General features: G+C 71.4%; 43 protein-coding genes and 1 riboswitch (1 of these 44 running past the window's edge). Of the genes, 23 read left to right on the forward strand and 20 right to left on the reverse strand.

All coding sequences use genetic code 11. The features are described from left to right. Positions 1–254: 254 nt before the first annotated feature. The 4 genes from BL253_RS26895 to BL253_RS26910 all read right to left on the reverse strand — a co-directional run bounded on the left by BL253_RS26895 (position 255) and on the right by BL253_RS26910 (position 6,982). Positions 255–2,018, reverse strand: a complete 1,764-nt coding sequence (locus BL253_RS26895) for an NERD domain-containing protein kinase family protein (RefSeq protein WP_076820102.1) — start codon at positions 2,016–2,018, stop codon at positions 255–257. A 583-nt stretch (positions 2,019–2,601) separates the two neighbouring features. Next, entirely contained in the window at positions 2,602–3,288 is a 687-nt protein-coding gene (locus tag BL253_RS26900) for an endonuclease domain-containing protein (protein WP_241835185.1), read from the reverse strand. Between the two features lie 626 nt (positions 3,289–3,914). Further along, positions 3,915–4,565 (reverse strand): nucleoside/nucleotide kinase family protein, encoded by a 651-nt coding sequence (locus BL253_RS26905; RefSeq protein WP_076820103.1) that lies wholly within the window; start codon positions 4,563–4,565, stop codon positions 3,915–3,917. Between the two features lie 359 nt (positions 4,566–4,924). Continuing rightward, positions 4,925–6,982, reverse strand: coding sequence for an InlB B-repeat-containing protein (locus BL253_RS26910; protein ID WP_131831580.1), 2,058 nt, complete (start codon positions 6,980–6,982; stop codon positions 4,925–4,927). A gap of 430 nt (positions 6,983–7,412) precedes the next feature. Here BL253_RS26910 and BL253_RS26915 point away from each other — a divergent pair, with 430 nt between their 5' ends. Continuing rightward, the gene (locus tag BL253_RS26915) at positions 7,413–7,742 is read left to right on the forward strand and encodes a transposase (protein ID WP_274535252.1); all 330 of its coding nucleotides are present in this window, start codon (positions 7,413–7,415) and stop codon (positions 7,740–7,742) included. A gap of 712 nt (positions 7,743–8,454) precedes the next feature. Continuing rightward, entirely contained in the window at positions 8,455–8,970 is a 516-nt protein-coding gene (locus BL253_RS26925; RefSeq protein WP_076820106.1) for a hypothetical protein, read from the forward strand. Positions 8,971–9,180: 210 nt separating this feature from the next. Here the strand turns inward: BL253_RS26925 and BL253_RS26930 are convergent, their stop codons facing one another. Then, positions 9,181–10,011 carry a YdcF family protein gene (locus BL253_RS26930; RefSeq protein WP_158230425.1) on the reverse strand — a complete coding sequence of 277 codons (831 nt, stop codon included), beginning with the start codon at positions 10,009–10,011 and terminating at the stop codon, positions 9,181–9,183. Between the two features lie 304 nt (positions 10,012–10,315). Here BL253_RS26930 and BL253_RS26935 point away from each other — a divergent pair, with 304 nt between their 5' ends. From BL253_RS26935 to BL253_RS41895, 6 genes are all read left to right on the forward strand, one after another. Next, positions 10,316–12,889, forward strand: a complete 2,574-nt coding sequence (locus BL253_RS26935; RefSeq protein WP_096336094.1) for a DEAD/DEAH box helicase — start codon at positions 10,316–10,318, stop codon at positions 12,887–12,889. 257 nt (positions 12,890–13,146) lie between these two features. Beyond that, the gene (locus BL253_RS26940) at positions 13,147–14,679 is read left to right on the forward strand and encodes a sensor histidine kinase (RefSeq protein WP_076820108.1); all 1,533 of its coding nucleotides are present in this window, start codon (positions 13,147–13,149) and stop codon (positions 14,677–14,679) included. Next, positions 14,676–15,452: a response regulator transcription factor gene (locus BL253_RS26945; protein ID WP_076820109.1), complete on the forward strand. Its 777-nt coding sequence runs from the start codon at positions 14,676–14,678 to the stop codon at positions 15,450–15,452. Before BL253_RS26940 ends, BL253_RS26945 begins: the two co-directional genes overlap by 4 nt. Positions 15,453–15,552: 100 nt before the next feature. Then, the gene (locus tag BL253_RS41890) at positions 15,553–16,602 is read left to right on the forward strand and encodes an ATP-binding cassette domain-containing protein (RefSeq protein ID WP_158230426.1); all 1,050 of its coding nucleotides are present in this window, start codon (positions 15,553–15,555) and stop codon (positions 16,600–16,602) included. After that, positions 16,599–17,489 carry a hypothetical protein gene (locus tag BL253_RS26955; protein ID WP_076820111.1) on the forward strand — a complete coding sequence of 297 codons (891 nt, stop codon included), beginning with the start codon at positions 16,599–16,601 and terminating at the stop codon, positions 17,487–17,489. The genes BL253_RS41890 and BL253_RS26955 overlap by 4 nt, the downstream gene beginning before the upstream one ends. 264 nt (positions 17,490–17,753) lie before the next feature. Then, positions 17,754–18,461, forward strand: a complete 708-nt coding sequence (locus BL253_RS41895) for a hypothetical protein (RefSeq protein WP_131831582.1) — start codon at positions 17,754–17,756, stop codon at positions 18,459–18,461. Positions 18,462–18,738: 277 nt separating this feature from the next. Here the strand turns inward: BL253_RS41895 and BL253_RS26965 are convergent, their stop codons facing one another. From BL253_RS26965 to kdpF, 8 genes are all read right to left on the reverse strand, one after another. Beyond that, complete coding sequence (locus tag BL253_RS26965; protein WP_076820113.1) at positions 18,739–19,500, reverse strand: peptidoglycan-binding protein; 762 nt, start codon at positions 19,498–19,500, stop codon at positions 18,739–18,741. 6 nt (positions 19,501–19,506) lie between these two features. Continuing rightward, a riboswitch (cyclic di-AMP (ydaO/yuaA leader) is annotated at positions 19,507–19,687 on the reverse strand. 496 nt (positions 19,688–20,183) lie between these two features. Continuing rightward, entirely contained in the window at positions 20,184–20,975 is a 792-nt protein-coding gene (locus BL253_RS26970; protein ID WP_076820114.1) for a response regulator, read from the reverse strand. Further along, complete coding sequence (locus BL253_RS26975) at positions 20,972–23,875, reverse strand: sensor histidine kinase (RefSeq protein ID WP_081438733.1); 2,904 nt, start codon at positions 23,873–23,875, stop codon at positions 20,972–20,974. Before BL253_RS26975 ends, BL253_RS26970 begins: the two co-directional genes overlap by 4 nt. A gap of 4 nt (positions 23,876–23,879) precedes the next feature. After that, a complete protein-coding gene (locus BL253_RS26980) occupies positions 23,880–25,832 on the reverse strand; it encodes an APC family permease (RefSeq protein WP_076820151.1) in 1,953 nt (650 codons plus the stop codon). A 541-nt stretch (positions 25,833–26,373) separates the two neighbouring features. After that, a complete protein-coding gene (locus BL253_RS26985) occupies positions 26,374–27,285 on the reverse strand; it encodes a potassium-transporting ATPase subunit C (protein WP_076820115.1) in 912 nt (303 codons plus the stop codon). A 1-nt stretch (position 27,286) separates the two neighbouring features. Next, positions 27,287–29,710, reverse strand: coding sequence for a potassium-transporting ATPase subunit KdpB (kdpB, locus tag BL253_RS26990; protein WP_241835186.1), 2,424 nt, complete (start codon positions 29,708–29,710; stop codon positions 27,287–27,289). 71 nt (positions 29,711–29,781) lie between these two features. Beyond that, entirely contained in the window at positions 29,782–31,509 is a 1,728-nt protein-coding gene (kdpA, locus tag BL253_RS26995; protein WP_076820116.1) for a potassium-transporting ATPase subunit KdpA, read from the reverse strand. Continuing rightward, positions 31,510–31,599, reverse strand: a complete 90-nt coding sequence (gene kdpF / locus BL253_RS39615) for a K(+)-transporting ATPase subunit F (RefSeq protein ID WP_081438734.1) — start codon at positions 31,597–31,599, stop codon at positions 31,510–31,512. A gap of 935 nt (positions 31,600–32,534) precedes the next feature. Here kdpF and BL253_RS27010 point away from each other — a divergent pair. Continuing rightward, positions 32,535–33,752, forward strand: a complete 1,218-nt coding sequence (locus BL253_RS27010) for an RCC1 domain-containing protein (protein WP_076820119.1) — start codon at positions 32,535–32,537, stop codon at positions 33,750–33,752. Positions 33,753–33,924: 172 nt separating this feature from the next. On the opposite strand, the gene BL253_RS27015 is transcribed toward BL253_RS27010, so the two are convergent. Next, the gene (locus tag BL253_RS27015; protein ID WP_241835187.1) at positions 33,925–35,676 is read right to left on the reverse strand and encodes a sensor histidine kinase; all 1,752 of its coding nucleotides are present in this window, start codon (positions 35,674–35,676) and stop codon (positions 33,925–33,927) included. 202 nt (positions 35,677–35,878) lie between these two features. Here BL253_RS27015 and BL253_RS27020 point away from each other — a divergent pair, with 202 nt between their 5' ends. The 4 genes from BL253_RS27020 (at position 35,879) to BL253_RS41400 (ending at position 41,656) form a co-directional block, all read left to right on the forward strand. Further along, the gene (locus BL253_RS27020) at positions 35,879–36,334 is read left to right on the forward strand and encodes a DUF3052 family protein (RefSeq protein WP_076820120.1); all 456 of its coding nucleotides are present in this window, start codon (positions 35,879–35,881) and stop codon (positions 36,332–36,334) included. A 177-nt stretch (positions 36,335–36,511) separates the two neighbouring features. After that, positions 36,512–37,003 carry an SRPBCC family protein gene (locus tag BL253_RS27025; protein WP_076820153.1) on the forward strand — a complete coding sequence of 164 codons (492 nt, stop codon included), beginning with the start codon at positions 36,512–36,514 and terminating at the stop codon, positions 37,001–37,003. Positions 37,004–37,327: 324 nt separating this feature from the next. After that, on the forward strand, positions 37,328–38,803 hold the full coding sequence (locus BL253_RS27030; RefSeq protein ID WP_076820121.1) for an amidohydrolase family protein: 1,476 nt from the start codon (positions 37,328–37,330) through the stop codon (positions 38,801–38,803). A 303-nt stretch (positions 38,804–39,106) separates the two neighbouring features. Beyond that, positions 39,107–41,656 (forward strand): hypothetical protein, encoded by a 2,550-nt coding sequence (locus BL253_RS41400; protein WP_131831583.1) that lies wholly within the window; start codon positions 39,107–39,109, stop codon positions 41,654–41,656. 25 nt (positions 41,657–41,681) lie between these two features. On the opposite strand, the gene BL253_RS27040 is transcribed toward BL253_RS41400, so the two are convergent. After that, the gene (locus BL253_RS27040) at positions 41,682–42,368 is read right to left on the reverse strand and encodes an NUDIX hydrolase (protein WP_274535251.1); all 687 of its coding nucleotides are present in this window, start codon (positions 42,366–42,368) and stop codon (positions 41,682–41,684) included. 31 nt (positions 42,369–42,399) lie between these two features. Beyond that, entirely contained in the window at positions 42,400–42,783 is a 384-nt protein-coding gene (gene trxA, locus BL253_RS27045; protein ID WP_076820123.1) for a thioredoxin, read from the reverse strand. 457 nt (positions 42,784–43,240) lie between these two features. Here trxA and BL253_RS27050 point away from each other — a divergent pair, with 457 nt between their 5' ends. From BL253_RS27050 to BL253_RS27065, 4 genes are all read left to right on the forward strand, one after another. Next, positions 43,241–44,800: an MFS transporter gene (locus tag BL253_RS27050; RefSeq protein ID WP_241835189.1), complete on the forward strand. Its 1,560-nt coding sequence runs from the start codon at positions 43,241–43,243 to the stop codon at positions 44,798–44,800. Between the two features lie 72 nt (positions 44,801–44,872). After that, positions 44,873–45,769 (forward strand): helix-turn-helix domain-containing protein, encoded by an 897-nt coding sequence (locus BL253_RS27055; RefSeq protein ID WP_076820154.1) that lies wholly within the window; start codon positions 44,873–44,875, stop codon positions 45,767–45,769. An 86-nt stretch (positions 45,770–45,855) separates the two neighbouring features. Next, complete coding sequence (locus tag BL253_RS27060; protein ID WP_076820125.1) at positions 45,856–46,494, forward strand: pyridoxamine 5'-phosphate oxidase family protein; 639 nt, start codon at positions 45,856–45,858, stop codon at positions 46,492–46,494. A gap of 213 nt (positions 46,495–46,707) precedes the next feature. Then, entirely contained in the window at positions 46,708–47,508 is an 801-nt protein-coding gene (locus tag BL253_RS27065; protein ID WP_076820126.1) for a VOC family protein, read from the forward strand. 270 nt (positions 47,509–47,778) lie between these two features. On the opposite strand, the gene BL253_RS27070 is transcribed toward BL253_RS27065, so the two are convergent. The 3 genes from BL253_RS27070 to BL253_RS27080 form a co-directional block, all read right to left on the reverse strand. Next, positions 47,779–48,567, reverse strand: a complete 789-nt coding sequence (locus tag BL253_RS27070) for a class I SAM-dependent methyltransferase (RefSeq protein ID WP_076820127.1) — start codon at positions 48,565–48,567, stop codon at positions 47,779–47,781. Positions 48,568–48,571: 4 nt separating this feature from the next. Then, positions 48,572–49,210, reverse strand: coding sequence for a GNAT family N-acetyltransferase (locus BL253_RS27075; RefSeq protein ID WP_076820128.1), 639 nt, complete (start codon positions 49,208–49,210; stop codon positions 48,572–48,574). A 96-nt stretch (positions 49,211–49,306) separates the two neighbouring features. After that, complete coding sequence (locus BL253_RS27080; RefSeq protein WP_076820129.1) at positions 49,307–50,164, reverse strand: class I SAM-dependent methyltransferase; 858 nt, start codon at positions 50,162–50,164, stop codon at positions 49,307–49,309. Between the two features lie 231 nt (positions 50,165–50,395). Between BL253_RS27080 and BL253_RS27085 the strand changes: the two genes are divergently transcribed. Both BL253_RS27085 and BL253_RS27090 read left to right on the forward strand, forming a co-directional pair. Further along, positions 50,396–51,181, forward strand: a complete 786-nt coding sequence (locus tag BL253_RS27085; RefSeq protein ID WP_076820130.1) for a winged helix-turn-helix transcriptional regulator — start codon at positions 50,396–50,398, stop codon at positions 51,179–51,181. Positions 51,182–51,341: 160 nt separating this feature from the next. Continuing rightward, a complete protein-coding gene (locus BL253_RS27090) occupies positions 51,342–52,466 on the forward strand; it encodes an SRPBCC family protein (protein WP_076820131.1) in 1,125 nt (374 codons plus the stop codon). 136 nt (positions 52,467–52,602) lie between these two features. Here the strand turns inward: BL253_RS27090 and BL253_RS27095 are convergent, their stop codons facing one another. Then, on the reverse strand, positions 52,603–53,163 hold the full coding sequence (locus BL253_RS27095) for a VOC family protein (RefSeq protein WP_198946411.1): 561 nt from the start codon (positions 53,161–53,163) through the stop codon (positions 52,603–52,605). A 177-nt stretch (positions 53,164–53,340) separates the two neighbouring features. Between BL253_RS27095 and BL253_RS27100 the strand changes: the two genes are divergently transcribed. The 4 genes from BL253_RS27100 to BL253_RS27115 all read left to right on the forward strand — a co-directional run. Next, entirely contained in the window at positions 53,341–54,330 is a 990-nt protein-coding gene (locus tag BL253_RS27100) for an AraC family transcriptional regulator (RefSeq protein WP_241835190.1), read from the forward strand. A gap of 271 nt (positions 54,331–54,601) precedes the next feature. Continuing rightward, positions 54,602–56,749, forward strand: a complete 2,148-nt coding sequence (locus BL253_RS45195) for a ferredoxin reductase family protein (protein WP_338013753.1) — start codon at positions 54,602–54,604, stop codon at positions 56,747–56,749. Further along, a complete protein-coding gene (locus BL253_RS27110; protein WP_081438737.1) occupies positions 56,746–57,378 on the forward strand; it encodes an FMN-binding protein in 633 nt (210 codons plus the stop codon). The genes BL253_RS45195 and BL253_RS27110 overlap by 4 nt, the downstream gene beginning before the upstream one ends. Before the next feature lie 54 nt (positions 57,379–57,432). Next, a protein-coding gene (locus BL253_RS27115) for an FAD:protein FMN transferase (protein ID WP_076820133.1) crosses the window boundary here: on the forward strand, positions 57,433–57,671 show its start. Its footprint extends 694 nt past the window's final position; only the first 239 of its 933 coding nucleotides appear in the window; its start codon is at positions 57,433–57,435; its stop codon lies off the right edge, out of view.

Consider the following 57,671-nt stretch of genomic DNA (forward strand, 5'->3'; position numbering starts at 1 on the left):
CCACGGAGAACCACGCGGTGGCCGCCTCACACCACCCGCCACACCGCCTCCCTGGCGAGAGACCACTCGGCGATCACTGTTCCTGTAGTACTAGGTGCGCTCGGGCCACCGCCGACGAGATGCTCGGGCTCACGCTCGGCCTCGGCTCTTGATCACCTCGTTGCAGGGAGATGATCTGACCTCGTATCTACCAGATATACCGCAGCACTGTCGATCCGTCAGCCGACGCTGCGGCTTGGAGTTCGCGATCGCGATCAGTGCTGGCGTCGTGGCTTGTCTCGGAGGTAGGTGCGTAGGCGGTCGACGGGGTCGCTGGCGGTGCCGAGGTGGGCGGGGGTGCGGCGGAGTCTTGTGAGGAGGGCGGGCGCCTTGGTGGTCTTGAGGGTTTGGTACGTGGCGAGGGCTCGGTCGATGGCCTGACGGGTGGTGGTGGCGGCGCTGTCGCCGAGTCGGCGTACGGCCTCGGCCTTCTCGGCCTTCTCGGCTTTCTCCGCGCTGTCGAGTTGTGGACCGTGCATGTCTGTCGGTGCGTCCGCGACCAGTCTTGGCTCGGGCATGGTCGTGAGCCGCGACTGGGGTTCGAGCAGAGACGCCGGCTCGGGGGCGACCTCGGACACCTGGGCCACCGGCTGCGTTCTCGACGCGAGGTGGGCGGTGAGGAGATCGGCGATCCTCGTGGCCTCGGCGCGGTCGTTGGGGTTTCCGGCGAGAGCGGCGTTCAGGGCGTCGCGGACCTCGGCTGGCAGCGAGTCGGACGCACGTGGGGCCGCTGGCGGGTCGGACTGGCATAACTCCCACCAGGAGAGCAGGCACAGCGCTAGTGAATAGACGTCCGATGGGTTGCCGGCCGCGTGCGCGGTCTGGCGGCATTCGGGGGCGCGGAAGGCCTGGCCCTCGTGATCGGCGTCGTCGGCGTCGTGCACCGTGCCGACGTCAGAATCGGCGATCTTCGCGATGAGGAAGTCGGAGAACGTCACCCGGTTCGTTTCCGGATCCATCCACACCCGGCTCGGGTGCAACGCGCGGTGGGTGATGCCCTCGGCGTGGATGTCGGCGAGCCCGGCGTAGGAATCGGCGGCCACAGCCACGAAGGTCTCGATCGCCGGCTTCACGCCGGCCCGGATCAGGTTCCCCAGCGTGAGCAGGGTCGGCTCGGGTGGGTGCACCGGTATGACCCACATCCGCTCGTAGTCGACGCCGAAGTACGGGTCGACGGCGAAGACCCTGCGCAGCGGTGCCAACCGCCGCATCGCGTTGTACTCGCGTAGCAGCGGGTTGTCRTTCTTCCGGAGCTCGTCCTCGGTGAGACCCTGGCGCTCAAGGGCGAGCAGCACCCTTATCGAGCCGTCGTAATGCCGGCCGACGTAGCGGCGCCCGCGCGGGGTCGGGTCCAGCCCGGTCACGATCTCGTAGGGTCCGAGCTTCTTCGGGGTCGCCGGGCGTCTGGACAGCCCGGTGACCAGGTCCTCGACACGCTTKCGGAACGGCGCGAAGTTGAAGTGGCGAGCGACGAAGTCGTCGATCTCGTAGAGGGCCTGCTCGCAGCCGGCGAGGTGGACGACATGGCGCTCGACGCGCGGGTCGTCGACGTGGAGCCGGACATCGGGCGAGGAGAGCACGACTAGGGCGTAGACCAGGTGAAGCGGGGCCTCGCCCAGCGGAACCGTCTGCTTGAGCGCGCTGCGCAAGGCCCGATTGTGCTGCGTCAGGCTGCCGGCCAGGATGCGGGCGGCRCCCACAGCCTGGTTGATCGGGTTACCGCGCTCCTCGCGGGTCACGCGGTCGTACCAAAAGACATCGTTGCCGATGAGGTCGCCGTGCCAGGACTTTTCCTCTATCACGGTGACGCTGTGCGGCCCGATGGCGATGAAGTCGGTGTCACGCGTTCCCGAGCTGTGTACCAACTGCCGGCCGCAGACGACCGTCCACTGCTCATCCAGGTGGTCGCGCAGGTAACAGGCGGTGGCCTCCTCACCCGGCCCGCCCCACAGGCCGTGGCGGATGATCGTCGCCCCCATGCGCCACCCCTCGCTGTCATCCTCGCCGCCCGGCGCGAACCCGCGGAAGACGTCCGCGTTGGTGCGGCCGCGGCCTTCCGGAGGGGTATGGCCACAGGAACGAACGATCCCGTTCGTGGAGTTGTGGTGTCCACCGCCTGGCCAAGTTCCGACAGACTGTCGCATACCCCGATACGGGCACGGCACCACAGGTGCGCCCAAGTAATCGGATTCAACTCGGACAGTGACCACCCACCACCGCCGACCGTCCGCCCAGCCACGTCAGCCCATCCGGGAGGGGCGGGCGCCCCAGCCTGGCGGCAGTTCCTCAGGTGAGCCAGCGGGTCCCGAGTGGTGCCGCGGGTCCGGCGATCCCGCACCCCCGGGTGGACCGGCCGGTTTCGGTGGACCGGCAGGCCTCCAGACGCCGGCCAGCGGCCAGCGGCCAGCCAGAAGAGACTCGACCGCGGGACCTGGTATCTGGTCGACGGCGAGAGGGCGACGGACGCGCTCAGCTCCCTCCACCCTGGCCTGATCGTCAGTTCTGTAGAGGAATCCGAGCTGGGAGCGGTGCGTCGTTCGGATCTCGGTACAGATCTGACGATCATGCTCGGCCGAGGGTGTTGGCGACTGCCTTGACGATGTAGGCGGGGCGGGTGAGCACGTCCTTCCACGTGACGCGGACCGTACGCCAGCGCAGCGCTTGCAGCTGGTTCTGCCGTTCGCGGTCGTAGTACAGGGGTTTGGGGTCGAGAATCGGAGCGCCGTGAAAGGCGGCGCCGTCGGCCTCCAGACAGACCTGCCGCGATACCCAGGCCATATCGACGCGCGCGACGAGTGTCCCGAACCCGTCCCGGATCGGATACTGCAGCTCCTCCGGAGGTAACCCGGCATCGCTGAGAACGAGCCGCACCCGCGACTCCAGCGCCGACTCGGCACGCCCGTCGACCTCGCGAAGCCAGCGATAGCGGCTGGCCGCGCCGCGTCGGCCGAAGAATTCAGTCCGTATGCCGTCCAGAGCGAGCAGCCGGCGGGTATGCAGCGCGGCGTCCAGCAGCGCGACCGCTTCCGGCCGTTCCCAGGCAAGAACCAGGTCGGCGAGAGTCCGGGAGAGGTTCGTTGTCGGTAGACCGCGAACGGGCCGAACCTCGTCGTCAGGAACCGTTCCGGCGTGCAGGACCAGCCCAGCCGACCGAGAGCGGGAACTGGTGGGCGAGACCAGCAGATGAACAGGCTCGGCTGGCGTGTACCGAGGGAGCGCGCCGAGTCCGTACAGCCGTGCGGCGCTCAAGCCACACACGATGGCGTCAGGACGACGATGCAGCGCGGCGCAGGCGCCCGAGCAGCGGATCCGCGCCAGATACACCAGATATGCCGGGTACGTCGGATATGAGGTAGGTGCCGGTGAAGGGCCGCGTCCAGGCGTTGGTTCGTATCAGCTGCTCGATCTGTCCGCGAGTCAGCCCGGCGTCGTGAGCTTGAGCTGCGCTGATCATCCCTTGCTGGCGACGGGCGACGTACAGAGCCGCCGCCAGCCCCGGGTATTCGGCTCGCATCCGCCGACTGACCGTCGCCACGAGCGGCAGGATCCGTCTAGCCACCTCGTCACGCCAGGCCGGGGCGCCAACTGTGGACAAGGCAAGACCTGTGGATATCCAGCGGCTCTGCCGTGCTCCACATCAGGGGTCACGCGCAGACCGGCCGGAACCGCAGGTTCGCACCCACCGGATCGGAGGCCCGGCTGAGGCCGGCGCCCGCATCTCGTGCGACCCGGATCGGAGGCCCAGCTGAGGCCGGCGTCCGGATCTCGCGCGACGCTGCCGATCAACGGGCGATGCGTGGGTGTGATCGTCGGTTGTGTACTGGGATCCGAGTTGGGCGGGGTGCGCGGTTCGGATTTCCGTACAGATCTGGCGATCACCGGAGGGCTGAGAGGTGATCTCGGAGGGCGGCGGCGACCGGGTCCATGGCGGGGGAGGCGTCGATCTCGATGAAGGTGGGGAACTCGGGGAGGGAGCGGTAGGCGGCGTCGAAGGCGGCCAGGTAGGCAGGGTCCTCGAGGTCGCGACCGCGGGTCCTGACGCGACGGGCGGCCTCGTCCGCCTGGATCGCCATATAGAAGGTGGCGTCCGCACGTGGGAAGGCGGAGTAGAGCGCGCGCACCAGCCGTTCCGCGCGGCCGCCGGCCTCATGGCCTTCGCCGGCCTCATGGCCTTCGCCGGACGTGCTGTCGCCGCGGGCGCGCATGATGGCGAACTGGCAGGAGGAGTAGCGGTCCATGACGGCGACGCGGCGAGTCAGGGTCGAGATCGTGATTGCTCGGGCGATCGCGACCCAGCGGATGGACGCCTCAAYCGCCAGGTATCCATGCCGGCCGAGTAGGTGCCGCCCGTCCCGGCGCCCGAGACGGCGGGCCAGAGGATCGATCAACGGCCGTCCGCCGCCGTTCTCGAAGTACCGTGCGGGCGTTCCCGACGCTGTGAGCTCCCCAGCGAGCCGTTTCGCCGCGGTCGACTTCCCCGACCCGTCAACTCCCACCAACACGATCATCATCGGTCGCAGGCGCATACCCGACGTTATCCGTGGGTCGGCACCGCATGGACGGCGTCGACCCGCGCCACCTGCGTCACCTGCCCGAATTCCAGGTCCCGACCCAACGTCGTTCAGGGCTCATCGGGAACTTTCGTGATCAGCCGTGCCCGGCATGCGCCGATCGCGCGGCGGGTGCCGGGCACGGCTGATCACGAGATCACCGATCCGGGCGATGGGGCCCGCTCGCCTAACATTAGGACGAGTTCGCGTATGCCGGCGTCGGTCTTGGGCTGGGTGAGCTGTACATCCCAGCCGACGACGACGAGCTGCCACTGGATGAGGATCTTTTGCCGTCGAGGTCGACATCGGGCCAGTGCAGCCCGCAGGCTTCGCGCTCACTCCAGGATGATGGCCGCGTCGACGACCGTCGGTCCGAGGGACGACGGATCCCGAACAATCTTGATCGTATGCTCGCCGGGAGAGAGGTCAACAACGGCCACGATCCCGCGCTGCAACCGGACCAAGGCAGATGGCCTCGTCGTGGCCGCCAGKGCGCCGTCGACGTAGATCCGGGCGCGGCCTTCCTGCCAYCCGAGCGGTCCCACGAGCGCGAATCTGTGGCCGACGGCGGTCACTGTGGCGACTGCCGTCGCGCTTTTCGTGGACCGGACCGTGCCGCCCCAGGACCCCGGGACCCGTTGTTGCTTCCAGTCGCCCGTGAACGTGAACGCCGTCTCGTCAATGCCGCGGACTGTGAAGGTGTCGCCCTCGGCCCAGGCACTGGTGTTCCCGCTGGTGTCCGTGGCGCGGACCCGGAGCCGGTAGCGGGCGCCGGGCACCACCGGGATCCACGCCATCCCGTGGGCCTTGGTCCGCACCGACACGGGCGCGTAGCCGCCGCCGTTCACCGAAACCTGGAGCTCCTCGACGATGGCCGTGCCATCGGGGTCGTGTGCCTTCCAGGTGATCCGCAGCGGAATCGTCGGCGGATCGCCGGCCGACAGCCGGTCGCCGGGTCTCATCGAGACGACCGGTGCGCTGACGATCGGAGTGGTGGTGTCCGCCTGCTCGAAGACGACGCCGACCGTCGTCGATGCGTCGAGACGCAGGGAACAGGTCTGCGCAGCGCCCACGCACGCACCGGACCAGCCGACGAAGCGCCATCCCGGCAGATCGGCGGTCGCCGTGAGGGACAGTAGCGTGCCGGCTTGGTAGGTCGTGGTGCAGGCGGACCGGCACGCGGTTCCATACGGGTCGACGTTGATGGTCCCGTTGCCCGTCACGGTGAGGGCCAGAGACACCGGCTGCCCCTGCCGGAGCTCATACACGGTGTCCCCGATGGCGATCGTCCAGGTGCCGTCGACGAAGAGCGCGAAGTCCTGGTAATTGCGGAACTGCCCGTCCCGCCAGGTCCAAAGATCCGGCGTGGACGCTATCAGGACGCTGGGACTGCCCGGTACAGCCAGGTACAGGTCGTGGTTGCGGTAGTACATCACCTCTCCGGTCGGAGAGATGTTCGCGATCCCGAATTCAAACCCCTGGAGGGACGAGTCGGTGGTCACCTGGTCGGTGGTGCCGTCAGGCGCGCGCCGCCAGAGCTGGAACTTGYCCGCGGCATCCTTTTTCTGGAAGACTGCCCAGCCACCGGCCGTTTCGTARTCACGGCCGCTCTCTGGGGTAACGCCGGGYAGACCGCCGAGAGCCGAGAGCTGCGTCTCCTGCGCTCCGTGGTTCAGCACAATGGACCAGGGCCCTCCAGCCGTACAGCAAGGCGGACCCTTCCGGTAGACGACGTCGACCCCGTCAGCGACCGGATAGGTGTTCCACAGCGTACTGTCCTGCGAGACGCGCTCCAGTTGCCCGTCGTGATAGCGCTGGATCTGATAGTCGTAGTCCCAGAACACGACGTCGCCGRCCGAGGTGACATCGTTATCGGTGTTTCCGGCCTGTTCCGAGACAGTCACAGTCTGTCCGGTGGCGACATCGTAGCGCCGCAGCACGGTGGCGTTGCTCCAGGCGACGTACTGTCCTGCGACGTAGAATCTGGCGTTGAGCTGACCGAGGTCGATGACGTCCGTGCCGCCGGTCCAGATATAGAGGTGGGCCGAGGTCACGTCCCCGGCCGACGCGTAGAACGCGACGCCGTTGAGAGTCAGCAGCCCGTATTGTGGAGTCGTGCCCGGGACGCCCGGCACCTGCACGACCTGGCCGCTGGCCCGTTCCCTGATCCGGAGGGTAGGCGGCGCGGTCGTCGAGTCCAGGTACAGCACCCGTGTCGCCGATACATCGAGGACCTTACCGGACACCTGCTCGGTGGCCACCAGGTGGGGATTCAGATAAGACGGCGCGGCCAGGGGCACCGGTGCCGGTGCCGCGACGCCCGTCCCCGACAGGACGGCGAGCAGAGCCACCATCGAAATCACCAGGGACGCTACGGGGAGCGTGCGGCGCACCGCGACCTCCAGTTCTCTGGGCCAGCCGGACCAGCCAGAGAATGCAGCCAGGACCGCGCGGAATCCGCCTCGACGCGATCTGCTGCGATTCCGGTGGCTACGCAGACGAAGAAGACCGGCCCGGCACGATCGCCACCGACCGGGCAGGAGCCCGACAGCACGCAGACCAGCGGCCCCGCCGGGAAGGATCCATGGCTGCCGCAGCAGGCCGCCGGGCCCGTGGGAGGAACATCCGTATCCGGTACGACGAGCCACGCCGGGGCACGGGTGGTCGTGGGCGTGGGTCGGGGGCGGCGGTATGCCCTATCTGTCAGCATGGGATGAGTCAGATAGGGGGGCGGGCAACCCCGCATCGACAAGGAGAGGTGGTCGGCGGTAAAAGCACGGCGGCGGACGCAGGGGCCTGGGCTGGACCGACTGCCGTGACCTGCTGGTCGCCGCGCACCACCAGCTTCCCGGTGGACGGCTCGTCCTGGTCTGGGACCGGCTCAACATCCACCGCCATAACGCGATGACCGCCTTCCTGCAGGCCCACGCTGACTGGGTCGAGGTCGTCTGGCTGCCGACCTACGCCCCCGAGCTCAACCYCACCGAGGGGGTGTGGTCCCTGGTCAAACGCGGCGCGCTGGCCAACCTCGCCATCACCGGCGTCGATCACCTTGCCCAGGTCATCCACGACAGCCTGGCCAGCATCCAGCGCCGTCCCCACATCCTCGATGGCTGCCTGGCCGCTACTGGCCTGACCCTCAATTCACCCTGACCAGCAGTGACACCACCGATTAAAGATCATTAGTTCCGGCTGCCGGCTGCCGGCTGCCGGCTACTGGCCCAAGCCGGACGCCGTGAGACGGCGGAAAGTGCCGCTTCAGCGAACGTTCGTCCCGTCGCCTGTACCAGCACGCTGAAGATCAGTCAGACGCCACGCGTCACCGCTCACCACGTCTGACTGATCTTCAGCACTCGTGCCACGGCGGCCAACGTGCCTGCCACGGCGTTAGCTCTCGCAGCCCATGCCGTCGCCGTCGGTGTCCAACCTGAAGGGGTCCGGCGCCAGGACTCGGACCGGTCCGGGCGCGTAGTTCGGGCCGTCGCCCGAGCCGCCCTCGCAGTCGCCGATGYCGTCCTGGAGGCACTGCCCCGGATACGACGGATCGCAGCCAGGTGTCGGCGCGGATGTGGTCGTCGGCATGGGAGACGGTTCCGCGGGACCCGGCTGCTCCGGCGCTGACTCGGGTGCGGGAACCGTCGTCGTCTCCGGGGCAGGAAATGTGTTGGTCGTTGCTGGAGCTGGCGTGGTTGTCGGTGTCGATGGAGTCACCGGTACCAGCTGCAGGACCGGCGTGGGGCTAGGCGTCGGTTCCGCCGCGGGAGGTGCCTGCGACGGTGGCGCTGGCGACAGAAGGCCTGGCGAAAGAGGGCCCGACGACGGAGGGGCCGACGACGGAGGGGCCGGTGACGGAGGTGAGGCCGGCGTGATGGTCGCCGGCTGGGAGGGTGCGGCGGGTTGCGGTGTGGTTGTCGCCGGCGGCGGCGCGGTCAACGCGAGCGCCGCCGGATCCTGTGCCGGTTGGTCCTGCGTCACGCTCGAACCCGCAGTGGGATCCGAACCCGCGGTAGGGGCCGCGCTCAACGGCCCGGCCGCGATGGCCGCGATCTTGTCCGCTGGTGCACCTGTGTCGGTCGGGTTGGCGTCGTCGGCCAGGGGCGATCGCGCCAGTTCGGCCGGCGGCGTCGCGGGCGTGACGGGGGCGGCCCGCGCGACCGGCGGTGGTGGGGTCGCCGTCGGTGCGGCCATCACCTTGGCCAGCGGCTCGGCTTGCTCCGAGATCCCGGTGTTTGGGGGCGACGGCTGGGCTGAGCCGGTCTTGGCGACGATGAAATCCTGCTCCGGGTCGCCGTGGCAGCCGGAGAGCGTAATCAGCAGAAATGCGGCCGGAACGGCGGTGACCATTTTGCCGATGTTCCGCTTTGAGTATTTTGACCGGTGACACCGGTGGACAGTTCCGCCAGGCGCGGCGCCGCTGCCCACCGCCGTCTCTCGAATGGGAGGAGACTTGTGTGGCGTAGCCGCCAGAACAGTCCGCATTGCGCTCCTCGATCGCCGTAAGCCGATCAGGCTAGCGCTCGAACCGACATCTAGGCGTCAGGCGCGCCCCGAACAGGAAACAGCGATGCGGACGGTGTCCTACCCGATGCCGCTATTCCTCCATTTTGGTTCGACGCCGGATGCCCTCCCGGTGCCAGGCTCGGAGGGGTGGCATGACGTGGCGGAGGACGGGGCGGGTTRCTTCGTAGGCGACTGTCGAGAGTTTTAGGAGGAGCTTTTCCCGAGGGCGGTAGTCGTCGGYGGGGATGAGACGGGATGCCAGGTCAGGGCGGAGTTGGCGGAAGTAGTGGCGTGCTCGGGCCGCGTGTAGCGGGTCGGAGACGATCTTGATCGTGGATGCGGATTCCAGATGGGTCATGGCGAACGCGAGGTTTTGCCGCGTGGTTTGCGCCCGAGTCTCCACGACGATCCGTTCCGCCGGGACGCCGAGCACCTCGCGCGCATAGCGCGCCATCACCTCAGACTCCGCCTCGGACGCGCCACGCGTCGCCGCGCCGCTGAAGACGAGCAGGCTGCCGCCGTCACCGGCACCGCTGGCACTGCCGTCACCGGCACCGCTGGCACTGCCGTCACTGACACCACTGGCACCGCTGTCGCCGTCGCTCCCGGCGTCGCTGACTCGCTCGCGCAGGCCGTCCCCATCGCTGGCGGTCGGCTGGCTCATCGAGCGGACCGCGATCTCGGTTCGCCATCGCTGCACCGGGTGCGGACGCCCGTCGCGGGCCGTCGGGTAGCCCAGAACGAGCAGAGCCTCGCGGTTGGCGCCGCTTGCCGGACTGGACGCCGGGCTGCCGACGTCGCCTTCCCGCCGTGCCTGCGCGCCGAAGCGATGGCGGGAGGCGACCCAGTGCGGGATCTCGGCGGTACCGACCACCAGACCGGCGAACGCGACGAGTCCTCCTGCCACCGCGAAAAGCGTCACCCACATGTCGACCGCGGTCGCGGAGGTCTCGAACAGGCACGCACAGCTAGATTCTGAGCCCGACCGGCCGACCGCGGCCGGCCGGCCGACGGGGCGCCCGGCCGACTGGCCGCCCGGCCGGAGGACGGGCCTGCCATCCGAAGGTCGGACCAGCAGAGCGGGCGCGCAGGCGGAGGGCCGGGCTGACAGAGGGCCGGGCTGACGAGGGGCCGGGCCCGGCAGAGGGCCGGGCTGACAGAGGGGTTGGGCCGACAGAGGGTCGGTCCAGCACAGGGCCGGAATGTCAGGCACGATCGGAAGCACCATGACGCTTGCGACGACCGATCTCGTTGATGCCCTGCCGCCGGGCGGCCTGACCGCCGCGCGCACCGACCCGCTCCCCGAGGACGCGATCTACGCGACCTTCGAGGAATGGGCGGGTGAACAGGGCCTGAGCCTCTATCCGCATCAGCAGGAGGCGCTGATCGAGATCGTCTCCGGCGCGCACGTCATCCTCTCCACACCGACCGGCTCGGGGAAGAGCATGGTGGCGGCGGGGGCGCACTTCGCGGCGCTCGCGACCGGGCGGCGCTCCTTCTACACCGCGCCCATCAAGGCGCTGGTCTCCGAGAAGTTCTTCGCGTTGATCGAGATCTTCGGCGCCGAGAACGTCGGCATGATCACCGGTGACGCGGGCGTCAACGAGAAGGCGCCGATCATCTGCTGCACGGCGGAGATCCTGGCGAACCTGGCGCTGCGCGAGGGTTCGGCCGCGGACGTCGGCCAGGTCGTGATGGACGAGTTCCACTTCTACGCCGACCCGGACCGCGGCTGGGCCTGGCAGGTTCCGCTGATCGAGCTGCCGCAGGCGCAGTTCATCCTCATGTCGGCGACGCTGGGCGACGTCAGGCGGTTCGAGGAGGATCTGACCCGGCGCACCGAGCGCCCGACGGCCGTCGTCCGTTCCGTGGACCGGCCCGTCCCGCTGTACTTCACGTACGTCGTGACGCCGCTGCAGGAGACGATCGAGGAGCTCCTCTCCACCCATCAGGCTCCCGTCTATATTGTCCACTTCACCCAGGCGTCGGCGCTGGAACGCGCCCAGGCGCTGACCAGCATCAACGTCGCGACGAAGGCCGAGAAGGAACAGATCGCGACGGCGATCGGGGGCTTCCGGTTCACGTCCGGATTCGGCAAGACGCTGTCCCGCCTCGTGCGCCACGGGATCGGCGTGCACCACGCCGGGATGCTGCCGAAGTACCGCCGGCTGGTGGAGATCCTCGCCCAGGCCGGCCTGTTGAAGGTCATCTGTGGGACGGACACCCTCGGCGTCGGCATCAACGTCCCGATCCGCTCGGTCATGTTCACCTCGCTCTCGAAGTACGACGGGACGAGGAACCGGATCCTGACCGCCCGCGAGTTCCACCAGATCGCCGGCCGCGCCGGCCGGGCCGGCTACGACACCGCCGGTTACGTCGTCGTGCAGGCGCCCGAGCACGTCATCGAGAACGAGAAGGCACTGGCGAAGGCCGGCGACGACCCGAAGAAGCGCCGCAAGGTCGTCCGCCGCAAGCCTCCGGAGGGCCAGGCCGGCTGGGGCCAGCCGACCTACGAGCGACTCGTCGCCGCCGAGCCGGAGCCGCTGACCTCGCATTTCCGGGTCACCCACTCGATGCTGCTGAACGTCATCTCCCGGCCCGGTGACGCGTTCACCGCGATGCGCCACCTGCTCACCGACAACGACGAGGACTCCGCCACCCAGCGAAAGCACATCCGCCGGGCGATCGCGATCTACCGGGCGCTGCTCGCCGCCGGCGTCGTCGAGAAGCTCGACGAGCCGGACGCGGAGGGCCGCACGATCCGGCTCACCGTCGACCTGCAGTTCGATTTCGCGCTCAACCAGCCGCTCTCGCCGTTCGCGCTCGGCGCCCTCGAGCTGCTCGACAAGGAGGCGCCCGACTATCCGCTCGACGCGCTGTCCGTCATCGAGTCGACCCTCGACAACCCGCGCCAGGTGCTCTCCGCGCAGCAGTTCAAGGCGCGGGGCGAGGCCGTCGCGGCGATGAAGGCCGAGGGCATGGAATACGACGACCGGATGGAGGCTCTGCAGGAGGTCACCTATCCGAAGCCGCTCGACGAGATGCTCACGGCCGCGTTGGAGATCTACCGCCGCGGCCACCCCTGGGTCGACGACTACGAGCTCTCGCCGAAGACGGTCGTGCGCGACATGTACGAGCGGGCGATGACGTTCGCCGAGTACATCCAGTTCTACGGCCTGGCCCGCTCCGAGGGCCTGCTGCTGCGCTATCTCGCCGACGCCTACAAGGCGGTGCGCCACACGGTTCCGGACGCGGCGCGCACCGAGGAGCTCACCGACCTCATCGAATGGCTCGGCGAGCTGGTCCGCCAGGTCGACTCCAGCCTGCTCGACGAGTGGGAACGGCTGCGCAACCCGACCGAGGGCGACCTCGCCGCCGCCGCGGCGATCGAGCACGGCGACCGTCTCAACGACAAGCCTCCGGCCGTCACGAAGAACGTCCGCGCCTTCCGTGTCCTCGTCCGCAACGCGCTGTTCCGCCGGGTGGAGCTGGCGGCGCTGCGCCGTTACCACGACCTCGGCGAGCTGGACGCCGAGTCCGGCTGGAACGCCGAGGCCTGGGAGGACGCGCTCGAGCCGTATTTCGAGGAGCACCGCGAGATCGGCACCGGCGCCGACGCCCGCGGCCCGAAGATGCTCATCGTCGACACGGCCACCGAACGCGGGAAGTGGCTGCTGCGCCAGATCTTCGACGATCCGGCCGGCGACCACGACTGGGGCATCAGCGCCGAGGTCGACCTCGCCGCCTCCGACGAGCTGGGCGCCGCCGCCCTGACCATCACCGCCGTCGACCAGCTCTGAGCGCCCGGTCCGCGGACGCCCCGACAGCCCCGTCGGCGGACGCCCGAGCGGTCCGTACTCGGCTGGCCCGCGCGCTGTCCGCGGCCGATCCGCGGCCGATCCGCGGCCGATCCGCGGCCGATCCGCGGCCGATCCGCGGTCCGGTCGTGGTTCGGTCCGCGGTGCGACCTCGGGCCGCCCGTGCTGGCCGGGCATCGACTTTGGTAGCGCTCTTCGGGCGGTTTCGGACGACGTGTCGACCCCGTACGCTGCCGCACATGGGCGCGGTCGGCACCGGCGGGCGCGTCGGTGTGCGCCGTATGGAGTACCGCTGGCTGTTGCCGGCCCTGCTCACCCAGGAGATCCCGGCCGACGGCGACGGCGGCCGGTCGGCACCCCAGTCGGCACCCCGGTCGGCACGGGACTGGGCCGTGGACGTGGTCCTTTTCGTGGCCGCGGTCTGGGGCGGACTCGCGGTCTGGGTGCCGCTCGTCGAGCAGGCGCCCGACGTGTCGCCGGCTCTGCGCGTCGCCGACCTGGCGGCGGGGCTGGTGACCTGCGCGGCGCTGTGGTGGCGACGACGCTGGCCGGTGACGCTCACCCTCGTGCTCACCCCTCTGGGGGTGTTCTCCGCGTCGGGCTCCTTCGGCCTGCTGATCCTGATGTTCAGCGTCGCCGTGCACCGGCGCCCGCCCGTTGCCGCCGCGGTGGCAGGAGTCTTCTGGTTGCCTGGCTTCCTCTACCCACTGGTCTGGCCGGATCCGGAGCTGTCGTACGCGGGCTCGGTGGTGCTCACCCTGGGACTCACGGTCGGGGTGACGGGCTGGGGGATGTTCATCCACGCCCGCCGGCAGCTTGTGATCTCCTGGCGGGAGCGGGCGGCGCTGGCCGATGCCGAGCGCCATCGGCAGGTGGCCGACGCCCGCCGGCTGGAGCGGCTCCGCATCGCGCGGGAGATGCACGACGTCCTCGGCCACCGGTTGTCGTTGCTGACCATGCACGCGGGCGCGCTCGAGTTCCGGCCGAACGCGCCACCCGAGCAGCTCGCCCACGCCGCCGGCGCGGTCCGTACCAGTGCCCGGCAGGCCCTCGCCGAGCTGCGCGAGGTGATCGGCCTCCTCCGGCAGGACGACGCCGTGCCTGAGTCCGTGCCTGAGTCCGTGCCTCAGCTCGTACCTGAGCCTGGGCCACCGCCTGAGTCCGTGCCCCCGCACGCGGACGACCAGGTCGTCCATGCCGACCAGGTCGACCAGGTCTTCAAGGCCGACCAGGCCGTCCAGGTCGAGCGGGTCGACGGCGAGGGCACCGGGCCGGTCGACGAGTACGCGTCGGTTCCGCGGACGCCTGGTCTCGCGGACCTGGCGTCCCTCGTCGGCGAGTCCCGTCGCGCGGGTACCGCCGTCCGGGCCTACTACCGCGTGGTCGAGCCGCACACCATATGGCCGGTGGCAGCCCGCGGCGCGTACCGGATCGTCCAGGAGGCGCTGACCAACGTCCGCAAGCACGCGCCGGGGTGGCCGGTCACGCTGATGGTCGACGGCTCGGTCGCCGAGGGGCTGCGCATCGAGGTCCGCAACCAGACCGGCCCGTCCGGAGACCCCGAGATGGCCGGGCGGTCCGAACCAACCGGCGGAACGGGGCTGGTCGGGCTGGCTGAGCGGGCGGCGCTGGCCGGCGGAGCGCTTCGGTACGAAGTGACCGCGGATGGTGAGTTCCGTTTGTGCGCCTGGCTGTCATGGACGCCGGTCGAGAACACCGGAATCACCACCGGAACCCGTTCGGCGCGCGAACCTGGTGGGAGCGGCGGATGACCGACCCGCGGCAGGCCGCTCCGCCGGGCGCGACCGGCGGACCGACCGCACCCGTGCGGGTACTGGTCGTCGACGACGACCCGCTGGTACGGACGGCGCTGGCCATGGTGTTCGGCGGCGGGGACGGAGTGGTGCTCGTCGGCGAGGCGGGCGACGGCGACGAGGTGCCGGCCGCGGTCGAGGCGCACGGCCCGGACGTGGTGCTCATGGACATCCGGATGCCGAGGGTCGACGGCCTGGCCGCGACGGAGGCGCTGCGCGCCCGGGCGAACCCGCCCGAGGTCCTCGTCCTGACCACGTTCGACACGGACGAGCATGTGCTGCGGGCGCTGCGGGCCGGGGCGAGCGGATTCCTGCTCAAGGACACCCCGCCGGCCGAGATCATCCGTGCCATCCGGCGGGTCGCGGCCGGAGACCCGATCCTGTCGCCCGCGGTGCTCCGACGCCTCATGGCACACGCCGCCTCGTCCTCGGCGGCCATCGACTCCGCCAACGCGTCGCTGCCGGTCTTCACCCCGTCCGACCAGGCCGCGCCGGCCGCGTCGGCGGAGGTCAGGCGGGCTCACGCCCTGCTCGACCAGCTCAGCGAGCGGGAACGCGAGGTGGCGCTCGCGGTCGGACGCGGGCTGTCCAACGCCCAGATCGCCGCCGAGCTTTATATGAGCGTCGCGACCGTCAAGTCCTATGTCTCGAAGCTGTTCGTACGTCTCGGCCTCGACAATCGCGTGCAGATCGCTTTGCTCGTCCATGACGCCCATTTCGACGCCGGGTAGCGGTGCCCAGGAGGCCGGCCTTCAGGCAATCGACCGAGGTCGTCGAGCCATAGCCCAACGGCCGCAGGCGGTGGCCGGGTGGCTGGCACAGCCTGGCGGCATGAGTTATCGAGTTGACGTTCAGCGGCTCACGGTGCGCTGTCGGGTTGGCGGCTCGGCGCCGCCGGCGCTGGCGGACGTCTCGTTCGCCGTGGAGCCGGGCCGCGTGTGCGGCCTCTTCGGCCGGGAAGGGGCCGGGAAGTCGACGCTGCTCGGCTGCCTGGCCGCCTACCGGCGCCCGTCCGCCGGAACGGTGCGCGTCGACGGTGACGATCCCTTCGAGAACGCGCGGCTGATGAGTGGGATCTGCCTGGTCGACGGGCGGGGCGGGATCGGGGTCGACGAGTCGACGACGGTCCGCGAGGTGCTGGAGATCGTCGCCCTGCTGCGTCCCCGCTGGGACCAGGCCTTCGCGGACACGCTGCTCGACCGGTTCGAGGTGGCCGCCGGTGCGAAGGTCGGCCAGCTGGCCAGGGGCCGGCGAGCGGCGCTCGCGGTGACGATCGCGCTGGCCACCAGGGCGCCGCTGACGATGCTCGACGAGGCGCACCTGGACCTGGAACCCGCGCATCAGGCGACCTTTCAGCGGGAGCTGCGCGCGGAGCAGGCCGCCCATCCACGGACGATCATCCTTGCCGGTGCCACCGTGGGCGAGGGCGGCGACGAGGACGCCGACGGCCTGGACGACACCGCCGGCGGCCTGCTCGACGACGTCGTTCTCCTCGGCCGCGGGCGAGTGCTGGCCACGGCGCGGGCCGCCGAGCTACGCGGGCTCGGCCGGGAGCTGACCGGTGAGGCGGATGCCGTCGCCGCCCTCGTCCACTCCCTCTCTGGCGACCACGTCCTGTCAGGCGGCGCCGCGGTCGACGGCGGCGCGGTCGGCGATGCCCTGGTCGGCGCGGCCGTGAGCGGTCAGGCCGTGGCCGTGGTGGCCGACCGGCGGCTGGGCCGGCTCCGGTCGGTCGTGCTCGCCGGCCCGGTGCCACCCGACGCCCTGGGCGCGGCGGACCGCGCCGGGATCAGCGTGAGCCCCGTGGGGCTGCGCAGGCTCGTCACCTGTCTTACCGATGACCGACTCCGGTCCGGCGAGCACCGGGAGCGCACACCATGACGGAACCCGTCGAGACCGAACGCACCGAGACCGAACGCACCGAGACCGAACGCACCGACCGCCCCCTGGCCGTCCCGGCGCCCGCGGCGCCCGCGGCGATCGCGGCGCCCGCGGCGATCGCGGCGACGTCGGCTTCGGCCGCGGGCCGAGAGGGGCCGCCGTCGCTGGTGAACGTCGCCGCCATCACCACGGCCGGCACCATGATCTGGATCGGCCTGCTCTGGCTGGTCGTCGCGGCCGGTTTCGGCATCGTGCTAGGCGTCGTCGCCGCGGCCGGCTCGTCCGACCACAGCCTTTGGCAGCACGGGTTCTCGGGCTGGCAGCGGTTCATACCGTTCGCCGCCGGTCTGTCGATGACGTCGACCTTCGCGCCGATGCTGGTCGGCAACGGCGTCACCCGCGCTCGGGTCGCCACGGCGGCTACCGTGACCCTTGTCGTCGTCGCGGTGGCCGGTGGCCTGTTCGTCGCGCTTGGCTATGGCGTGGAGCGGCTCGCCTTCGACGCGCTGGGCTGGCGTCATGAGCTGTCCGACGGTCGGCGGCTCTCAGACGGCGGGTATGTCCGGGTGGGCGTCGCCTACGCGGCGCTGTTCGCCTGCTACTTCGCCTCTGGATGGCTGATCGGCGTCGCGCGCGGAGTCCTCGGGCGGGATGGGTTCGCGCCGCTGGTCGTTCCAGCCCTGATTCCGGCGGTCGCCGCGGAACTCCTGCTCCGCCCCGAGGTCACCGGCCTGCCGTTCGCCGGCCGCCTTGGCCTGGATCGCCTGCCCCAGCCGTCCCTCACGCTCGGCCTGCTCGCGGCACTCACCGCCACCGCCCTCGCCACGTGGGCGGCCCATGCCGGCAGCCGGCACATCACCCTGCCCATCGCCGGTGGCCCGCGTTAGCGCGCCCCGCCAACGTTCGCCCGCCAGCACAGGGCTGGTAGATCACGACCACCGTGTCGTCGCGGTCGTGAACCGAGTCAGATCGCGACCGCGACAACACGTTCGCGGCGATCATGAATAGGCGACGACGCGGGCGGACCGCTGTCGCCGTGGCGCCGAGCGAGGCTTCTGGTGCCGGCCGATGGTCCCAATGCTCGGCCATACCGGGGACAATTTCGTGATCCGGTCGAACCGCCTGGCGGCGGCCGGGGCAGACTGGGCCGCATGGGTGCAGGGGAGCCCTCCGGGGAGTACTCGGGCCAATATCAGCCGACGGGCTGGTACCAGGGCTACCCGCAGGCGGGCCAGAACCAGCCGTATCAGCAGCCGTATCAGCCTCCGTACGGGCAGCAGAACCAGCAGCCCTACCCGTCGCAGTACCAGCCGGCGCCCGGATACCAGTGGGCTCCCCCGGAGGGGCAGGTCCCGCCAGCTGGCCAGAATCCCTGGTACCAGGCGGCCGGTCGCCAGCCGTCGTCGTCCCCCAGACGGCCGTGGCTGCTGCCCGTGCTGGTCGTCGGTGGGCTCGTCGTCGTCGCGGGCGTCGTCCTCGGYGTGCTGCGGCTGGTCAGCCATGACGGCGGCTCGGGCGGCGCCACGGTGCCGAGCGCCTTCCGCGGAACCTGGTACGGCACGCACGGCGGCGCCGAGATGTCCCTGGAGCTCAAGGACGGCAAGGTCGGTGCCGTCGTCGGTGCGACGACGTACCTGGGCGCCTGCACCGAGACGGTGACGCTGCTCGAGGTCGGCGACGGCTCGTCGATCCGTGTGCACGAGGCGGCGGAGCCGGGTGACACGGTCTGCACCGACGAGGACATCACCCTGACGCTCCAGGGGTCGGGGCGGCTGACCCTGCACTATGAGTCGTTCGCGGGAAGTGACCCGGACGGGACGGTGGCCATGACGCGGAACGGCGGCGGCCGGGCGACCTGATCGTGGGCCGGGGCGGCCGGGAGCCGAAAGGCGGAACCGCCCTGACCTCGACAGGAGGGAAAGACCAGGGCGGTTCCGGGGCTCCCGCGCCCGGTGGGGGGAAGAGGCGCGGGAGGGTTTGAGCGCCGGAGAACCTCTGTGTCAGCAGGTCTCAGTGTGAGCGGGCCTCGGCCTCGGAAGGCCTGAGCGCCGGCGGGCAGGCCGCGTTGCTCACCCGCCGGCGGGAGTCCGGCCGTCCGACGATGGCCGGAGGCGGTGCTGGCCGAATGGGCCCTGACTAGCCGAACAGGGCCTTGTGGGTCTGCGGGCCGACGATCCCGTCGACCAGCAGGCCATGGGAGGCCTGGTAGGCGCGCACGACACCGTTGGTCTGCGGGCCGAAGTAGCCGTCGACACCGATCGTGTAGCCGAGGCTCGCGAGCTTCTGCTGCAACTGGTGGGTCGCGTCCAGGTAGGTGGCGTGGTTCGCCGCCTGCGACAGGTACCAGGCGTTCGCCGGGATCGCCGGGGCCGCCGGTGCCGCCGGGGCCTTGGCCAGGGCGACCGGGGCGGCGTAGACCGTGGCGCTGCCGACCGCGTTCGCGGCGGCGTTGCCGCGCGCCAGGTAGCTGCGGTAGGCACCGGTGGTGTACGTGGTCCAGGCGCTCGGGCCGGAGCCCTTGCAGACCTGGGCGGCGGCCCAGGCGTTGGTCGCCGGGTCGTAGAGGTCACGGCTGCCGACCCAGCCGGCGTGCGCGCGCATGTTGATCTGCCACAGGCCGCGGGAGTCCTCGCCGACGGTGGCGTGCGCGTAGGTGTTGCCGCTGGACTCGGCGAGCGCGATCGCGACCCAGGTGGCGAGGCCGACGCGGCAGTTGTCGAGGCCCGCGGAATGCGCGTAGGCGGCGATCTGGGAATCCGGGATGGTGGAGGCGGCGCTGGCCGAAGTGGCGCCGGCGAGGATGGCGGCGCCGGCGGTGGCGCTCATGACACCGGCGGCGACAACGGCGGAGCCGCGGCGGCGGACAACATTATTCCTGCGGTGACGACCCTTGAGCATTATTGCGATATCTTTCCCGCACGCCTGTGAGGTTAGCTGTCGGGTTCGGGCCGGGAAGCCCGGCCGGCTATTTTCGGGCGCGTCGAATAAACGCCTTTGAATGGCCGACTTAACCCCAAGGGCGGCGCCGCGTGGCGCCGCCCGGAGGAACGTGGTTCCCCCATTTCTGCCCTGGCGATCTCTCGGAGGGGGCACTGGGCCGGGGGCAGAACTCGGCGTCCGGACCGGTGCTTGCAGCGATGCTTGCAGGGAGCGGAGCAACCGTAACTAGCTACCTGGTGTAGTCACAAGCCGGCGAACTGGGCAGATGTCCGGCAGGTCCATCACGCAGCGTGCAAAGCCTTGTGGCAGCGTGTTCATCAAAAACTAGTTGTGACCAGCGTCACGGTAATTATCGCGAAATTCGGGGAACAAGAGCCGGTTGCCGCGCGAATCATTGTCGCTTAGCGGCCTAATACGGTCACTTGTCCCGATCGCGGCCTGCCGCGAGCGGCGCGGATCTGATGCTCCGCGTAATGTCCGGCCGGGCTTCCCTCTGGTCGAGCAATCGACTGTCGCGGCGTGTTCCGGTCGTTGGGTMGCCGTGGTTGAGGTCACAGCGGGTGACCCGGCCTCGCCGGCCGTCGAGGAGCGCGTTCGTCCGGGCTGTTTCCTGAATACGCTGCCTTTGGCGCCCGCAGGGCCTAAGGCTGGAAGCGGTAGCCCATGCCGGGTTCGGTGAGCAGGTGGCGGGGGCGGGCCGGGTCGTCCTCGAGCTTCTGGCGCAGCCGGTTGAGGTAGGTGCGCAGGTAGTGGGTCTCGGTCTCGTACCGCGCGCCCCAGACCTCGGTCAGCAGCTGGCGCTGGGTGACGAGCTTGCCCGGATGGCTGACCAGCACCCTCAGCAGACCCCATTCGGTCTTTGTCAGGTGGACCTCGTCGACCCGCTCCTCGCCAGCGGCACCGTCGCCCACGTCGCCCACGTCGCCACCGGCACCGCTGCCGGGCGAAACGCGCCCGTCCGCGCCGAGCGGGCCGTCCGTGCCGTCGGCGGCGGGCCAGGCGCGGGTGACGCGGTGAGCCGCGAGGTCGACGGTGACGCGGCCGAAGCGGACGATCGGGCTCGCCCCCTGCTCGCCGCCGCGGCGGGCGACCGCGCGCAGCCGGGCCAGCAGCTCGTCGATGCCGAACGGCTTGGTGATGTAGTCGTCGGCGCCGGCGTCGAGGGCGCCGACCTTGTCGCGGCTCTCGGCGCGGCCGGACAGGATGACGATCGGCACCCGGGTCCAGCCTCGCAGGCCGTGGATGACCTCGACGCCGTCCATGTCCGGCAGGCCGAGGTCCAGGATGACGATGTCCGGGACGGCCGACGCGGCGGCCGAGAGGGCACCCGCGCCGGTGTCGGCGACGACGACCTCGTAGCCGCGCGCCCGCAGGTTGATCCGCATCGCGCGCAGGATCTGCGGTTCGTCGTCGACGATCAGCACCCGCGTCATCGGACGCCCCCGGCGTCTCCGCCGCCCGCCGCCGAGCCGGGCCCTGGCTCGTCGTCCGGCCCTGCTCCGTCGTCCGGCCCTGCTCCGTAGTGTGGCCCTGCTCCGTCGTGTGGCCCTGACCCGTTCTCGATCCGGAGACCGCCGTCGGGGTCGGCGGGGAGGTCGATGACCATCGTCAGGCCGCCGCCAGGGGTGTCCTCCGGGGTGAGTGTGCCGTCCATCGCCTCGATCAGGCCCCGGGAGAGCGCGAGGCCGAGGCCGGTGCCGGTGGTGTTGTCGGTGTCGCCGAGGCGCTGGAACGGCTGGAAGATGGCGTCCCGGTCGGCCTCCGGCACGCCGGGCCCGCGGTCGACGACGCGGATCTGCACCCGCCCGCCGAGCGCGCTMGTGGTGATCAGCGGCGGGGTCCCGGCCGGCGAGAACCGGATCGCGTTCGCGACGACGTTCGCGACCACCCGCTCCAGCAGCACCGGGTCGGCCCGGATCTCCGGCACCTCGGGCACGTCGCCGATCTCGCCGACGTCGCCGATCTCGCCGCGGCCATGATCCGCGGACTCGGCGCCGATGCGGACCCCGGTCGCGTCCGGGCCGATGCCGTCGAGCGCGAGCGCGACGACGTCCTCGGCGTGGACCGCCCGCGGGAACACCGACAGCACCCCGGCCTGCAGCCGGCTCATGTCCAGCAGGTTCTCCACCAGCGCCGTCAGCCGGTCGAGCGACTCGTCCGCCGTCGCGACCAGCTCGGCGCGCTCCTCGTCCGACCAGTCGACGTCCTGGGCGCGCAGCCCCGTGACGGCCGCCTTCGCGGCGGCCAGCGGCGCCCGCAGGTCATGCCCGACGGCGGTGAGCAGCGCGGAGCGGACCCGGTCGGCCTCCGCGAGCGGCCTGGCGCTCGCGGCCTGTTCGGCGAGCCGGTGGCGTTCGGCGGCGGTCGCCGCCTGGGCGGCGAACGCGGCGAGCAGCCGCCGGTCGGCGGCCGGGAGCGGACGGCCGCGCAGCGCCAGGGTGAACCGGTGACCGGCCGGCACCTCGACCTCGCCCTCCGACGGCCGCGTGCACGGCCGGTGCCCCACCGACGCGACGACCCGCCAGCGCTCCCGCCCCGTCCTCGCCTGCGCCGGCTCCGCGGCCGGGCCGGCCGTCGCCGCCGGCCGCGCCGGCCCGCCCCGCGAGTCCTCGTCGGGCGAGTAGGACTCGAGCAGCGCGACGGACGTCATCCCGAAGCTCTCGCGCGCCCGTTCGAGGATCGCGGGCAGCGGGTGCTCGCCGCGCAGCACGGTGCCGGCGAGCGTGGCCAGGGTCTCCGCCTCGGCGCTCGCCCGGGCGGCCTGGCCGGAGCGCCGGCGGGCCAGGTCGACGACCCGGCTGACCGCGACCCCGACCGCGACGAACACCACCAGCGCGAACGTGTTGTTGTGCTCGGCGACCGTCCAGTGGTGCAGCGGCGGAGTGAAGTAGTAGTTCAGCAGCAGCGACGAGACGACCGCCGCGGCCAGCGCCGGCCAGATCCCGCCGACGACCGCCGYCGCCACCACGACGAGCAGGTAGAGCAGCATGTCGGACGTCAGGTTCAGGGCGGAACGGGTCGCCGTCCCCACCGCCGTGAGCGGCACGATCGTGACCGCGGCCAGCGCGAACCCGGCCAGCTGGCGTCGGTACATGACCCGGTGTTCGCCACCGCCACCGCCACCGCGGCCGTGGTGGCGGCCGTGGCCGGACGCGCCGGGTGGCGCGGGCCGTCCGCCGTCCGTGGGCTCCTCGCCGGTGGGCCGCCCGCGGCCGCTGGCGGCGCTCGACCGCTCGTGGGTGACGAGATGGACGTCGATCGAGCCCGAGCGGGCGGTCGTCGTGACGCCGACGCCGCGGCTGAGCACCTGGGCGAGACGGCCACGCCGGCTCGCGCCGAGGACGAGCTGGGTGGCGTTCTCGGCCCTGGCGAAGTCGAGCAGCGCGGTCGCGACGTCGTCGCCGAGGACCTGGTGGTAGCTGCCGCCGAGGCTTTCGACCAGGTCGCGCTGGCGGGCGAGCGCCGCCGGGTCCGCGCCGCTGACCAGGCCGTCCGGGCGGCTGACGTGGACGGCCAGCAGGTCCCCGCCGCCGGGGAAGCGCGCGGCGATGCGGGCCGCGCGCCGGATCAGGGTGTCGCCCTCGGGCCCGCCGGTGAGCGCGACGACGACCCGCTCCCTGGCCTCCCAGGTGGCGGTGATGCCGTGGTCGGCGCGGTACCTGTCGAGCTGTTCCTCGACCTGGCCGGCGACCCAGAGCAGGGCGAGCTCGCGCAGCGCGGTGAGGTTCCCGACCCGGAAGTAGTTCGCCAGCGCGGCGTCGACCTTGTCGGCGGCGTAGACGTTGCCGTGCGCCATCCGGCGGCGCAGCGCMTCGGGGGCCATGTCGACCAGCTCGACCTGGTCGGCGGCCCGGGCGACGGCGTCGGGGACCGTCTCCCGCTGCGGCACCCCGGTGATCGTCGTGACGACGTCGTTCAGCGACTCCAGGTGCTGGATGTTGAGCGTGGTGACGACGTCGATGCCGGCGGCGAGCAGCTCCTCGACGTCCTGCCAGCGCTTGGCGTTGCGGGAGCCGGGAACGTTGGTGTGCGCGTACTCGTCGACGAGCGCGAGCGCCGGCCGGCGGGCGATCACCGCGTCGACGTCCATCTCGGTGAACTCGCTGCCCCGGTGCCGCAGGACCCGCCGGGGGACGGTCTCGAAGCCCTCGGACATGTCGGCGGTGAGCGGGCGGCCGTGGGTCTCGACCAGGCCGATCACGGTGTCGGTGCCGCGCCCGGCCCGCCGGCGCCCCTCGGAGAGCATCGCGTAGGTCTTGCCGACCCCGGGCGCCGCGCCCAGGTAGATGCGTAGCCTTCCCCGCCGCGGCCCGTCGGCGGCGCTTGTCGTCATCGGGTCAGCCCACGTGGACGGCGGGGCGGCGCGAACGGTCCGGCTCAGCCTCGCGCAGCACCTCGCGGGTGATCGGGGCGACCTCGCCGACGCCGAAGACCAGGAAGCGCAGGAAGTTCGTGAATGGATTCCCTTCCGTCCACTCGAAGTAGATGTGTGGGCGCGCGCCGGTGAGGTCGCGCAGGTGGAGCAGCAGCGCGGCGATGGCGTTCGGGACCGACGAGCTGGTCAGCCGCAGCACCCGGTAGCCGTGCCGGTCGACACCCATGATCGACAGCGCGCTCTCGAACTCGGACGCGTCCGTGATCGAGACCTCGACGTACAGCAGCGGGTCGCCGGCGGGCACGTGGGCGTCCCGGCGGACCTGCGCCTCCTTGTCGCGGTACTCGGCCTCGTCCCCGGAGTCGGGCTCGTTCGCGACCAGCCGCAGGTTCCCGGCCGGCTCGCCGTCGTGGCCGGGGCAGGCGGCCTCGTCCACGAACCGGCGGGCGGTGTCGTCCATCCTGATGTCGGTCACCCGCAGCTCGAACGCGCGCACCGAGCGGGAGGCGAACGAGACGAGCAGGATCGTGATGATGAAGATCGACGCGATGATCAGGCCGTCCGGCCGTTCGAAGATGTTCGCGATCGTCGTGTAGATGAAGACCGCCGTGATCAGGCCGAAGGCGACCATCCGTCGGGTGGAGCGGCGGCCGTCCGCGTCGCGCCGCATGCACGACAGCGTGACGGCGAGCGAGGCCGACGTGATGAGCACCAGCACACCGGTCGCGTACGCCCCGCCCTGCTTGTCAACGCTCGCGTCGAACACCCAGGTGATGAGAAAACCGATCCCGACGAAGATCAGCACCAGCGGGCGGACGGCCCGGGTCCAGCTCGGGGCCATGCCGTACCGGGGCAGGTAGCGCGGGACGAGGTTGAGCAGGCCCGCCATCGCGGACGCGCYGGCGAACCAGAGGATCGAGATGGTGCTGACGTCGTAGACGGTGCCGAACGCGCCGCCGAGCAGGTCGTGGGCCAGGTAGGCGAGCGCGCGGCCGTTGGCCGGCCCACCGGGGTCGAAGTTCTTCTCCGGGATCAGCCAGACCGTCACCAGGCTGGTGCTGAGCAGGAACACGCTCATGATCAAGGCGGCGGTGGTGAGCAGCCGGCGGGCGTCCCGGACGCGGCCGCGTGGGCGCGCCTCGGTGTCGTCGGGGTCGCCCTTGATCAACGGCATCACGGCGACGCCGGTCTCGAAGCCGGACAGGCCCAGCGCCAGCTTGGGGAACACGATCAGCGCGAACCCGACGAGCAGGAACGGGTTGGGATGCTCGTTGACGAGCAGCTGGTGCCAGTCGCTGATGACGTGCGGCTCGCCCACGACCTTGGCGAGGGACACGGCCACGACCACGGCGTTCAGCGACAGGTAGATCACGACGAGGATGACCGCCAGGCCCACGGCCTCGGTAAAACCGCGCAGGAACACCGCTCCCAGCAACGCGAGCAGCACCAGCGTGATGATCATCGATTCTCCGTGCAGGACGCTCGGGGTGTACGGGTTCTCGACGATGTGGGCGGTCGCGTCCGCCGCCGACAGGGTCATCGTGATGATGAAGTCGGTGGCGGCGAAGCCGAGCAGTGCCAGCACCAGCAGCTTGCCCGCCCACCACGGCAGGAAGCGCTCCAACATGGCGATCGAGCCCTCGCCGTGCGGGCTCTCGTGTGCCACCCGCCGGTACACCGGCAACGCCCCGAACAGGGTGAGCAGCACGAGCACCAGCGTCGCGATCGGGCTGACCGCTCCGGCGGCGAGCACCGCGATGCCCGGCTGGTAGCCGAGCGTGGAGAAGTAGTCGACGCCGGTCAGGCACATGACCCGCCACCAGCGGTGCCGCCGGTGCTCCTCGGTCGGCTGGGTGTGCGGGCCCGAATGTTGCTTCGACTGGTCCGCCAGCCCCTGCAGCAGCCACTTCCGCAGATCCTGCCGGTAGCGGGCTCCCCGGGTCGGCGGCTCGTCCGGCCGCGCCTGCCCGTCGGCCCGTGCCTGCTCGTCCGGCCGCGCGTGTCCGGTCGGCGGCGCGGCCGCGCCCTCGGCGCCGGCCTCGCCCTCGGCGCCGGCCTCGCCCTCGGCGCCGGCCTCGCCTTCCGGCGCTGGCGGGTCGGCCCTCCCGCCCAGGGTCGCCCGGGCGGGAGGGCCCGTCCTGTCCGGCGCGCTTCCAGGAATCCTTGGCCGCGCCGTCACCGGTACCTCCGTCGCACTCCGCCGCCCGGCGACCGTCGCCGTCGGGCCAGCTGGCTCGGCCCATCCGGCACAGTGGTCCTGGTCGTGTCCCATCGTGGGGTCGGCGGATGCCTCCGAAGATCCTTGTTAACGGTTTGTTGACACCCCCACTCCCGACGCATGGTCTCTACGCTCACTCGCCGGCCGCCTCGCCGCCGCGCGCCGCGCCGGGAACGGGACCACTGGGGACTGCCACGTCGGCGCACATACCCTCGCGGCGATCATCTATTCGCCCGGGTCAGCCGGCCGCGCGGGCGGAGGGCCTGCTGGCGCGGTCGAGGGCGGAGTTCAGCTCGACGACGTTGACCGTCGGCTCACCCATGAACCCCAGGGCCCGCCCGGTGGTGTGCTCGTCGACCAGTCTCGTGACGACGGCCGGGTCGACGCCGCGGTCGTGGGCTACCCGCGCGACCTGGAGGCGGGCGTAGGCCGGCGAGATGCCCGGGTCGAGACCGCTGCCACTGGCGGTGACGGCGTCGGCGGGGACGGCGGGCGTCGCCGGGGCGTTGCCCCGGATCGGCACGATCCTGCCGGGCGCGATGTCCTCGTCCGGTTCGCGGCAGCTCACCGCGACGCCGTCGTAGGTGGCCTGGAACGGCGTGGCCGGGCAGACCTCGTTGACGCTGACGACCCGGGTGACCGCGCCCTGGTAGCCCTGCTCGGCGTAGAACACGGCGAGTACCGCGCCGACGCCGGACGGCGTGCAGTACGGCCGCGAGCCGTCGACCCCGTCCGCCTCGCCGACCGCCTTGCTGCGCGCGCAGACCTGGGTGAGCAGGCTCTGGCCACTGTCGTCCTGCGCGGTCGCCGGGTCGTCCGGGGTGTCGACGATGTCCTCCGGCCCGAGGTTCGACGCGCTGGTCGACGTCGGGTCGTAGCCGTCGCCGGCGGCCGACGGCCGCGGCTGGAAGTAGCCGGGCAGCGGGTTGCCGTCGGCGTCGGTGGTCAGCTGGCCGATGAGCCGCGAGCCGACGACGGTGCCGTCCGATGCCTTGATGAGCGAGCCTTCGGCCCTGCCGTGCAGCCCGGGAATCTGGGCCACCGCGAGGATCGCGAGCGGGTAGGCGAGTCCGCAGATGACGGTGAGTACGAGCAGGGCGCRCAGCGCGGCGAGGTGCTGGCGGGCCCAGCTCGGAAGTCGGATGACCATGTCAAATCCCCGGGACGAACTGGATGATCAAGTCGACGATCTTGATGCCGAGGAAGGGGGCGACGAGGCCGCCGACTCCGTAGACGAGCAGGTTGCGGCGCAGCATCGAGGACGCGCTGGCTGGCCGGTAGCGCACGCCGCGCAGGGCGAGCGGGACCAGCACGATGATGATCAGCGCGTTGAAGATGACGGCGGACAGGATCGCGGACTCCGGGCTCGCCAGCCGCATGACGTTCAGCTTGTCGAGGCCCGGGTAGATCGCGGCGAACATCGCGGGGATGATCGCGAAGTACTTGGCGACGTCGTTGGCGATCGAGAAGGTGGTCAGGGCGCCGCGGGTGATGAGCAGCTGCTTGCCGATCTCGACGATCTCGATGAGCTTCGTCGGGTTCGAGTCGAGGTCGACCATGTTCCCGGCCTCCTTGGCGGCGGAGGTGCCGGTGTTCATGGCGACGCCGACGTCGGCCTGGGCGAGGGCCGGGGCGTCGTTCGTGCCGTCGCCGGTCATCGCGACCAGCTTGCCGCCCGCCTGCTCCCGCTTGATCAGGGCCATCTTGTCCTCGGGCGTGGCCTCGGCCAGGAAGTCGTCGACGCCGGCCTCGTCCGCGATGGCCCTCGCGGTGAGCGGGTTGTCACCCGTGATCATCACGGTCCGGATGCCCATGGCCCGAAGCTCGTCGAACCGCTCGCGCATGCCCTGCTTGACGATGTCCTTCAGCTGGATGATGCCGAGGACGCGGGTTTTGGGCTCGCCGGCGACGCCGGGCGCCGGCGCGACCCGCTCGGCGACGACCAGCGGCGTGCCCCCGGTCGCCGCGATCTCGTCGACGGCCTCCCGGACACCACCCGGGACCGTGCCGCCCTCCTCGTGCACCCAGTGCAGCACGGCCGCGGCGGCGCCCTTGCGGATCGCTCGGCGCACGTACACCCCGTCCGCTCCGGCTCTGGTACCGGACCCTGCGCCGGTCCTGGACCCGCTACCGGTCACGGGGCCGTCACCGGCGCCGGTCCCGTCACCGGCGCTGTCGGTCAGGTCGACGCCGGACATCCGGGTCTGCGCGGTGAAGGGGACGAACCGGGCGTGTCCGAGCTCGCCGGGGCTACGTTCCCGCAGCCCGTGCCGCTCCTTGGCCAGAACGACGATGGAGCGGCCTTCGGGCGTCTCGTCGGCCAGTGACGACAACTGCGCCGCGTCCGCCAGCAGGTCGGGCGTGATCCCTCCGAACGGGAGGAACTCCGACGCCTGCCGGTTTCCAAGGGTGATCGTGCCGGTCTTGTCCAGCAGGAGCGTGTTGACGTCGCCCGCGGCCTCGACGGCCCGGCCGGACATCGCCAGCACGTTGCGCTGCACCAGCCGGTCCATGCCGGCGATGCCGATCGCCGAGAGCAGCGCGCCGATCGTCGTCGGGATCAGGCAGACCACCAGCGCGACCAGGACGATCCCGGTGACGCCGTGGGCATCGAGGGCATTGGTGTCGCCGACGCCCGGATGCTGGGCGCGGGAGAAGATCGCCAGCGGCTGCAGCGTGGCCACCGCGAGCAGGAACACGATGGTCAGGCTCGCCAGCAGGATGTTCAGCGCGATCTCGTTCGGCGTCTTCTGCCGGCTGGCGCCCTCGACGAGCCGGATCATCCGGTCGATGAAGCTCTGGCCCGGCTTCTGGGTGATCCGCACGACGATCTGGTCGGAGAGGACCTTCGTACCGCCGGTGACCGACGACCGGTCGCCGCCGGACTCGCGGATGACGGGCGCCGACTCGCCGGTGATCGCGGACTCGTCCACGCTCGCGACGCCGGCGACGACGTCCCCGTCGCCGGGGATGACCTCGCCGGCCTCGACGACGACGTGATCGCCGAGCAGCAGCTCGGGCGCGGGCACCCGCTCGGCTCGGGTCGGGTCGACCGGGGCGCCCACGCGCCAGCCAGCCAGCCGGCGGGCCACGGTGTCGGTCCGGGTGCGGCGCAGAGTGTCGGCCTGCGCCCGGCCGCGGCCCTCGGCGACGGCCTCGGCGAGGTTCGCGAACAGCACGGTCAGCCAGAGCCAGGCGACGGTAAGCCAGGCGAACACCGTCGAGTCGGCGATCGCCAGTACCGTCGAGAACACGGCGCCGATCTCGACGACGAACATCACCGGGTTGCGCCACAGTGTCCGCGGGTCCAGCTTGCCGGCCGCCTCCGGCAGCGAGCGGACCAGCTGCGCCGGGTCGAACAGCCCACCGGCCCGCCGCGGCGGCCTGCGCGAGCCGTCCGCTCCATGCGTGCCGTCCGCTCCATGCGAGCCGTCAGCCCTGTGCGTGCCGTCAGCCCCGCGGGTGCTGCGGGTGCTGTTGGTGCCGTGCGTCCCGTGCGCGCGGGCCGCGTCGCGCGGGCTGGTCGCGCCGCGCACGCCACCACCGCCGCTGGCGGGCGTGTCACCTGTCTTCATGGCCTTTTCCATCGCGGTTGTCTGAGGAGGCGACGTGGTTCCGTCGGGGTGTGATCCGGCACCGTCACTGCTCACTGGTGGATTCCTTCGGCGAGCGGGCCGAGCGCGAGCGCCGGGAAGTAGGTGAGCGCGACGAGGATCAGCGCGACAGCGGCGAGCATCCCGACGAACTGCGGACGGTGCGTGGGCAGCGTCCCCGCCGAGACCGGCACCGGGCGCTGCGCGGCCAGGGAGCCGGCCAGCCCGAGTACCAGCACGATCGGCAGGAACCGGCCGAACAACATCGCGAGGCCGAGCGCCGTGTTGTACCAGGTGGTGTTCACCGAGATGCCGGCGAACGCCGAGCCGTTGTTGTTGCCGGCGGACGTGAAGGCATACAGCACCTCGGAGAGGCCGTGCGCCCCGGAGTTGAGCATCGACGCGCGCTCGCCGGGAAGCGCCATCGCCACCGCGGTGCCGATCAGCACGACCGCGGGCGTCGCCAGCAGGTAGAGGGCGGCGAACTTGATTTCTCGCGTGCCGATCTTTTTCTGGAGATACTCCGGTGTTCGGCCGATCATCAGCCCCGCGATGAACACCGCGACCACGGCGAGCATGAGCATTCCGTAGAGGCCGGAGCCGACACCGCCGGGCGCGACCTCCCCCAGCGCCATGTTCAGGATGAGCGTCGCGCCGGAAATGCTGGTGTACGAGTCGTGGAAGGAGTTGACCGCGCCCGTCGACGTCAGGGTCGTCGCCGAGGCGAACGTCGCCGACTGCGGCACTCCGAATCTGCTCTCCAGACCCTCGGTGGACGCGCCGACGGCCTGGGGGACGGTGCCGTGATGGGCCATCTGGAATCCCGCGTTGACCGCGAGGCTGCCGATGGCCAGCACCGCCATGACCGCGACGATCGCCAGGCCCTGGCGGACGTTGCCRACCAACTTCCCGAACATCCGGGGCATGCTGAACGGGATCACCAGGATCAGGAAGATCTCGATCCAGTTCGTCCACGAGGCCGGGTTCTCGAAGGGGTGCGCCGAGTTCGCGTTGTAGAACCCGCCGCCGTTCGTGCCGAGCTCCTTGATGACCTCCTGGCTCGCGACCGGCCCGCCGGTGATCGTCTGCTGGCCGCCGACGACGGTGGAGAAGGTCCGGGCGCCGTGCAGGTTCTGGATCGCGCCGCCGGCGACCAGCACGATCGCGAAGACGAAGCTGATCGGCAGCAGCACCCGCAGCGTGCCGCGGGTCAGGTCCACCCAGAAGTTCCCCAGAGTGGCAACGCCGCTGTCCGAGACCTCCGGAGGTGCGAAGGAAGAAGATTCCCGCACCCCCTTCGGCCCTGGGCGGGACCGGGCGAACCCACGCACCAGCGCCACCGCGACCGCCATGCCGACCGCGGCCGACACGAAGTTCTGTACCGCGAGCCCCGCCATCTGGACGAGGTGCCCGACGGCCGACTCGCCCGAGTACGACTGCCAGTTCGTGTTCGTGACGAAGCTGACCGCGGTGTTGAACGCCTGGCCCTGCTCCATCGCCGGCAGGCCGAGGCTCAGCGGCAGGTGGTTCTGCAGCCGCAGGAACCCGTAGAGGAACAGGACGCCGACGGCCGAGAACGCCAGCACGGAGCGCAGGTACACCGGCCACCGCTGCTCGGAGCGGGGGCTGACGCCGACGAGGCGGTAGACGACGCGTTCCGCCCGGGTGTCACGCGGGCTCGTGTACACGTGGGCGAGGTAGTCCCCGAACGGGCGGTAGACGAGGCGGAGTGCCACCACGAGCGTGGCGACGAAGAGGACCCCGGCCCAGCCGGCGCTCATTTAGAATCTCTCCGGGAAGAGCAGCGCGGCCACCAGGTAGCCGGCGACGGCCACGACGAGGATGAGGCCGGCGAGATTCTCGGCGCTCATAGTCTCTCCACCCCGCGGGCAATGATCGCGAGCACGATGAAAGACGCGATCACCACCGCGACGAAGACCAGGTCGGACATGGCTTGAAGCCCACTTTCTGGATCTGCCTTCCGTAGGGGGCAAACCCACTGGAACGGTGTGGCCGGGCGAGATCTGCCCCGGCCGGAATGAATCGTCCCGGTCTCGGGACCGCTGTCACATCATGGGGCGGCCTCGGAGGGATGCGATCCCTGTTGACGCCCTGTTGACGGCCTCCACCTGGGTTTCTACACCGCTTTTACGACCCGGCCTGACCGTGTGTCCCGGGGCACGGCCGGTGTTCGGCGGGACCGTGACCAAAAAATATTCATTGTCAGGCGATGTGGAAGAGGATCGAGGTTGCTCGACGGGGCGGGGGTGGAGATCTGTCAGGCGCTAAGCGTTATCGGGAGGCGCCTGTAGGTCACCGGCGGATTTGGGTCGTACAGATAATTGGCGACGATCTCCCCGACACGCGTTGTCCGATCCCAGGTGATGCGTTACGTCTCGGTCCCACCTGATGCCTGGCGCCCGCTCTCGCCGGCGAGCGGCCGGGCGGCGGTGTCGTCGGCCGGGCCACCGGCCCCGCCGAGTCCGACGTGACGTCTTACCCGCTCCTGTGTGCTCCGCCCGTCGCACCTGGCGATCACCTGGACCTGCCAGGCGAACCCGCCGCCCCGGCATCTGGCCGGACGAGCCGCCGGGCTCACCGTGATCACGCCGCGTCATCGACCGTTCGCGATGGGGGCTGTAGCCGGGTTCTGGCCGTCTCGCCTCGGCTGGGCGACGAYACGCTAGTGCAACACGGGCACGCTTGGTCAACATATCCGCTCGCTGGCAATACTCTGTGTACCAGAAATAGTGCGCAGAGTGGCCGCGGGGGGTTGTGGCCCGTCCTTCAGGCAGAAAGAGCAGACATGTCTCAGCGACAATGGCGAACAGGGATGTGCTCGACGGTGCTGGCCGTCGCAGGGGTGATCGTCCTGCCCACGGCCGCGACAGCCGCCGCGCCCGGGCCGGCGGTCCTGGCAGGGGAAAGACCGGCGCCGGCACTCCTGGGGTCTTCTGTCCAGGTCGAAGACTCGGGGCCCGGCCTTGTACTGCCCTGGGGCGCCAACGRCCAGGGCCAGCTCGGCGACGGCACGACCACGGGCCGCCTGACGCCAGTCCAGACCGCGGTCATAGACGAAATCACCGCCGTCGCGGCCGGCGAGAGCACCGGGTACGCGATGGCCTACGGCGCCGTCCAGGCCTGGGGTGACAACTCACACAACGAGCTCGGTGACGGCACCACCACCGACCGCCTGACCCCGGTGCAGGTCAGCGACCTGGTCGATGTGGTCGCCGTCGGGGCCGGCGCCCACAACGGGTACGCGGTGCGCAGCGACGGGACCGCCTGGGCGTGGGGGCTGAACAACCACGGCGCCGTCGGCGACGGCACCACCATCGACCGTTCGACCCCGGTCCAGGTCTCCGGCCTGACCGATGTGACCGCCGTCGCCGGCGGTCTGCACACCGGGTACGCGGTGCGCAGCGACGGGACCGCCTGGGCCTGGGGGTTCAACAACGCCGGCGCGCTTGGTGACGGCACCACGACGGACAGCCCGACCCCGGTGCAGGTCTCCGGCCTGACCGATGTGACCGCCGTCGCCGGCGGTGTCTACCGGGGATATGCGCTGCGCAGTGATGGCACGGTCTGGGCCTGGGGATCCAACAGCTTCGGCGCGCTTGGTGACGGCACCACGACTAACAGACTGACCCCGGTGCCGGTCGCCGGCCTGACCCAGATCATCGCCATCGCGGCCGGCAGCAACAGCGGGTATGCGCTGCGCGCGGACGGCACGGTCTGGGCGTGGGGGTACAACTACGAAGGCCAGCTTGGTGACGGCACCACGACGAACAGCCCGACCCCGGTGCAGGTCTCCGGCCTGACCGGGGTCACCGCCATCGCGGCCGGCGCCTACACCGGGTATGCGCTGCGCGGTAACGGCACTGTGTGGGCCTGGGGATCCGGCGCCGGTGGCGCGCTTGGGAACGGCACCACCACCAACCGCTCGACCCCGGCCCGGGTCACCGGCCTGAGCGGCATCAAGACGATCGCCGGCGGCGGCCTCAGCGGGTACGCGGTGAACTGAGACGGGCCTCGCACCCGTCCGGCCTTACCACCGCTAACCGAATGAGTACATCGGACTCGCTGCTACCCGGCTTGTCCCCCGGGTAGCAGCGCCCCACGACATCTTTCCCGCCGAGCGCGTCAACGGAGCGTGAATACTCGCCGCTCGCGTCCCGGACGCCTGACGGTGACCATCAGGCGTCTCCGCGCTGAGCGGCCTCCCGATCGGCCTCCCGATCAGCGTCTCGTTGCGCGTGGCGCACCTCCTGGGCCGCGCGCCGCGCGTCCTGGCGCTCATGCCTGGCTTCGTGCCTGGCCTCCTGGGCCGCCCGCTTGGCCTCCTTCCCGGACGAGCCCGGGTCGGAGCCCGCGTCCTGCCAGGGAAGGCGAGCGGTCGCGACGGTGGGGCCGCCGGGTGGGCTGGTCAGGGTGAACCTGCCGTCCATCGCGCGGACGCGCTCGGCGAGGCCCGCCAGCCCACCTCCGGGAGTGACCGTGGCTCCGCCGCGGCCGTCGTCGGTGATGGTGAGCTCGAGCCGGTCGCCGGCGCGGGTCAGCCGGATAGATGCCGCCCGGGCACCGCTGTGCTTGCTGATATTGGTCAACAGCTCGGACGCGGTGAAGTAGACGAGACCCTCGACGGCCGCCGACGGGCGGTGGCTCGGCAGGTCGACGCTCACCGTCACCGGCACGGTGCACCGCCCGGCCACGTTCGTGAGCGCCGCGCCGAGACCGCGCTCGGTGAGGATCGCGGGGTGGATGCCGCGGGCGAGGTCGCGCAGCTCGCGCAGAGCGACCTTGACCTCGCCATGCGCCTGCTCGATCATCTGGGCCGCCRCCTCGGGATCCTGGGCCATCCGCTCCTTGGTGAGGCCCAGATCCATGGCGAGGGCGACGARCCGGGCCTGGGCGCCGTCATGCAGGTCTCGCTCGATCCGGCGGCGGTCGTCAGCGGCCGCGCCGACCATCGTCTCCCTGCGCGCCTCCAGCTCCCGGATCCGCCGCTCTGTCGCGCTGGACGGCGACAGCAGGGCCGAGATCATCGCCCGGTCGACCGCGGCGAAGCCGTAGACGACGTACGGGACCACCGGCCAGAAGGCGAACAGCAGGGTGAGCGTCACGGAGAAGGAGATGATTCCCCAGGGCAGTCGGATCAGCAGGTAAAGGGCACTGCGCCAGCCGACGGGGTCGGCCAGCCGAGTAAAGAGCCAGCCGAAGAAGCCGCTCTCACGAACAGGCATCTTCGACGGCGACGCGATCTGGAGGCCAAGCAGCGCCCGCGCCCGTGCCCGGTCGACCCGCCCCCACGCCCGGCAGACCGCCAGCGCGATGGCGAGGAGCGGCAATCCGATGATCGTGATCGCCAGCCCGCTGCCGACGCTGAGCAACGTCACCATGCAGACGAACCCGGCGATCCCGAGCGGCAGGTTCAGCAGCTGGAACGCGACCTGCTTCCACGCGCGCGCCCCGAGCCCCATGAGCGGGATGCCCTCGCGCGCCGGAGCGGGCGCCTTGGCGGCGGGCGCGGCCCCGCCGGCCGGGTAGGCGGCGGATGCGGAAGCGGCGGATGCGGGCGGCGCGGCGGTGAGCCTCGTGTCGGTGGGCCTCGTGTTGGTGGGCCGCGCGTCGGTGGGTGCGGAGCCGCGCGCCGACGTCTTCGACATGTCCACCGCGGCCGAGCTCACCGCGTCGAACCGCGACGGGCTGTCGGCGTCGTCGTCGGCGTCCGTGTCGTAGCGGTCGTCATCGACGGGGGCGGCGTCCGCGTCATCAAGGTCGTCATCGGCGGGTTCGGGTCCGACGCCGGCCGCCGCGAAGGTTGCCTGGCTGTCAGGCTCGGAGCCGGCGGGTATGACGTCACTGTGCTCTGAGGCGCTGTGCTCTGAGACGTCCGGCTCCAGCCGGCCAGGCGTCGGGGTCTCGTCTTGCGCACGATCGACTTCCACGCCTACCAGCCTGCCCTGCCGACCCAGATCCGCACCATGGGCCCAGACCGCCCGCCACGGTCGGGACAACCCCACCTCGATCGGGGTCCCAGCGCCCTGCTGGACCAGTCCTCCTCGCCAGAGACGCCACAACTGGCCAAATCCGTGGGCGAGATGCCGGTGGCCGGCCTGAAGCAGGCGCCGGTCGGATCAGACTGGTTCCATGAGTGCTTCCCAGGCTGGCTATTCGGGCACGCCGCTGGTCCGCAAGGTGGGCGTGAAGGCCGGCCATCTGGTCGTCCTGTGCGCCGCGCCGGACGGCTGGGTGATTCCGGCCCTCCCAGCGGGAGTGACGGTCTCGAACCTGACCGAGCCGCCCTCGGTGACGGGCGGCCCGCCCGACCCACCGCCGGACGCTGGGCGGGCCGACGTCGTCGTCGCCTTCTGCCGGACGCCCCCGGACCTGACCTCCGCTGTCTCGGGGTTCGCCCGGACGATCCATCCGGCGGGTGCGCTGTGGATCGCCTGGCCCCGCCGCGCGGCCGGTCACCACAGCGACGTCACGGAGAACCTCATCCGCGAGGTCGCCCTCCCGCGGGGCCTGGTGGACATCAAGGTCGCCGCCCTCGACACCGACTGGTCCGGCCTGAAGGTCGTCTGGCGCAAGGAGCTGCGCTGACCGGTCGATCCGGGCGAAGGGCCGTCGACGTGGATCCGGCGCCGGCGGACGGCATCGGTGGACGGCATTGGATCGCGGGTGTTAGGACCATTTCGCGGTGCCGCGCGTTCTCGCGGGGCCGGGCCCTCAGGGCGGGCGCGGAGATGGGGAAGGGTGCCGGACGTGAGGGAGACCGACGTGGCTGAGGCCGAGACCGAGCCGGAACGCTTCGAGGTGGCTCGCCAGATCGAGGCGCCGGCCTCGAAGATCTTCGCGGTACTGCGTGACCCGAAGGGCCATGTGACGATCGACAGCTCCGGGATGCTGCAGTCCAGCGCCGGCGCGCCGGTGGACGAGGTCGGGGACACGTTCGTCGTGCACATGGACCGCGAATCGCTGAACGACATCCCGCTCGGCAAGTACGACGTCACCGTCATCATCACCGAGTACGAGCAGGACGCCCACATCGAGTGGACGATCTCCGGTTTGATTCAGCCGCCGATCGGCCACATCTACGGCTACCGGCTGGAGCCCAAGGAGACCGGCACCCTGGTCACCTCGTACTACGACTGGAGCAGGATCCACGAGGCCTATCGCGGCAAGGGGATCTTCCCGATCATTCCCGAGGCCGGCCTGCGCGCCACCCTCGGCATCCTCGCCCGCACCGTCGAGCAGGGCCAGCAGGGGTAACCGCGCGGGGAAAACGGCGGACCGCTCGGCCGGAGTCGGGTCCTCCCTGGACGGATGACCGATGACGATGCCTGGATCCGTGCCGTCGGCGCCGTCGGCGCCGTCGGCGCCGTCGGCGACTTTCCGCCTTCCGCGGCGTCGGCGCGGTGTTCCGTGGCCAGCCGTAACAACTGGCCGGGCGCTGTAACACCGGCTGGGTAGCGTCCCGTCCCGTCGGAGCGGGATGGGTGGGGCGCGCGGGTTGGTGCTCCACGGCCGGTGCTCCACGATCGGCGGTCCGTGGTCGGCGGATCCTGCCAGGTCGCGCGAGTCCGAGGAGGCGGCATGAAGGCGGACGACATCGCGGGGTCGGTCGCGTTGACGGTCGTCAACGCGTTGCTGGTGACCATGGTGGACGGGCAGGAGCCCTTCCTCGGGTGGTTCACCGTCGACGCCGGCGGCACGATCACCGCCATCGGGGCGGGCGATCCGCCGGCCGAAGCGCCGTCGGACGGCTTGAGCGGCGACGCCAGCCCGAGCGGCGGCATGGGCGCGGCGGCCGGCTCCGCCGCGGGCGGGACCGTGCTCGACGCGGGCGGCGCGATCGTCGCACCCGGTTTCATCTCGGCGCACAGTCACCTGTTCATGTCGGGGCTGCGCGGTCTCGGCGTCGGCGAGACGCTCTACGGCTGGCTGGCGGAGAACATGGCCGTGCTGGCCGGCGCCGGCGTCGAGGACCTGTACTGGTTCACGCTGCACGGCTGCCTGGACTTCGCCGAGAACGGCATCACGTCCGCGTTCAACTTCACCCAGAGCCGGGTGCTCTGGGAGTACGACCAGCACGCGAACAAGGCGCTGCCCGGCCGGATCCAGCCGGTCGACTTCGTCACCCGCCAGGTCGACGCGGGCGCCGACGCCGGGATCCGGGTGATGTCGGCGGTCCGCCTCGACGATGAGGCGTTCGACGAGGCGCAGGTGCTCGACACCTTCGCCCAGATCGCCGGCTACGCCGAGGCCAGGGTCCCCGCCCCGCTCAACCTCGGCACGGCGGTGTTCGGCGCGGTGCAGTGGGCCAGCTCGCCGCGCAGCGCCGCGTTGGAGGCCGAGCTGATGCGCCGCCACACCGTCATCAACCAGGCTCACTTCGTCGAGACGGCGGAGGCGATCGAGCAGCAGCGGGCCAAGTTCGCCTGGTATGACGAGGCCGGGGCGCTGGGGCCGCGTTTCCTGTTCGGCCATTTCGTCCACCCGACGGACGAAATGGTCGACAAGGCGGCGGCGAAGGGCGCCGGGATGGTCTGGCAACCGACGTCGAACGGCCGGCTCGGCTCCGGAATCGCCGACATCCCGCGGCTGCGCGCCGCCGGAATCCGGATCGGTGTCGGTCTCGACGACCAGTCCTGCACCGACATCTCCGACCCGTTCCAGAACATGCGGATCGGCATCTACACCCTGCGCGCCCTGCATTCCGACGCCAAGGTGCTCATGCCGCGCGAGATGCTGCGGATGCACACCCTCGGCTCGGCCGAGGTCCTCGGCGTCGCCGACCGGATCGGCAGCCTGGAGGTCGGCAAGCAGGCGGACTTCCTCGTCGTCGACCCGCGCCAGCCGGATACCGGCCCGATCTGGGACGTCTACGCGACCTATGTGTTCGCCTGYGGCCTGCGCAACCTCAAGCGGGTCTACGTCGGGGGGCGGTCCGTCTACGACGCGTCGCAGCCGCCGTCCRAGCTCGTGACGACGGCGAGCGCCGAACTGCACGCCCGCGTCGGGCGCGCCGCCCGCGAGGCCGGCGTCACCGTCGGCCCGCTGACCTACTGACTTACCGACCTGTCGCGGCATTAGCGATCAGCTGGGGGTACGGGGGTTTCCGGCTTCGCCGTGGGCGGCGCCAGTATCTGCCGATCGACTACTTTCCGTAGTCATCGATGGCTGGCGGGTTGCGTCCGTGGGTATTGAAGAGTGGCGCCGGTATGACAGTCGGTGATCATATCCGTCGGTCGTCGGCGCCGCGCGATATCCCGGCACTTTCGAGCGTCGCATCGAACCGCCGTCAGCGGAGGAGAGGGCTCTCTTAACGAAAGACATGGGTCCATCGGCATATAAGCGCGTTAATGTGCCGATATGGCCTCTCTGGTTGTGCCGGAGGCGGACGGGGGCGTCTCTGTGCCATCGGATGATCGGGGTGAGGCCCGGCCGGCGACGGTATGGCTGTCCGAGGTGATCGTGGGCGGCCTGGTGCTGGTCGTGTCACTGGTCGCCTGGGTCTCGCTGGCGCTCGCCGACCTTGGCGCGCACAGCCTAACGGCGGTCGCGGTCACCACGGCCTGCGTGCCGGTGGCGGTGGCCGGCGCGGTCCTCGGCCGGCGGATGCTGAGCGCCGCGCGCCGCAGCCCTCCCCGGAGGTCGGCCGCCGAGGGGCCTGAGGAGGGTGAGAAACGCGGAGAGACCATCGCCGCCGATGGGGTTCCTGGTACCGATCGGCGGCGGCGGGTGCGAATCCGTGTCGATCCCGCGGGGCTCGTGGTGATCGCCGGGATCGCCGCGCTCGCGGGCTTTTTCTTCTTTCCTGGTTTCGCCTACGGCGCCGCGGACAAGGACCCCGGCGGCTATGTGGCGCACGGCCTGGAAATCGCCCGGACGGGGGGATATTCCCTGCGCGATCCGGCGTCCGACCCCGCCCGGGTGTCAAAAGTGGAAATGGCCTCTCCCGGAGCGCGATTCCCGGGAGTATGGGTATCCCACGGCGACGTCATCGTGCCGCAGTTCTACGCGCTGTGGCCGGCGCTGCTGGCGACGGCCGCGGATATCGGCGGCGAACGTGCCCTCGTTCAGGTCGGGCCACTGTGCGGCCTGCTCGCGGTATGCACGCTGGCGCTGGTCGTGCGACGTGCGGTCACCGGTGCGTTGGGCGGCCCGGCGCCACCGGGCACCGCCGGCGCCGGGAGCGCCGCCGGGGGTGCCGACCGCGCCGACCGCGCTGGGGGTGCCGACCGCGCCGACCGCGCCGGGGGTGCCGACCGCGCGGGCGCCGACCGCGCGGGCGCCGAGGACGCCGCCGCGACCACGGGAGCCGCCGCCGCGGAGCAGGTGACCAGCCCGCGCGGGGAAGTGGAACGAACCTGGGCCTGGTTCCGGCTGGTCGACCGGACGTCCGGCCGATTCGCCAACGCGGCCGGGCTGTTCGCCGCCGTCGCCACCGGCGCGCTGCTCTCGACGAACATGCTGCAGGTCTGGCAGGCCAAGTACCCGTCGTCGGAGATCAGCGCCCAGATGCTCTTCGCCGGGGCGCTGTTAGGGGTTGTGCTGGCTCTGGCCAGCGGTTCCTGGCCTCCGGCGGCTATGGCCGGTGTTGTCGCCGGTATCGGCTTCCTGGACCGCGCCGACGGGATGCTGACGCTGCTGCTCGCGGCGGCGGCCGGGGCGGTGCTCGTCGCGGTCCGCCGGTTCGATCGGCGCGCGGTGGCCTTCGCCGCCGGGCTGGGCGCCGTGCTGCCGCACGCGCTCTGGCAGGCCTACTCGCCGGACGCGAACCGTGACTACACCCTCATCAACGGCATTCCGGATCTGCCTGTGATCGCCGGCATCGTCGCGGCGCTGTTCGCCGCCGGCCTGCTGGCGCGCCCCGCCGTCGGACGGCTGTTCGCCGCCCGTGCCGCCCGTGCCGCCCGTGCCGCCCGTGCCGCCCGTGCCGCCCGTGCCGCCCGTGCTGGCCAGGCCGGCCGCGAGCGCCGCACCGTCAGCCAGGCGGAGCGGAGTCGCCGGATCCAGCTGGTCGTGGGCCTGGGCGTGCTGCTGGTCGTGGCGGGGCTGTTCGCGCTCGGTGTGCTGCGCGGACGGCTGTTCGGCGCGGACTACAAGGACTTCGAGGGCCTCGGCCGCCAGCGGACCTATGACGAGCGGTCTCTCGAGCGGCTGGCCTGGTTCGTGTCCTGGCCGGCGTTCCTGCTGGCGTTCGCGGGCCTGGCCGTGGTCGCGCTGCGTCGCTGGAACGCCATGCTGTGGGCCGTCGTCCTGTCGGCCCTGCCGCTGCTGGCCGTCTACGCCTGGCATACCCGCAATTCGGTGCGGCTGATGTGGTGGGCGCGCCGCTACGTGCCGGTGGCGCTCCCGGGGCTGTTCGCCCTGGCCGGGATCGCGCTCGGGGTGGCGCTGGCGGCGCTCGTCGTCCGCCGGCTGCCAGCGCGGCTGATGGTCGGCCTGCCAGCGGCCGCGGCGCTCGGTGGTCTGCTCGCGTTCGCCCTGCCGCAGTCGCTTCCGCTGCGCCACCACGACGAGATGGGCGGCAGCTTCGCGGTGACCACCGAGCTCGCCGCGCTGGCCGATGGCCGCGAGGGCGTCTACCTCTGGCCGCGCGAGCCCTGCTGCCTCACGGAGAGCGACCTCTTCCCGGCGGCGCTGTGGCTTGGCCGGGGCCAGCTGTCAGCGCTGCTGCCCGAGGACGAGGCGGACTGGCCCGGCTATGTCGCGGACTTCCTGCACGGCTTCCCGGACTCGCCCGTGTTCGTCATCGGCTCCGACGCCACCGAGCCGCGCATCCCGGGCGTCGATCTCGTCGTCGCGCGGCGCGTCGTCACCTCGTTGCCGTTCTGGGACGAAAGCGAGACCTCGCGCCCCGACCACGCCACTTCCATCCCGGTCGACTTCACCGTCTGGCGGGTGATGCGCCCCTGACGGGACGGCGCTCCTCTCCAGAGCCTCAGGCCTCAGGCCTCAGGCCTTGGACGTCAATACGCCAGGACGCCAGGACGTCGGGCAGCGAATCCTGGACACCGGCGCCGGGTACCGGCCGCGATTCTCGGCGGCCGAGCAGGCCGAGCAGGCCCGGCGGCAGCAGCGGCACAGGCGGCGACGGCTGGGAGAACTGAGAAAGAGGCTGCCAGCTCACCTCGTCGTCGTCGGCGTCCAGGACCGTGCCCAGCTCGTCGCGTTCATAGAACGAGCGGTCAACGAGATCCGCGCCGAAGATGAAGGCGATCTCGTGGTGCGGCCGGCCTTCCCACACGAAGATGTTCTCCAGCACGCCGAGCAGCCCGACGTTCGTGAGCTCGGCGCCCAGCTCCTCGCGCAGCTCGCGGTGCACGGCCTCGGCGGCCGTCTCCCCGAACTCGATCCCGCCTCCCAGCGGGCGAAAGATCCGGTCGCCGGTGGCGCGGTCCTTCCCCTCGTACACCAGCAGATCGTCCCCGCGCCGCACCGCGGCCAGTGCGATAGGCCGAATTCTCGGAGTTTTCGCCACGTCCCCGGACGTTATCCGACGGTCATGCCGCCGGCGCGGGGTTTGGGCCGGAGTAGCCGACGGCACGTGCCCGCCCGAGCACCCGAGCACCCGAGCACCCGAGCGCCCGGGGCCCGAGACCCGGAATCTGGCCGGTCCTCGGGCCATCCGCGGCGTGATCGGCCGGTGCCTCGTCGTCTCAGCCGGTGACGGCGTCGCCAGCCTGCTCGGCGGCGACCTCGGCACGGACCTTCTCCATGTCGACGTCCTTCGCCTGCTTGATGAGGTCCTCGAGCGTCGCCTCCGGCAGGGCGCCGGGCTGGGAGTAGAGCACGACCTGGTCACGCACGATCATCAGCGTGGGGATCGACGAGATGCCGAAATGGGCGGCCAGCTCCTGCTGCGCCTCGGTGTCGACCTTGCCGAACACCGCGTCCGGGTACTTCTCGGAGACCCGCTCGTATACCGGGCCGAACATCCGGCACGGCCCGCACCAGGACGCCCAGAAATCGACCAGAACGAGATCGGACTCGCCGCCGACCACCTCGTCGAAGTTCTCCTTGGTCAATTCCACTGTCGCCATCGGCCGGCCTTCCTCCGTCGGTTTGCCTCGCCCCACTCAAGCACGAGCGGCCCGCCAGCATTCCCAGCGCGCCAGGCCGGCGCCGCGACCTCGGTCCCCGGCTCCGGCCGACCGGTCCCCGCGTATACCGGGCCCCGCGCGTGCCAGGCCCCACGCGTGCCAGGCCCCGCGAGGGCACCGGCGGCAGTGGCCAGTCGCCGGCGGCGGCTGGCCGCGTCGCGGTCCTCCGCGGCCGCCTGCTTACGCCGGAGGTAATCGACCGGAATCGGCCCGGCGATGACGGTGGGTGCCACTGACCGTTCGAGGTTCGGAGGCACCGTTGACATCGACCAGGGAAGAGGCCGGGAAAGAGGCCCGGGAAGGCAGGGTCCCGTCGCGGCCCTCGCCACCCATGGAGGCTCGGCCGGGGAATCCGCGCGGGCGGCGGCCGGGGGTGCGRCCGTCGGATGTGCCAGCCGTGGGACCGGATCAGGCGGCCGGGCCGTGGGAACCGCGCACCGGCCGCGACCCGGGGATCGCGGCGCGGCTCGAGTTGCCCGTGCTGCTCGCCGGGATCTTTGTGATCATTCTGGACTTCTTCATCGTGAACGTCGCGATCCCGTCCATGCAGGCCGACCTGGGCGCGGGCCCGGCGGCGGTCCAGTGGGTGGTCGCGGGCTTCGGCCTGGCGCTGGGCTGCGGCCAGGTCATCGGTGGACGGCTCGGCGACCGCTACGGCCGCCGTCGGCTGTTCACCCTCGGGATGGTGTTCTTCACGATCGCATCGGCGATCTGCGGGCTCGCGGACAGCAGCGAGACGCTGGTCGCCGGCCGGGTCGCCCAGGGCCTGGCCGCGGCGCTGATGAGCCCGCAGATCCTCTCGATCATCAGCGTCGGCCGGGTGGGGGCGCACCGGGCGCGGGCGGTCGCCGCCTACGGGACGACCATGGGGATGGCGGCGGCGTGCGGCCAGCTCATCGGCGGCGCGCTGACGCAGGCGGACGTCGCGGGCCTCGGTTGGCGGACCTGCTTTCTGATCAACGTTCCGATCGGCGTGGCCGTGGTCGTGCTCGCTCCCAGGGCGATCCGCGAGTCCCGCCTCGACGGGCTGGCCCGCACCGCCGAGCGGAGGACCGACAGCGATCACAGTGGCAGTGGCGATGGAGGTCGTGGCGAGGGGCTGGATCTTGTCGGGGCCGCGCTGGCGACGGCGGCGCTGGTCGCGGCCGTGCTGCCGTTGGTGCAGGGGCGGGAGGCCGGCTGGCCGCTGTGGACCTGGCTGTGCGTCGCCGGCGCCGGCGTACTACTGGCCGTCTTCGGCCGCCACCAGCGGTGGATGACGCGGCGCGGCCGGATGCCGCTCGTCGACCTGGCTCTCTTCCGGGAGCGTGCCTTCACGATCGGTCTCCTCGCGGACCTGGTGTTCTTCACCGGTGTCGCGTCCTTCTTCCTCGTCCTCGCGCTCTACCTGCAGCGCGGGCTGGGACTGGAGGCGCTGCACGCCGGCCTGGTGTTCACCCAGCTCGCGGTCGGCTACCTGGTGACGTCGTTCGCCGGTGGTCCGCTGGTCCGTGGGTTCGGCCGGGCCGCGCTCGCGGCCGGCGCGCTGACGATGGCGGCCGGTCTCGGACTGTTGGCGCTTGTCGCCCACCACGTCGGAACCACAGGTTCGGTCTGGTGGCTCACGTCACCGTTGTTGATCATTGGTGCGGGGATGGGCCTGGTGATGGCACCGCTGATCGGGGTCATCCTGGCCGGTGTCGCGCCGCGGCATGCCGGTACCGCGTCCGGGCTGCTCGCGACGGCGCAGCAGGTGGGCAACGCGTTCGGCGTCGCGATCGTCGGGGTCGTCTTCTTCGGCGCGCTCGGCCACTCGGGCGGTCCGRCCGGAGCCGGCCGGGCTGGAGCCGGCGGCCCGGAGGCCTACCCGCACGCTCTGGTCCTGTCGATCGGCTACGTCGCCGCCACCTCGGTCGCGAGCGCCGCCCTGCTCATGCTCCTGCCACCCACCCGCCGACGTCATGGCATGGAAGGGTGAACAGATGCCCGGGATGGCCAACGGCTGGCAGGACAGGACCCCTTCGAGGGGACGGTGACGGCGGTGACGGCGATGGCGACGCGGACCATGTCGAGGAGCATTCGAGCGGGTGTCGATGCCACCACGGGCGACTCCGCTGACGAACCGGTCGGGGTGCTGATGCGGCGGTGGCGGGAGATGCGCCGGCTCAGCCAGCTGGAGCTGGCGCTCGGGGCCGACATCTCCACCCGGCACCTCAGCTTCATCGAGACCGGGCGATCACGGCCGAGCGCCGAGATGGTGCTGCGGCTGGCGGAGCACCTCGACGTCCCGCTGCGGCGGCGCAACGAGCTGCTGCTTGCCGCCGGCCACGCGCCCGCCTACCGCGAGACGCCGCTCGGCGCCGCGCCCCTCGCCCCGGTGCTCGCCGCCGCCCGGCAGCTGCTGCGCGGTCACGAGCCCTACCCCGCGCTGCTCGTCGACCGGTGCTGGGACCTGGTCGAGTCGAACGCCAGCCTGGGCGTCTTCACCAGCAAGGCCCACCCGCGGCTACTGGAGCCGCCGGTGAACGTGCTGCGCCTGAGCCTGCACCCGGACGGCCTGGCGCCGCACATCGTGAACCTGGGGGAGTGGCGGGCGCACATCCTCGGCCGGCTGCGGCGCCAGGTGCGCGCGAGCGCCGACCCGGAGCTTCTCGCGCTGCTCGACGAGCTCACGACGTACCCGTGCGACCAGGCGGAACCCCTCGTGGAACTGCCCGGGCCCGGTGATGTCATCGTCCCACTGCGGTTCCGGCACGAGGGAACGACGCTGACCTTCCTCAGCACGACCTCGGTCTTCGGCACCCCGGTCGACGTCACCGTCGCCGAGCTCGCGCTGGAGTCGTTCTTCCCTGCCGACCCCTCGACCGCGGCGGCGCTGCGCGCGCTGCAGCACGACTCCGACCTGGAGGGCAAGGAGRCCGCGGAAAGCGGTATCACGAGCGGTTGACCAGCGCTTTCGTTGGGCTGGGCTGGTTGTGACGTCATGTCGAAATTCCGTGGACGCCGCCCGGCGACACAGCCCACCATGGCGCCATGTTGCGCCCCAGTCGTCTCCGTGACCGCATCGTCGCCGGCCCTGCCGCCGCCTACTCCGTGCTCGACGAGGCGCTCGTCTGCCACGTCGGCGTCGTCGTCGACGGCCGTCCGCACGTGTTGCCGACCCTGCACGCCCGCGTCGAGGACACCCTCTACGTCCACGGCTCGACGGCCGCGCGGATCCTCGCGGCGGCGCGCCCGGAACCACTGCCGGTGTGCGTCACCGTCTCACTGCTCGACGGCCTCGTCCTCGCCCGGTCCGCGTTCCACCACTCGCTGAACTACCGATCGGTCGTCATCCACGGCGACGCCCTGCTGGTCACCGACACCGAGGAGAAGGCCCGGATACTCGGCGCGCTGGTGGACCGGGTCGGGACCGACCGTTCCGCGCAGTGCCGGCCGCCGTCGCAGAAGGAACTCGCCGCGACCGCGGTACTCGCCGTCGACCTCGTCGCCGCGAGCACGGATGTCGCGCTTAAGGCCCGCACCGGCGGCCCGATCGACGACGAGGCCGACCTGGCGCTCGCCCACTGGGCCGGGGTCGTCCCCGTTCGGCTCGCCGCCGGCGCGCCCGAGCCGGATGGGGGCGGCGACCTCCCACCCGTACCTGGCGGTCTGGCCCCGACGCTGCGCTGAGGGCACAGGCCGGCGGGCGACGCCGGCGGGCGCACGCCGGCGGGCGCACGCGGTCCGCGTGTGTGCGGTCCGTGTGCGGTAGGCGGCGGTCGGAGCGAGATCAGCGTGCCGGGTCAGGCTGCGGTGGAAGGATTTTCATCGCAGCGATGAGTTCGGGAGGGCCGGTGGGTCTACCTGAACGTCCGTTGATTTCATCAGCAAGAGGGAGCCCCGATGCCTCCGCTCGACACCACCGTTGTTGGCGCCCCCGTCTGGGTCGATCTGATGACGACCGACCCGGCGGCCGCCCGGACGTTCTATGGCGAGCTGTTCGGCTGGACGGCGCAGGAGCCGAGCGAGGAGTTCGGCGGCTACTTCAACTTCCTGCGAGCGGCCCAGCCGATCGCTGGCGGCATGCAGTCCCAGCCGGACCAGGGGGTGCCCGACGTCTGGTCGGTCTACCTGCGCACCGCCGACGCCGAGAAGACCGTCGCCGCCGTGGCCGAGAAGGGCGGTCAGGTGATCGCCCCGGCGATGGCCGTCGGGGACCTCGGCGTGATGGCGGTCGTCGGCGACCCGACCGGCGCGATGATCGGCATCTGGCAGCCCGGGCAGCACACGGGCTTCGCCGTGACCGCCGAGCCGGGCGCGCCCGCCCACTTCGAGCTGTTCACCCGCGACCACCAGGCGGCCGTCGACTTCTACCGCGACGTCTTCGGCTGGAACACCAAGACGGTGGGCGACACCGACGAGTTCCGCTACACGATCCTGGTGAACGCCGCCGGCGAGCCGCTCGCCGGAATCATGGACGCCTCCGCCTTCCTGCCGGCCGGCGTGCCGGCGCACTGGTCGGTGTACTTCGCGACCGAGGACGTCGACGCGACCCTCGCGACGGGCATCGAGCTCGGTGGGAAGACCGTCAACGAGCCGACGGACACCCCGTACGGCCGCCTGGCCACCGCCGTCGACGTCACCGGCGCGGTCTTCAAGCTGGTCGGCCCGAACAAGGACCCGAACGCCACGCCGGCGGGCTGACGGGATGGCCGCCGGTTCTGGTCCGGGTCCGGATTCTGGCTGAGGTCCGGTCCCAGCCAAGGCCACCCGGCCCGGACCAGAACTACTCGAACAGATCACCTTTGGGCCTTCTGGTGGTCACGATCCGCCCTCGCCGGCAACCACGCCAGGGCGCGAACGGCGATCACCCAGAGGTTGGCGGGTGGGCGGGAGCACTCGCCTGCCGAACCGCGGAAATGCGACGTTCAAGGGCTCCATCAGCTGATGTGCTTCGTCACCTGATGTGCTCCGTCACCTGGTGTGACGTGCGGGAACCGCACCAGTGGCCTCGAAGATGAGCACCGGCGAGTGAAACACGGCGGGACGTGGCCGGTCCTGGTCGGGCAGCCGGCGTAGCTGCTCGATCGTCGGTTCGACCACGGAGGCCCAGATGTCGTCCGGCAGGTCCCACAGCCGGGACCAGAGCCGGGCCTCGATCTCCGCGGCGGCCTGTTCGGGCGTCGCGGTGCCCTCTTCCCGCACGATCGAGAATCTCTCGACCAGGCGCAGCCCATGCCGTTCGGCCGTCTCGATGACCGCCTCGGGCTGGGCCCGGGCGGCCCGCAACCGGTAGGTGTCCAACCTGGCGCTCATCGTTTCCATGATGTGGCCGGTGTCGGAGACCGCGTCGGGGCTGCCCCCGCCCACCACCGCGAGGCGCCCGCCGGGCCGCAGCACCCGGGCCACGTCACCCAGCACGGCGGGCGTGTCGGCGACCAGGTGCAGCACATGGATGGCGGCGCAGGCGTCGACGCTGGCGTCCGGGAGCGGGATGGCGCTCGCGTCCGCGCGCACGATCCGTCCCGGAACCCGCCGCGCCGCGTAGGCGAGCATCCGCGCCGACAGGTCGATGCCGATGATCTCCCGGCCGAGGGAGGTGAAAGCGGCGGCGATCAGCCCAGTCCCGACGCCGATCTCCAGCAGTCTGCCGTCCGGCAGATACGGGTCGATCTGCGTGGCGACCGCGTGGCCTCGCCCCTGACCGCCGCGGGTGTCGTCGTAACGGTCAGCGATCCGGTCAAAATTGACGGACTCCGGCACGACCTCACCCTATGCCGGCTGGTCCGCGTTGATCTTCCGTTTCGCCGGTGCTCGCCGGGCCGGCCGGGTCCCATTCGAGGGGCTCCGCCGGGGTGGGGGGCAGGTCGCCGGCCGGTACGAGGGCGTACCAGCCGACGTCGTGCCAGCGGCCGAACTTGTAGCCGGTGCTCGGGTGGACGCCGGCGAGCTCGAAGCCGAGCGCGCTGTGCAGGCCGACGCTGGCCGGGTTCGGATGGGTGACCCCGGCGAACAGCGTCATGTAGCCGAGCGCGCGGACCTGGGGGATGAGCTGGGCGTACAGCTGGCGGCCCAGCCCGCGGCCGCGTTGCCCCGCCTTCAGGTACACGGAGACGTCGGCCGACCAGCGGTACGCCGCGCGCGCCGCGTGCCTACTGGCGTAGGCGTATCCGGCGGGCTCGCCGTCGACCTCGGCGATCAGCCACGGCATCCGCGGACGCGCGTTCATCCGTCCCAGCATCTCGTCCACGCTGGGAACGACCTCCTCGAACGAGATCGCCGTCTCCTGGATCCAGGGTGCGTAGATCTCTCGGATGATGGCGGCGTCAGCCCGACCCACCGCCGGCCTGATCACGATCTGGGTTTCCCCGGCCGGCGGCGCGTCGGCCCGCTGTACGAGTTCCATGCCTCCATTTTCTCGATGGCCACCGTGGCCGTCGGCTCATGGTGGCAACGTCATATTGACGTAACGTGGCCAACCCTGACGCCCAGCGTCTAGCGCCTAGCGCAGGGTGATGATCGTCTCGAGGTAGGTGGACGGGAGCGCCACGCTGCCGCCGTCCTGGTGACGGTCCCAGCGGCGCGCCAGGTCGGCCAGGTCGGCACCGAGGTCATCGCGGCCGTCGTCGTCCAGCGCCTCGAACGCCTTGAGGGTCGGCCCGTACCAGCGGCGGAAGAAGCCGACGAACTCCTCGGGCGAGGCGAACCGGAACACGCAGGTCCGTTCCACGGACCGGATCTCGGCCGCCGCGTCGCCGAACAGCTCGGCCAGGTGCGTATCGGTGCCCCATGACATCGGGGACTGGACGCCCTTCGGCCCGGGGACGTGCTTCGTGATCGCCCGGAACATCTCGCCGATGAACCCGGACGGCGTCCAGGACACCAGACCGATCACGCCACCCGGCCGGGCGGCGCGGACCAGTTCGGCGGCGGCCCGGCGGTGGTCCGGCGCGAACATCGAGCCGAAGACCGACAGCACCGCGTCGAACGAGCCGTCGGGGACGGGCAGGTCCTCCGCGTCGCCGACGCGGAACTCGACGTCGAGCCCCTCCGCGGCCGCGCGCTGCCGGGCGGTGTCCAGCAGGGCGGGAACGTAGTCGACGCCGACGGCCTGGGTACCCGACCGGGCGGCGGCGATCGCCGCGTTGCCGGACCCGCAGGCCACGTCCAGGACCCGCCAGCCGGCGCGCAGATCGGCCGCCTCCGCGAGCAGTTCGCTCTGCAGCACGATGCGCGCGCCCACGACGGCGAAATCACCGCTGGACCACGTCTTCTGCTGCTTCGCCTTGACCGCGGCCAGGTCGGGACCCGGCGTGGCGGTGGGGACGGAAGGGGCGGTAGGGGTGGGACCGAGCGCCATTGCTCTTCTCCTTCGAGGTTGCCCGGTCGGTCGTCGCTCCGGGGGCTGTCGCGGGCGTCTCCGCCCTCGATGGGTCGGCCGACGCCTGCTCGTTGTGCCTGGAAGGAGGTTCTGTCGAGGGGCGGATCGGCGACCAGTCGCGTTCCTGTACTGGTGGGTGTCCGCTGGTTGTCAGGTTCGGTACAGGATCTGGACTACCCGGCGGCCATGTAGCCATGGTCTCATGATCGAATGGCAATCCATTCGGACTACTGTCCGATCTCGCTGTGTGTCGAGGTCCTCGGCGACCGCTGGACGCCGCTGATCATTCGCGAGCTCATGATCGGAGCGAGCGGCTTCAACGAGATTCACCGCGGTGTGCCCAGGATGAGCCGGACACTGCTCGCGCAACGGCTCCGRCAGTTGGAGCGTCAGGGTCTCGTCATCCGGCAGGCGGCCGAGCGGGGCCGTCCCGGCAGCTATGACCTGACGGCGGCGGGTTGGTCGATCACGCCCATCGTCTGGGCGATGGGCCAGTGGGCCGCCGAATGGATCTTCAATGACCCAGAGGACGACGACTGCGACGGTCTGTCGCTGATCTGGCGCATGCATCAGCACGCGGTCATCGACCGGCTGCCTCGGCGACGGACGTTCGCCCATGTCGTCCTCACCGGTCCCGGCGCCGCGGAGGGCTGGCTGGAGATGGAACGCCCCGTGATCACCGTCTGCAGGGACGCCCCGGGGCAGGACGCGGATCTCTCGATCACCGCCTCCACCCGCGAGATGCACCGGTGGCTTCTCGGCCGCGTCTCGTTCCGTTCGCTGCTGGACGCCGGCGAGGCCGAGGTGCACGGCCCGGCGGCGATGGTGCGCGACTTCCCGACCTGGTTCGACAACGGGTTCTTCGCCGCCGGCCTGCGGCGGGCGGAGCAGCGCCGCGCCGGGATGCCCGTCCCCACCTTCACCGACGTCTTCGCGGCGCACGCCGCCGCCCTCGCCGCCATTCCCGGCGCCCGCGACGAGGCGATGGCGGGGTAATCGGCACACTCGGCACACCCGGCACCGCCGGCATCGCCGGCCAACGAAGTGTTCCCGAGCCGCTACCCGGGAGTGTCGTGCCACGGGGCCCTCCGCCGGTCTTCGACGCCGTCTGATAAACGATGTCCGGGGAGGGCGGGACGGTGCGGATGGGAGACGAGTGGCGCAGCAGTGGCTGTCTCTGGTCGCGATCGTGGCCACCGTGCCCTTGGTGGTGCTGGTCAGCAATGTGATCCACGAGCTCGGGCACGCCCTGGCGGCGCTCTCCGTCGGTTACCGGGTCCGCGGCTTCGTCGTCGGCGGGACCGGCGCGGACTTCACGAGGTCCGGCAGGTTCCTGCAGTTCGGCCGCAAGTTCGGCAAGGCCACCGCGATCGTTTCCCCCCGCCACGGGTGGATATCGGGGAGGCGCGGGATCGTCGCCTACGGCGGCGGCATCGCGATGAACTTCGTGGCCGTCGCGCTGGCGCTGCCCGACGGGCTGGGCTTCGCCCGCTGCGGCCTCACCGCGCAGTCGTGCGCGGCCAAGTTCGGGAACGGCCCGCTGCCGGCGAGCGGAATGCTCGCCGAGCAGGACCTGGTCAGGTACGTCGGCGCCATCTCGATCCTGTTCTGCGGCATCAACATCTTCCAGGCGGCGACCAACCTGTGGCCGCGCGTCCTCGCCTCGGGCGCGGTCACCGACGCCAAGCACATTCTGAACCTGGTCGAGGCGCGGCACCTGGTGGAATGGATCCAGGTCGCCGAGTCGACCGTCGTCGTCGACAGGCCGCGGGCGCAGGTGTGGGAGTTTCTCGACAACCCCGAGAACACGCCCCGCTACGACCCCACCGTCATACGGGCCTACCGGAAGCCGGGCACGTCGGCCGGCGTCGGACGGATCATCGTCACCGAGCGCCGCCCGAGTGTTCCCGGCGCGGAGGGCCCCGCCCAGGAGGCGGAGGTCATCGCGTTCGAGCCGCCRCGCCGCGTGATCGTGCGCAGCGCCGGTCACCAGACCCTCCGGGCCGAGACGCTGCTGCGGGCCTTCGGTCCAGGCGCGACCCGACTCACCCGGACCGTCTGGCTCGGGGCCAAGCCGACGCTCACGCCGGAGCAGCGCAAGCGCATGCTCGACGCGCTCAGCGGAATCGCCGCCGAGCTGAACCGGGACAACGAGGCGATCAGGCGTCTGCTCGAACCCGAGCATCTCGACGGCCGGGCGGGCGAACAGACCCGGATGACGCAGGCGATCCGTATCAGGCGCAACCGCAACACGCGCGCCCTCGCCCGCAGGCAGCCCTGAGTCGCCGACGCCGAGTCACCAGTCCCGAAGCGCCGGCCTGAGGCGCCGGCCCTGAAACGCCGGCCGAAGCGCCGGCCCGGAAGCGCCGTCAGCGTTTCCGGGCCAGGCGTCCTGGAGCAGGTTCCGGCAGGCGTTCTCAGTTCTCCTCGCCGGTCCCGTCGGTGTCAGCGGATTCGGCGAGCCAGGCGTCGACGCGGCGCTGGGCCTCGGCGGGGTCGACGTCCTCGACCCGGGTCATGACGGCCCAGCGGTGGCCCCACGGGTCGAGGAACGCGGCGAAGCGGTCGCCGGTGACGAAGGTCGACGGCTCGCCGTATCCCTTCGCGCCGAGCTGGACGGCCTGGGCGTAGGCCGCGTCGACGTCCGGCAGGTAGGCGACGGTCGAGCGGCTGACGTCGTCGCCGCCGGACGCGGCGACCAGGTGGTGGTCGGGAGCGGGGTCGGAGAGCTGCATCCGGCCGTTGGCGACCTCGAGCTCGCAGTGAGCGACCCTGCCGTCGGGGGTGTCGTTGCGGCCGACGACCCGGGCGCCGAGCACCGCCTCGTAGAACGCGATCGCCCGCTCGGCGCCGTCGACGACGAAGAACGGCGTCAGTGTCGAGTACCCGGCGGGCACCGGGCTCACGGCCGGCGCCGGCCCGGTGGTGGTGGGGGCGGTGGCGGTGGTGCCGTCAAGCTGACTGGTGTCTGTGGTCATGGCCGAGATCGTGCCTACGCTGGCGGGGTGCGGCCTTGGACGAACGCGACACCGCCAGCGGCATCGGCAGGTCCGGGAGCGCGGCCGCCCGGGACGCCGTCGTCACGGCCGGGCGCCGCGCCGCCGCGGTCGCTCCCGCCCGAGCTTCCACGGCCGCCGACGGCGTCGCTCGCCGGCGTGCTGCGCCCCGACGAGGGGCTGCGGCACTTCACGCTGGGCCGTCCGGCGGCGCATGCGGACCTCGGCCGCTGGGTTGAGCGGTACTGGACGGTTCGCTGGGATCTGCCGTCCGGTACGTCGTATCTCTCGTCGGTGCTGAGCCATCCGGCGGTGCATCTGTCGGTGGAGTCCGGCGCCGGCCCCCGGCACGGGCACGCGATGCCAGGGACACTCGTACACGGCGTGGTGACCAGGCGATTCGACATCCTTCTGCGCGGCGAGGGCCGGGTCTTCGGGGTGAAGTTCCGCCCGGGTGGCTTCGCCGCGTTCACGGGTGCCAACGTCGCCGCCTACACCGACCGCGCCGTTCCGCTGGCGGACGTACTCACGACCTGGGCCGTGCCGGCCGACGCGGCCGATGCCGACGACGCGGTCAACCACGACGCGGTCAACCACGACGCGGTCAACCACGACGATGCCGATGAGGATGAGGCGCGGGAGCGCCCGGGTGAGGACGCCGGCGGCCCCGCCGGGCGGCCGGCGGCGCTGGCCAAGGACGCCCACGACCTGCAGGCGGCGATCCTCGCCGCGACGGAGGACGAGGAACGAGTCGCCCTGATGGACGAGTTCCTCCTGGCCAGGAGGCCGCCGGCCGACCCGCGATATGAGCAGGTATTGGCGATCGCCGCCGACATGCTGGCCGACCGCGCGCTCACCGCCGTCCAGGCCGTCGCCGAGCGGCACGACATCGAACTCCGCACACTGCAGCGCCTTTTCCGCCGCTACGTCGGCGTCGGCCCGAAGTGGGTGCTGCGCCGGTTCCGCCTGCACGACGCCCAGGCCGCGCTCGACGCCGCGGCGACGGCCGGTGACCCGGCCGGCATCAACCTCGCGGAGCTCGCCGCCAGCCTCGGCTGGTTCGACCAGGCCCACTTCAACCGCGACTTCCGGGAGATCGTCGGGGTTCCCCCCGGGGTCTACGCCACTTCCACCACCACCCGCCGCTGAACGGGCCGCGGTGCCGCGGTGTCGCGGTGTAGCCGATCAGCGCCGTGGAGACATGGGCATGGTCATACCGTCAGTATCGTCATACCGTCGTTCTGGTGCTCCGTACGGTGACCTGGGGAGTAGCGGCCGTCTCCGCTCGGTAACGAACGGGGATGGACGGGATGCTGAACGGCCGCGGCGTGCCGTCTGGCCAGGCACCGAGCCTGACGCACGAGTCATTCGCATGACTTTTCCAGGGAATTCTCCCGTCGAGAGGACACGCTCTAACCTCATGGACTCCTCTCGGGTCCCGGGAGACGGGACGTCGGCGATCGGGTCCGATCCCCCCGCGTCGATCGAGGTGCCGGTGACCATGCCCGGCTACCGCCTTGAGTCGGCGTCGGCGGGAGAGGACACCTCGGCGACCAGGCCGGATCCCCTCGCCGTGACCGACATGCCGGTGACCGTGCCCGGCTACCGCGTCGAGCTCGGGTCGGTGGAAGAGGGGGCGCCGACGATCGGACCCGGTGCCGTCGAGGAGGCCGAGGTGCCGGTGACCGTGCCCGGTTACCGCTTCGAGCCCGCGCCGGCGCCGGCGCCGGCGCTGGAGACAACGCCGAACACGGGGCCCCGACCCAGCGCGGGCCGCGTCGATGACACCGCCGGCACCAACGCCGGCGATGCCGGCGACGCCAGCCGCACCAGCGACGCCGATCGCGCCGGGGATGCCGGGGGGGACGTTGGCGGTGGCCGTCATCGGACGGCCGCGGAGGCCGCCCGGCCGACCACCGCCCGGCCGACCACCGCCCGGCCGACCACCGCCCGGCCGACCACCGCCCGGCCGACCACCGCCCGGCCGACCACTGCCCGGGCGACCGCCGCCCGGGCGAACCCTGCGCGGCCGACCACCGGAGGGGCGGCCGGCCGGCTGCCGGGTCTGAGGGCGGCGCGGTCCGCGGGGTGGCGGGGGCGGCTCGCGGTGCGGGCGGGGCTGGTGGCCTGGGGCGTCCTGGTCGTGGGGCTGTGGTGGTTCGCCACCCCGGCGACCAGCCTGCGGGGCGGCACGGCGGTCATGACCGCGTTCGGCCGGGTCGCCGGGCTGCTCGCGGCCTACCTGATGCTGGTCGAGCTGCTGCTCATGGCGAGGATCCCGGTGCTGGAGCGGGCCGTCGGGCTGGGACGGCTGGCGGCCTGGCACCGAGGGCTGGGCACCAACATCGTGCTGCTGATGGTCACGCATGTGCTGCTGACGGTCTGGGGCTATGGGCTTGCCGATCATCGGCAGCCGGTGTCCGAGCTGTTCACCGTGATCGCGAACTATCCGGAGATGTGGAAGGCGACGATCGGCGTGCTGCTGTTCGTCACCGTCGGGGTGGTGAGCGCTCGTAGGCTTCGCCCACGGATCTCCTATGAGATCTGGTATCTCCTGCACCTGACGACGTACGCGGCGGTGCTTCTGGTCTACGGGCACCAGGTGTCGACGGGCGCCGAGTTCGTCGGCCACCCGGCCAACCAGCGGCTCTGGCGGGCGATGTACGTGTTTGTTTTCGCCTGCCTGGTCATCGGGCGGCTGGTCCTGCCCCTTGTCGCGAATGTTCGGCACCGGCTGCGCGTGGAGCGGGTCGTCCAGGAGGCGCCGGGGATCGTCTCGGTGTGGATCCGCGGCCGGAACGTGGACCGGCTCGGGGCGCGGTCCGGGCAGTTCCTGCGGTGGCGGTTCCTGGCCCCGGGGCACTGGCTCAGCGCGCATCCCTACTCGTTGTCCGCGCCGCCCCGGCCGGACCGGCTGCGTATCACCGTCAAGGCCTCGGGCRATCACTCCCGCGCGATGGCCAGCCTCCGCCCCGGCACGCTCATCGTCGCCGAGGGCCCGTTCGGGCTGTTCACCGCCGAGCGGGYCACCCGCGGCAAGTCGCTGCTCGTCGCCGGCGGCAGTGGGATCGGGCCGATCCGGGCGCTCGCGGAGGAGCTCGCCAACCGCGGCGACGACGTCATCGTCATCCACCGGGTGCGCGAAGAACACGATCTCGCGCTGTGGAGGGAGCTACAGGTCATCGCGAGCAGGTATCGGCTGACGGTCCATCGCATGGTCGGGTCGCGGCGTGCGCTGGGATACGACCCGGTGACGGCCGACCTGCTTTCCGCCGCGGTGCCTGACGTGATCGAGCGCGATGTCTTCATCTGTGGCCCCACCGGGCTGACCCATGGACTTGTCCGCTCACTGCGCACTCTCGGCCTCGCCGACGACCAGATCCATACCGAGCACTTCTCGCTGCGCGATACGAGGGTTGGCGAGCGGGAGGACGGCGGCAGCGGCGCTGGCGTCGGCGCCGGCGGATCGAGCGGGCGGGAGCCGAGAGAAGACGTGACCCGAAGGGAGGTAGCGGTGCCGTCGGCCGGCCCCTCAGCGGGCGGGAGCGGACGCCGCGACCTGGCATGAACCTCAACGCCGGCAAGGCCTATCGGGCGCGGCTTGGCTTCGCCGGACTACTGGGAACCGTCGTTCTCGCCGTGGGCGGCAAAGCCCTGGCCGCGCACGGCGACCAGCCCGCCGCGCTCGTCACGCCGTCCGGGATGCCCGGAGTGTCCGAGACCGGCCGGCCCGTCGCCGGATCCGCCTCCGGGGCGCCACCCGGCGAGGACGAGGGGTCCGGTGACGATGGCACGGTGTCGGCCACCCCGGCTCCGTCGACCGGTACTGACCGAACCGGCTCCGGCGGCGCGGAATCCACCGCCACCGCCAGCGCCAGCGCCAGCGCCACTGCCGGCTCGGTGTCGCCGAGCGTGTCTGGCCCGAGGACCGTCATCGGCGACGTGATCGACACGAAATACGGACCGGTGCAGGTCCAGCTCGTCGTGACCGACAGCAAGATCACAGACGTGGTTGCCCTGATGCTCCCCAACCGGTTGTGGCGTGACATCCAGATCAACAACGATGTCGTGCCGATCCTGYGGCAGCAGGTCCTGGATATCCAGAGCGCCAAGATTGACCAGGTCTCCGGGGCGTCGTATACCAGCAGCGGGTATGCGTGGTCCGTCCAGTCCGCGATCGACAAGGCGGGGCTGTAGCCGATGGCGGTCGCGAGTCGATGACAAACGAGAGCCGATGACCGAAGAGGGCCGATGACGGACGAGCGGCCGGTCCGCGTGTACGCGGAGCAGGTGATGGGGACGGTCGTCAGCATCGCCGTCCGGCCGCCGTCGATCATGCTTCCGCCGGATCGCCTCGCGATCCGGCGGCCGCCCCGGCCCGGTTCCCAGGACCCACGGCCGGGCCGGGCGGCCTGGGCCGGGCCGGATCTGGACGCGGCGGTCGCGGCCGCGGTCGCGCGGCTGCACCGAGCGGACGAGGACTTCAGCAC

Origin of the sequence: Pseudofrankia asymbiotica, assembly GCF_001983105.1 — a bacterium.
In the GTDB taxonomy this organism is placed as follows: Bacteria; Actinomycetota; Actinomycetes; order Frankiales; family Frankiaceae; genus Pseudofrankia; species Pseudofrankia asymbiotica.

What these genes read in the sequence shown, in the direction of transcription:
- BL253_RS26945 (WP_076820109.1), top strand. Translation starts at nt 14,676, where the DNA reads ATGACCGACCCGCGGCAGGCCGCTCCGCCGGGCGCGACCGGCGGACCG.
- kdpB (WP_241835186.1), bottom strand. Translation starts at nt 29,710, where the DNA reads ATGAAGACAGGTGACACGCCCGCCAGCGGCGGTGGTGGCGTGCGCGGC.
- BL253_RS26965 (WP_076820113.1), bottom strand. Translation starts at nt 19,500, where the DNA reads ATGCTCAAGGGTCGTCACCGCAGGAATAATGTTGTCCGCCGCCGCGGC.
- BL253_RS41890 (WP_158230426.1), top strand. Translation starts at nt 15,553, where the DNA reads ATGAGTTATCGAGTTGACGTTCAGCGGCTCACGGTGCGCTGTCGGGTT.
- BL253_RS26970 (WP_076820114.1), bottom strand. Translation starts at nt 20,975, where the DNA reads ATGACGCGGGTGCTGATCGTCGACGACGAACCGCAGATCCTGCGCGCG.
- BL253_RS27095 (WP_198946411.1), bottom strand. Translation starts at nt 53,163, where the DNA reads ATGACCACAGACACCAGTCAGCTTGACGGCACCACCGCCACCGCCCCC.
- BL253_RS26935 (WP_096336094.1), top strand. Translation starts at nt 10,316, where the DNA reads ATGACGCTTGCGACGACCGATCTCGTTGATGCCCTGCCGCCGGGCGGC.
- BL253_RS27065 (WP_076820126.1), top strand. Translation starts at nt 46,708, where the DNA reads ATGCCTCCGCTCGACACCACCGTTGTTGGCGCCCCCGTCTGGGTCGAT.
- BL253_RS27060 (WP_076820125.1), top strand. Translation starts at nt 45,856, where the DNA reads ATGTTGCGCCCCAGTCGTCTCCGTGACCGCATCGTCGCCGGCCCTGCC.
- trxA (WP_076820123.1), bottom strand. Translation starts at nt 42,783, where the DNA reads ATGGCGACAGTGGAATTGACCAAGGAGAACTTCGACGAGGTGGTCGGC.
- BL253_RS41400 (WP_131831583.1), top strand. Translation starts at nt 39,107, where the DNA reads ATGGCCTCTCTGGTTGTGCCGGAGGCGGACGGGGGCGTCTCTGTGCCA.
- BL253_RS27020 (WP_076820120.1), top strand. Translation starts at nt 35,879, where the DNA reads ATGAGTGCTTCCCAGGCTGGCTATTCGGGCACGCCGCTGGTCCGCAAG.
- BL253_RS27040 (WP_274535251.1), bottom strand. Translation starts at nt 42,368, where the DNA reads ATGGCCCGAGGACCGGCCAGATTCCGGGTCTCGGGCCCCGGGCGCTCG.
- kdpF (WP_081438734.1), bottom strand. Translation starts at nt 31,599, where the DNA reads ATGAGCGCCGAGAATCTCGCCGGCCTCATCCTCGTCGTGGCCGTCGCC.
- BL253_RS26955 (WP_076820111.1), top strand. Translation starts at nt 16,599, where the DNA reads ATGACGGAACCCGTCGAGACCGAACGCACCGAGACCGAACGCACCGAG.
- BL253_RS27075 (WP_076820128.1), bottom strand. Translation starts at nt 49,210, where the DNA reads ATGGAACTCGTACAGCGGGCCGACGCGCCGCCGGCCGGGGAAACCCAG.
- BL253_RS27080 (WP_076820129.1), bottom strand. Translation starts at nt 50,164, where the DNA reads ATGGCGCTCGGTCCCACCCCTACCGCCCCTTCCGTCCCCACCGCCACG.
- BL253_RS26940 (WP_076820108.1), top strand. Translation starts at nt 13,147, where the DNA reads ATGGGCGCGGTCGGCACCGGCGGGCGCGTCGGTGTGCGCCGTATGGAG.